This window comes from Prolixibacteraceae bacterium (assembly GCA_019856515.1).
GTDB lineage: Bacteria > Bacteroidota > Bacteroidia > Bacteroidales > Prolixibacteraceae > Halosquirtibacter > Halosquirtibacter xylanolyticus.
Genome location: CP082230.1, coordinates 1845487 through 1903157, shown reverse-complemented (window position 1 = coordinate 1903157; position 57671 = coordinate 1845487). Strand labels below are relative to the sequence as shown.

Annotated in this window: 40 protein-coding genes (2 of these 40 only partly in view); 24 read left to right on the top strand and 16 right to left on the bottom strand. The window is 36.9% G+C overall.

Annotation, left to right across the window (positions count from 1 at the left end; genetic code table 11):
• The 4 genes from K5X82_06605 to K5X82_06590 all read left to right on the top strand — a co-directional run.
• Positions 1–130, top strand: the 3' portion of a protein-coding gene (locus K5X82_06605; GenBank protein ID QZT38558.1) for a DNA-directed RNA polymerase subunit alpha. The gene continues 863 nt to the left of window position 1, outside the view; the window shows 130 of its 993 coding nt (coding positions 864–993); the start codon falls outside the window, past its left edge; the stop codon is at positions 128–130.
• 6 nt (positions 131–136) lie between these two features.
• Entirely contained in the window at positions 137–607 is a 471-nt protein-coding gene (gene rplQ, locus K5X82_06600) for a 50S ribosomal protein L17 (GenBank protein ID QZT38557.1), read from the top strand.
• Positions 608–707: 100 nt separating this feature from the next.
• Positions 708–2027, top strand: a complete 1320-nt coding sequence (locus K5X82_06595) for a citrate (Si)-synthase (protein ID QZT38556.1) — start codon at positions 708–710, stop codon at positions 2025–2027.
• A 116-nt stretch (positions 2028–2143) separates the two neighbouring features.
• Positions 2144–3298 (top strand): BamA/TamA family outer membrane protein, encoded by a 1155-nt coding sequence (locus K5X82_06590; GenBank protein QZT38555.1) that lies wholly within the window; start codon positions 2144–2146, stop codon positions 3296–3298.
• A gap of 52 nt (positions 3299–3350) precedes the next feature.
• On the opposite strand, the gene K5X82_06585 is transcribed toward K5X82_06590, so the two are convergent.
• The 5 genes from K5X82_06585 to K5X82_06565 all read right to left on the bottom strand — a co-directional run bounded on the left by K5X82_06585 (position 3351) and on the right by K5X82_06565 (position 12032).
• Positions 3351–4961, bottom strand: a complete 1611-nt coding sequence (locus K5X82_06585; protein QZT38554.1) for a RagB/SusD family nutrient uptake outer membrane protein — start codon at positions 4959–4961, stop codon at positions 3351–3353.
• Positions 4962–4989: 28 nt separating this feature from the next.
• Complete coding sequence (locus tag K5X82_06580; GenBank protein QZT38553.1) at positions 4990–8334, bottom strand: TonB-dependent receptor; 3345 nt, start codon at positions 8332–8334, stop codon at positions 4990–4992.
• 40 nt (positions 8335–8374) lie between these two features.
• A complete protein-coding gene (locus K5X82_06575) occupies positions 8375–9277 on the bottom strand; it encodes a FecR family protein (GenBank protein QZT38552.1) in 903 nt (300 codons plus the stop codon).
• Between the two features lie 361 nt (positions 9278–9638).
• Positions 9639–10190, bottom strand: a complete 552-nt coding sequence (locus K5X82_06570; protein QZT38551.1) for a sigma-70 family RNA polymerase sigma factor — start codon at positions 10188–10190, stop codon at positions 9639–9641.
• Positions 10191–10385: 195 nt separating this feature from the next.
• A complete protein-coding gene (locus tag K5X82_06565; protein ID QZT38550.1) occupies positions 10386–12032 on the bottom strand; it encodes a sodium:alanine symporter family protein in 1647 nt (548 codons plus the stop codon).
• A gap of 233 nt (positions 12033–12265) precedes the next feature.
• On the opposite strand from K5X82_06565, the gene K5X82_06560 reads away from it, so the two are divergent.
• A complete protein-coding gene (locus K5X82_06560) occupies positions 12266–12517 on the top strand; it encodes a hypothetical protein (protein ID QZT38549.1) in 252 nt (83 codons plus the stop codon).
• 289 nt (positions 12518–12806) lie between these two features.
• Here the strand turns inward: K5X82_06560 and K5X82_06555 are convergent, their stop codons facing one another.
• Positions 12807–14933, bottom strand: a complete 2127-nt coding sequence (locus K5X82_06555; GenBank protein QZT39098.1) for an RNA-binding transcriptional accessory protein — start codon at positions 14931–14933, stop codon at positions 12807–12809.
• A gap of 358 nt (positions 14934–15291) precedes the next feature.
• Positions 15292–17778, bottom strand: coding sequence for a TonB-dependent receptor (locus K5X82_06550; GenBank protein QZT38548.1), 2487 nt, complete (start codon positions 17776–17778; stop codon positions 15292–15294).
• Between the two features lie 150 nt (positions 17779–17928).
• Between K5X82_06550 and K5X82_06545 the strand changes: the two genes are divergently transcribed.
• The 7 genes from K5X82_06545 (at position 17929) to K5X82_06515 (ending at position 26030) form a co-directional block, all read left to right on the top strand.
• Positions 17929–18981: an agmatine deiminase family protein gene (locus K5X82_06545; GenBank protein QZT38547.1), complete on the top strand. Its 1053-nt coding sequence runs from the start codon at positions 17929–17931 to the stop codon at positions 18979–18981.
• Positions 18982–18990: 9 nt separating this feature from the next.
• Entirely contained in the window at positions 18991–19878 is an 888-nt protein-coding gene (locus tag K5X82_06540; GenBank protein ID QZT38546.1) for a carbon-nitrogen hydrolase, read from the top strand.
• 10 nt (positions 19879–19888) lie between these two features.
• Positions 19889–20368 (top strand): SEC-C domain-containing protein, encoded by a 480-nt coding sequence (locus K5X82_06535; GenBank protein QZT38545.1) that lies wholly within the window; start codon positions 19889–19891, stop codon positions 20366–20368.
• Positions 20369–21464: 1096 nt separating this feature from the next.
• Positions 21465–22571, top strand: a complete 1107-nt coding sequence (locus K5X82_06530) for a glycoside hydrolase (GenBank protein QZT38544.1) — start codon at positions 21465–21467, stop codon at positions 22569–22571.
• 1139 nt (positions 22572–23710) lie between these two features.
• Positions 23711–24469, top strand: a complete 759-nt coding sequence (locus K5X82_06525; GenBank protein ID QZT38543.1) for a hypothetical protein — start codon at positions 23711–23713, stop codon at positions 24467–24469.
• Positions 24470–24654: 185 nt separating this feature from the next.
• The gene (locus tag K5X82_06520; GenBank protein ID QZT38542.1) at positions 24655–25290 is read left to right on the top strand and encodes a hypothetical protein; all 636 of its coding nucleotides are present in this window, start codon (positions 24655–24657) and stop codon (positions 25288–25290) included.
• 20 nt (positions 25291–25310) lie between these two features.
• A complete protein-coding gene (locus tag K5X82_06515) occupies positions 25311–26030 on the top strand; it encodes a hypothetical protein (protein QZT38541.1) in 720 nt (239 codons plus the stop codon).
• Positions 26031–27265: 1235 nt separating this feature from the next.
• On the opposite strand, the gene K5X82_06510 is transcribed toward K5X82_06515, so the two are convergent.
• On the bottom strand, positions 27266–27649 hold the full coding sequence (locus K5X82_06510) for a hypothetical protein (protein ID QZT38540.1): 384 nt from the start codon (positions 27647–27649) through the stop codon (positions 27266–27268).
• Positions 27650–27791: 142 nt separating this feature from the next.
• Here K5X82_06510 and K5X82_06505 point away from each other — a divergent pair, with 142 nt between their 5' ends.
• The 7 genes from K5X82_06505 (at position 27792) to K5X82_06475 (ending at position 37872) form a co-directional block, all read left to right on the top strand.
• Entirely contained in the window at positions 27792–28424 is a 633-nt protein-coding gene (locus K5X82_06505; GenBank protein QZT38539.1) for an HAD-IA family hydrolase, read from the top strand.
• A gap of 80 nt (positions 28425–28504) precedes the next feature.
• Complete coding sequence (locus tag K5X82_06500) at positions 28505–29575, top strand: hypothetical protein (GenBank protein QZT38538.1); 1071 nt, start codon at positions 28505–28507, stop codon at positions 29573–29575.
• Complete coding sequence (uvrB, locus tag K5X82_06495) at positions 29575–31587, top strand: excinuclease ABC subunit UvrB (protein ID QZT39097.1); 2013 nt, start codon at positions 29575–29577, stop codon at positions 31585–31587. The genes K5X82_06500 and uvrB overlap by 1 nt, the downstream gene beginning before the upstream one ends.
• Positions 31588–31702: 115 nt before the next feature.
• On the top strand, positions 31703–33007 hold the full coding sequence (locus K5X82_06490) for an NYN domain-containing protein (GenBank protein QZT38537.1): 1305 nt from the start codon (positions 31703–31705) through the stop codon (positions 33005–33007).
• Between the two features lie 106 nt (positions 33008–33113).
• Entirely contained in the window at positions 33114–33827 is a 714-nt protein-coding gene (locus K5X82_06485) for a YebC/PmpR family DNA-binding transcriptional regulator (GenBank protein QZT38536.1), read from the top strand.
• A 173-nt stretch (positions 33828–34000) separates the two neighbouring features.
• Positions 34001–35227, top strand: a complete 1227-nt coding sequence (locus tag K5X82_06480) for a metallophosphoesterase (GenBank protein ID QZT38535.1) — start codon at positions 34001–34003, stop codon at positions 35225–35227.
• A gap of 143 nt (positions 35228–35370) precedes the next feature.
• Positions 35371–37872, top strand: a complete 2502-nt coding sequence (locus K5X82_06475) for a Smr/MutS family protein (GenBank protein QZT38534.1) — start codon at positions 35371–35373, stop codon at positions 37870–37872.
• Positions 37873–37959: 87 nt separating this feature from the next.
• Here the strand turns inward: K5X82_06475 and K5X82_06470 are convergent, their stop codons facing one another.
• The 8 genes from K5X82_06470 to folP form a co-directional block, all read right to left on the bottom strand.
• A complete protein-coding gene (locus tag K5X82_06470; protein ID QZT38533.1) occupies positions 37960–38505 on the bottom strand; it encodes a DUF4924 family protein in 546 nt (181 codons plus the stop codon).
• Positions 38506–38525: 20 nt separating this feature from the next.
• Positions 38526–38936 carry an RNA-binding S4 domain-containing protein gene (locus tag K5X82_06465; GenBank protein ID QZT38532.1) on the bottom strand — a complete coding sequence of 137 codons (411 nt, stop codon included), beginning with the start codon at positions 38934–38936 and terminating at the stop codon, positions 38526–38528.
• Between the two features lie 42 nt (positions 38937–38978).
• Entirely contained in the window at positions 38979–39542 is a 564-nt protein-coding gene (gene pth / locus K5X82_06460) for an aminoacyl-tRNA hydrolase (GenBank protein ID QZT38531.1), read from the bottom strand.
• Positions 39543–39639: 97 nt separating this feature from the next.
• Entirely contained in the window at positions 39640–40221 is a 582-nt protein-coding gene (locus tag K5X82_06455) for a 50S ribosomal protein L25/general stress protein Ctc (GenBank protein ID QZT38530.1), read from the bottom strand.
• Positions 40222–40358: 137 nt separating this feature from the next.
• On the bottom strand, positions 40359–41294 hold the full coding sequence (locus K5X82_06450) for a ribose-phosphate pyrophosphokinase (GenBank protein ID QZT38529.1): 936 nt from the start codon (positions 41292–41294) through the stop codon (positions 40359–40361).
• A gap of 113 nt (positions 41295–41407) precedes the next feature.
• On the bottom strand, positions 41408–42016 hold the full coding sequence (yihA, locus tag K5X82_06445; GenBank protein ID QZT38528.1) for a ribosome biogenesis GTP-binding protein YihA/YsxC: 609 nt from the start codon (positions 42014–42016) through the stop codon (positions 41408–41410).
• Between the two features lie 67 nt (positions 42017–42083).
• A complete protein-coding gene (gene cdaA, locus K5X82_06440; protein QZT38527.1) occupies positions 42084–42875 on the bottom strand; it encodes a diadenylate cyclase CdaA in 792 nt (263 codons plus the stop codon).
• Between the two features lie 32 nt (positions 42876–42907).
• Positions 42908–43699 (bottom strand): dihydropteroate synthase, encoded by a 792-nt coding sequence (folP, locus tag K5X82_06435; GenBank protein ID QZT39096.1) that lies wholly within the window; start codon positions 43697–43699, stop codon positions 42908–42910.
• A gap of 1337 nt (positions 43700–45036) precedes the next feature.
• On the opposite strand from folP, the gene K5X82_06430 reads away from it, so the two are divergent.
• The 5 genes from K5X82_06430 to K5X82_06410 all read left to right on the top strand — a co-directional run.
• Positions 45037–48657, top strand: a complete 3621-nt coding sequence (locus K5X82_06430; protein ID QZT38526.1) for a T9SS type A sorting domain-containing protein — start codon at positions 45037–45039, stop codon at positions 48655–48657.
• Between the two features lie 450 nt (positions 48658–49107).
• Complete coding sequence (locus K5X82_06425; GenBank protein ID QZT38525.1) at positions 49108–50667, top strand: alpha-L-fucosidase; 1560 nt, start codon at positions 49108–49110, stop codon at positions 50665–50667.
• Positions 50668–51904: 1237 nt separating this feature from the next.
• Positions 51905–55528 (top strand): T9SS type A sorting domain-containing protein, encoded by a 3624-nt coding sequence (locus tag K5X82_06420; GenBank protein QZT38524.1) that lies wholly within the window; start codon positions 51905–51907, stop codon positions 55526–55528.
• Positions 55529–55691: 163 nt separating this feature from the next.
• Positions 55692–56918 (top strand): S-adenosylmethionine:tRNA ribosyltransferase-isomerase, encoded by a 1227-nt coding sequence (locus K5X82_06415; protein QZT38523.1) that lies wholly within the window; start codon positions 55692–55694, stop codon positions 56916–56918.
• 150 nt (positions 56919–57068) lie between these two features.
• A protein-coding gene (locus K5X82_06410) for a sigma-70 family RNA polymerase sigma factor (protein QZT38522.1) crosses the window boundary here: on the top strand, positions 57069–57671 show its 5' portion. It continues 3 nt past the right edge of the window; 603 of the gene's 606 nt are visible here — the first part of the coding sequence; it begins with the start codon at positions 57069–57071; its stop codon lies beyond the right edge, outside the window.

The following is a 57671-nucleotide window of genomic DNA, read 5'->3' as shown; positions in this document are numbered from 1 at the left end:
CAATAGAAATGATCTGCTTAAGTTTCGTAACTTCGGTAAGAAGTCACTTACTGAGCTAGATGAACTATTGGATAGCATGAATCTCAATTTCGGGATGGATATAAGTAAGTATAAATTAGACAAGGAATAATAGAAAATGAGACATAATAAGAAGTTTAACCACTTGGGTAGAAAGAGTGCTCACAGAAAGGCAATGTTGGCAAACATGGCTTGCTCTCTTCTCCTACACAAGCGTATTACTACTACTGTAGCAAAAGCGAAAGCTTTGCGTATGTATGTCGAGCCATTGATTACAAAGTCAAAGGAAGACTCTACACACAATCGTCGTACTGTATTTAGCTACCTAAAAAGCAAAACTGCTGTTACAGAATTGTTCCGTGAGGTATCTGTAAAAGTAGCTGACCGTCCAGGTGGGTATACACGTATTTTGAAGACAGGTAACCGTCTTGGTGATAATGCTGAGATGTGTATTATCGAACTAGTTGATTACAATGAGGCTATGTTGGCAGCTAAAGATGCTAAGCCTGAAGCTAAATCTCGTAGACGTCGTAAGAAGTCTACTGACGCAGCAACAGAAGCACCAGCAGCTGATACGGCAGCAGAGTAATTTTTATGATACTCTAAGGAAAAAAAGGGAAACATTTGTTTCCCTTTTTTGTTGTTATATAGAACATATATTATCCAGAACTTATTAACCCTAAATATATATGGACTATATTAAACAACGACTATTTGAAAAGGGCTCTGAAGCTAGAGCTCAAGTGCAAGAACTTTTAAGTTCCTCCAAAGATCTCATTGTAGATGAGGTTACTATTGGACATGTTTTAGGAGGAATGAGAGGAGTTACTTCGCTACTGACTTTAACTTCTAAACTTGATCCCTATGAGGGGATTCGTTATAGAGGCTTTACCCTCCCAGAATTATATAAAGTATTACCCCGTAAAAACCCTGAAGGTGAACCTTTAGCTGAAGGTGTTTTTTTTCTTCTGCTAACAGGTGATGTTCCTACTATTGAAGAGGTCGAATTTATTCGTCAAGATTGGGTGCAACGATCGAATGTTCCAGATCATGTATTTCGAACTATTGATGCTTTGCCAAGTAGTTCCAAACCAATGACACGGTTCTCTACAGCAATTTTAGCTTCAGCGACGCAATCACAATTCCAAAAGAAACATCGTAATGGTTTACGAAAAGAGGATTATTGGGATTCAACGTATGAGGATGTAATGAATATGATCGCACAATTGCCTGTCATCGCTTCTTATATCTATAGAAAAGAATTTGAAGATGGGAAAGTTATTGCTTTAGATCCTGATTTAGATTGGTCTGCTAATTTTGCTCATATGATGGGCTTTGACTCAGAAGAGATCTATCGACTCTTTAGAATGTATATGTATATTCATGCTGACCATGAGGGTGGTAATGTCTCTGCTCACACTGCACACCTTGTTGCTTCTGCATTGAGTAATCCTTTCTATTCATATTCTGCGGGAATGATTGGATTAGCGGGGCCTTTACATGGATATGCTAACCAGGATGTTGTGCGTTGGATCTTTGATATGTATAAACATTTTGATCGTGATATTAAAGAGCAATTGACTGAGGATGAAATTACCTCTTTTGTAAATATAACTCTTGATAGCGGAAAAGTTGTTCCTGGATATGGACACGCTGTATTAAGAGCAACAGATCCTCGATTTACTACACAGATGGAATTTGCTGATAAGTATGTTTCCAGCGATTCTATTGTGGATACTGCGAAAGTCCTTTATAAGGTTGTTCCTCAGATACTATTAGATAGAGGTAAAGCAAAGAATCCATGGCCGAATGTTGATGCTTTCTCTGGTTCATTATTAATGCATTATGGAATCAAAGATTATATCTTCTATACTGTTATGTTTGGTGTAAGTCGTGCTTTAGGTGTTGGAGCACAGTTAATTTGGGATAGATTCCTTGGTTTACCAATTGAACGTCCAAATTCTCAAACATTAGATTGGTTAATAGATTTTTCTAAATCAGAAGATTGATGGCGATTTATAGACTTATGTTTATGAGCTAAGTTAAATAAAAACTGAGCCTATAGTAAATTTACTGATTCTTTTCATTTTCTATTTTTGATCAACTGTAATGATAAAAATAGATTATGAAAAGAATACTTCTTTTAGCTCTCTTTGCTATGTCCTTGATTACTGTCCTTGGTAAGGATAAAAAGCAGAAAGTTCCAATGTCTGAACGTAAAACTAGAGCATTTGATGAAAATCGGTTTTGGATATCTCCTTTGGTGGCTCCTGCATATACACCTGAATTAGGTGTCTCTTTCTCTGCAGGTGGACTCATGTCTTTTAAGACTGACCGACAAGACTCTTTGATTCAGCGATCTTCACTTCCTGTTTTTATTGGATATACAACTACAGGTGCATTTATCTTTAATGCTAGACTTACATCGTTTTGGAATGAGGATAAATTTAGAGTGAATGGTGATTTTTGGTTTAAATCGATGCCTGATAACTATTGGGGAAAAGGATATGATAACGGGAGCTATTTTAAAAAATCTTCTGACATAACAGGATATGATCGTACTTGGTATTGGATTAACCCAAGATTCATGTTTCGTATAAAGAAAGATTTATACTTAGGAGCCAATATTGACCTTAACTATACTAATGCTACCAATTATCATTCTATTTCAGATGCAGGTAATACTACTCCTTTTAATGATGGATATTTTAATAATGATCAAAGGCTAAACATTGGCTTAGGTGTTATATTAGAGTATGACACAAGGGACATTACTGTTAATGCATGGCAAGGTATTTACCTGAAAACTTCCGCTACTGCATATGGTAGCTATCTGGGTGGAAGTTCTAACTATCAGGTTTACGATTTTGATTATAGACAATACCAACAGATTAAAAGAAAAGGTTCTGTTCTGGCTTGGCAAGTACGGGGTCGATTTGCGTGTAATGATGTTCCATGGGCCGAATTATCTCAGTTAGGAACTCCATTTGATTTAAGAGGTTATACATGGGGCCAATATCGAGATAATGCGATGGTATATGGAATAACAGAGTATCGTTACACTTTTAAGAAAAGTGATGGGAGTCTGAGTAAAAGTGGAATGACTATATGGGCTGCTGCAGGTACTATGGGTGAGAGTATTGGGGATCTGCAGAATTGCCTCCCTAATCTTGGCTTTGGATATCGATTAGAATTGCAACCAAGAATGAATTTTAGAATTGACTTTGGTGTCGGAAAGGAAACTAAAGGATTATATTTTAATTTCAACGAAGCTTTTTAACTGATTTTAATTTAATAATAAGGCTGCCTTATAGGCAGCCTTAATTATTGAATTAGTAACCAGGGTTCTGTGTAAGATTTGAGTTTTTGTTTATTTCACTTTGTGGAATAGGGAATAGGTACTGTCTGTCATTAAATACCTGGGTTCCCCCCCTAGTTACTATAAAACTTGCATCATAAGTAAATGAACCATCATCATTTTTAGTGATCTGCATTCCGTGGAATTGCTTATCATTAAGTACTTCTTTGGCTTTACCCCAACGAATTAAATCCCAGTAACGATGATTTTCGAAAGCTAATTCGATTTTTCTTTCATGACGAATCACTTCACGCATAGCATCTTTGTCAAGTCCAGCTGTAATATCTGGCATACCTGCTCTATTGCGAATTTGGTTAATAGCGCTGTATACTGAGTTGTCTGGTCCAGCTGCCTCGTTTTGTGCTTCAGCATAATTTAATAGTACCTCTCCATAGCGTAGTTCTTTCCAGCTAACTGTACTTGTTCCTTTGGATGGAGCACCTTTAGACTCTTCAATAAATTTTCGGATATAATACCCAGTAACTGTACATAAGCCATTTTTAAGAAGCCCCTGTGCTCCTCCTGTGTACGTTTCTATTAATTTCCCTTTGAATGGTGCACCATTATAAAGAATAGTCGCATTGAATCTTGGATCACGGTCTTTATATGGATTTTGTGGATCATAACCTGATGTCGGATCGGTGATTGCCTTTCCATTCACCATCTCATAACTATCTACCATCTCCTGTACTGGATTCGTTTGACTACCAAAGTCTGGTGTAAATCCATAAGGGATATTATAGTAGTCCCAGCTGTGTGTTCTGTCTGGCTCAAGAAATAATTTGTCAAAAATAGATTCTTCAGTACGACCGTTTGTTTGAAATAGTGCGTTATAATCATCGTATAACTTAAACTGATCAGAGTCAATCACCTTTTTTGAGTAATTTGCTGCTTCAGACCATCTTTGTGCATACATTAAAACTCTACCATTTAAAGCGTCACATGCTTGTTTTGTTGCTCGACCCCATTCTTCATTTGCAACAGAATTTGGCAATAACTCTGCTGATTCTTTCAACTCTTTTGTAATAAAATCGATGCAATTCTCATATGTTTCTCTAGAAACTTTCAGTGCTTCAATGCCATCATTTAACTGCTGTGGTACTGTAATTAATGGAACACCACCATATCTTCGAGTTAAATCAAAGTAAAGCCAAGCCCTTACAAAACGAGCTTCTGCATTTAATCGATTTCTTAAATTTTCCTCTATAGGTGATGTTTTAAGTGATTCAACTGCGATATTACAGTCTCTAATACTTTCGTATCTCACTTTCCATACATCCATTGGGTTTCTAGTTGCTTCCATATTTCCGGGAACTATTACCTTGTTAGACCCAATCCACCCACTTTTGCTTCTTGACTCATCACTAACGTTGCAAGTAGAGAAGATGTAGCCCCCGTTATTTGTATCAAAAAAACCAGTTGATATTCTAGAATATATATTAAAGATTGCTGCCTCAGCAGTATTCTGCTCTTTCCAAACACTGTTTGCGTCAATTCTATCTAGTGGTCTCTTGTCAATAATAGATTCACATCCCAAAAGACATGATGTGATTATTACAACAGATAATATATGTCTAAGTTTCATAATCAATAAGATTTGTCTTGTTCGTAAATTATAGGCTAAAATCAAGTCCTAATGAATATACTTTCATCGGAGGATATGTTGCACCACGACCTTTGGGTGTCTCTGGATCAAAAATAGTTAGCTTATCCCACGTAAATAAGTTTGTTCCTGAGGCATAAACTCTGAAGCTTTTGAATAATTTTTTTTGTTTAAAATTGAAAGTATATCCAATATTTAAACTTTTTAATCTAAGGTATGATGCATCTTCAAGCCAATATGACGATTGTTGTGTGTTATTTGCATTTTGACCAATTAGGAGTCTTGGATATCTTGCGTCTCGATTTTCAGGACTCCAACTATCTGTTAAAGCCATTGGAGAGTTCCCTTCTAGCATAAATGAATATGCTGCTTGTTGCTCAAGGTAAGTAACAAAGTTTGATGCGCCTTGAAAGAAAACAGACATGTCAAAACCTTTATATGCAAGAGAAAGATTTACACCATAATTAATCTCTGGGAAGAAGCTTTTACCGATACAATGAATATCCTCTCCATTAATCTTACCATCATTATTGAAATCTTGATATTTAATATCACCAGGCTTTATTCCCTTGTTTTTATTACCATTTTGATCAGCCCAGTCTTGGATTTCCTCTTCCGTTTGGAATAACCCTAAAGCTTGTAGTCCATAAAATTGATTCATTGGTCTACCAGTTCTTTTTATTCGATCAGGGACATCACTAGGTTCTGCTTTCTCAATAACTTTATTTCTTGCAAAAGTAAAATTACCATTTATATTGTAGGTTAGATCACCAATTTTACCATTATGACCTAATACAAACTCATAACCCGAATTTTCAGTCTCACCTAGATTTTCAACAGGTAGTTTTCCTCCATAAGTTAATGGAACTTCAGCATCTCTTTTTACGAGTATATCTGTTGTGTTTTTGTAAAAATAGTTTGCTTCTAAAGTTAATTTACCCTGCCATAAAGATAGATCAATACCCACATCAAAATTTGTTGATGTTTCCCATGTAATAAATGGATTTGGTGTTAATGACTCTCTTAGTCCTTTATAGAATGTATCCCCGATAACCGAACCACTGTATACACTATATCCTCCGATAAAATTGTATTGAGGAATGTTGTCGTTACCAGATTTACCCATTGAAGATCTAAGCTTTAAATTGTCTATTCCACTGAAATTGTCTTTAATAAAACTTTCTTCAGATACTCTCCATCCTGCAGACACTGAAGGGAAGAATCCCCATTTATTTCCATTTGGGAAATTAAATGAACCATCATATCTAAAGTTCGTTTCAAATAAATACTTACTCTTGTAGTTATATGTTAATCGACCGACATATCCTAGTCGCCCTGCTTCTTTAGCACTACCACCATTATTCTTATTTAGGTCACCTCCTGCAAACATTTGGTCAAGTGTACTTGAAAGGAAACCATTCTCTCTATAGGCATTAAAATTATTTGAGTCAGATTGAAACGTCTCCCATAAAAGAAGTCCAGATAACTCATGTGATCCAAATGTTCTATTGTAGTTTAATGATAATTGAGTAGTCAATCTTTTATTTTGATTGAAGGTTTCTTTTAGTGTCGTTTTGTTCCCAACAGCTTTTTCATCAAACGTACCATCCGTGTTTTTGATATAGTAATTGTATGGTTGTACAAACTTCTTTTTAGGTGTTAACGTCGCATCATATGCAACCAAAGCTTTTGCATGCAAACCCTTAATTTTTGAAATATTGTAATCTAAAGACAATGAACTTTGGAATGTGTTTTTTGTTCTTTTATCATATCCAGTTTCTGTTGCATCATATACTGAATTCGTTGGTGTACCACTCCATGCTACTTTACCATCTGGATGAGTTGTTGGCATGGTTGGCCAAGCTCTTAATGCGCCATAGAAAATTGCATATGTCCCCGATCCTGAATTACTTGTCTCTTCAATTCTTCCTGCTAGATTTAAATTTAACTTTAGATCGTCACTAATTTTAGTCTCTAGATTAGATCTTAAATTATATCTTTTGAACCAACTCGTTTCATACATTCCTTTTTGATCTAACATTCCAAGGGATATATAATAGTTGCTTTTTTTACTACCTCCTGTAACAGATAAGTTATGCTGAGAAATAGGTGCAAGTTTATCAAAAGTTTCATCCCACCAATTGGTGCTTTGATATCCTGGTTCTGTCCCTTCTTTAAATTTCTGTAGATCTTCGTCAGTATACCTAGGTGCATCACCTTCATTAATAAATGCCTGATTTATGTTACTCGCATAAGTATAAGCATCCATCAATTCAGGAACTTTTGTTGGTGTCTGTACTCCGTATGAACCAGAATATGAAACAGAAGTTTTTCCTTCTTTACCTTTTTTAGTCGTAACAAGAATTACACCATTTGAGGCACGAACACCATAAACAGAAGTTGCAGCAGCATCTTTCAAGACAGTTACAGTTTCGATCATATTTGGATCGATTTGGTTGAAACCATCCCTAACTACCCCATCTACAACTACTAAAGCGCCATTGTTTCCTAGAGACGAATTACCACGGATTGATATTTGTGCTGCATCCTCTCCTGGTTGTCCACTTCGTTGTACTGATAGTAACCCAGGGACTTTACCTACCATGGAGTTGGTAATATTTGCTGTTTTTGTTTTTAGTATCTCTTCAGATTTAATTGAAGCAACTGACCCTGTCAGGTTCACCTTCTTCTGTACACCATAACCTATGGCTACCACCTCTTGAAGATTAACAGCATCACTCTCTAATTGAATCTTGAAATTTGTTTTATCTGCAATAACCTCTTTAGAACTCATCCCAACATAAGAAAAAACAATAGTCGCTCCTTTGGGAACATTCGTTAGGGAGAAATTACCATCAAAATCGGTAATTGTTCCTTGTGTCGTACCCTTTATTACAAGTGTTGCTCCAGGAAGCGGTGTTCCTTGATCATCCACGACGCTACCCTTTATTACTAGTTTATTTGATGCTTGTGTGGCTTGGGTATTAATCGAACTATTATTCTCAGAGATAATAATCTTATTATTTTCCAATGTATAAGTAAGATTATTTTGATCAAGCATTTCGTCCAAAACATCTTTCAGCTCTTCGCCTTTAACATCAAGAGAGATCTTTCTGTTTGAGTTTATAGTGCTGGTCTTATATACAAACACATATTCTGTTTGTTGTTCTATCGCCTGGAAAAATTCAATTAAAGGCTTATTCTTAAGATTAATATCCACATCTTCCTCTAACACAGCTGCTGATGTATTAAAAGATGATAGTACCATTGCCCCAACACAGATGGTACTTTTCAACATCGAAGAAGCATTTGTAAATCTTCGATGAAGAAAAGACTTAGGTCCTTCTTGCTTCATAGTTTAGTTCGTTTTATTTAGTTAACTTATTGGTGTTTGTTTACTTTGTTAGTTGATAGTGTCTGTTTTTAGTTTTGTGTGTTTTAATTTTCCCGATTTTAAGGAGGTCTTTAAATACTTCGTTTAATTCTTTATTTTGGTCTATAATAAGTGTGAAACATTCATCTTTGAGCTTAGAGGCAATATCTATGTTTACTCCATAGAATTGCTCGACTTCATAAATATAATCGCTTAGAGGGGTGTCTTTGTAGCGATATACTCCTTTTGCTTTAAGAAAGTCATCTTGAGTAAATTCTTGTTTGCTGTATTCATGGTTACTTTTATCAATCATCACCTTCTCTCCATGGTTTAGAATTAAAGTGTGATTGCTATTTTTGGCAATAGGAGCAACAGCTAGTTTACCCTCTATTAATGATGTTGTAGCCTCTTGCTTCGTTTTAAAATCCTCGACTAAGAAGGTTGTTCCTAATACATGTATATTGAAATTATTTGTTCTAACTCTAAGAAAATCTTCCTCGCGCTTAGTGATCTGAAATTTTGCAGCTCCACTAAGATATACTGAGTCTATGGTATTTGAGTTCGATGCGTAAATTGTCATTGATGAGTTAGGTAATAGAGAAATCTTACTCCCATCTTTTAGATTAAAACTGTTTTTTTCTCCAATCTTAGTCTCTATCTGTATTTCTGAAATTAAAGCTTGAGGTTCTACATCTGCATGGTTATATATGTTCCATACCCCTATCATTAGAATAACCACGGCCGCACTCCATCCAATATAATTCCAACGTTTTAGACGAATAACCCTTTGTTGTAGCAGTTTATTCTCAATTCTTTCCCATAAAGCCGATGAACTACCCTCTTTACCTATTGGTTTAAGAGAGTAGTATCCATTCAGCTTATGGATGATTTGATCTAAATCGTTTATATCTTTTTTACTATTCATTTATTGTCCTAATTGTTTCGTCTCGTTAAATTCTTCTCTTTATTTAGAAAGTATATCAGGATATCATAAATATGACGTCTTGTATGTTCTGTTCTGTGTAATGTACATATATAAATGTTCCTGATATCAAATATCTACTCCTTACTTTATGTGTTGTAGAACATTTTAATCTAAAAAACTCCTTTATCTCTAAGTGTTCTTTCTCAAGAAAATATACTCTCTTACTCTATGTGTTGTAGAGCATATTGCAAGAGTGAAGGGTCTTCTTATCTGTAGATGTCTTGAAGTATGAAATCTACTCTCCCATATGTTCTGTTATAAAACATCTTAGTTCTTCACACCATGATAATAATGTGAAGATCTAAGATTGTAATTTCCAGATGAATTGAAGTATCGTTTGTTTAGATAAATCATTTCGCAACAATACGTATGCTTTATGAAGAAGGTTACTAACAGATTGTGGTGCGATGCTCATAATGCTACCTATCTCATTGATAGACATATTTTGATAGTATTTTAGATATATTGCCTCCTTTTGACGTGTGGGTAGTTGTGTCAACTTTTTTTGAACGTTTTCCATAGACATATCTGCATCTATATCATCAAATTCAAGAAGAAAGATAGCATCGTCTTGATCGCTAAGTGACGAGAATCGTCTTGTCTTCTTTCTATGATTAAATAGTGAAAACCGAATAGCCGAAAATAAGTAGGCTTGGACATTTACCTCTTTCGGAAGCGACTTATTTCGATCATGCAAAGAGATAAAGAGGTCTTGAATTACGTCCTCCACTTCGCTTGGTGAGAAGTTAAGTCGAATACCGTAGGACAAGAGTGTATCGTATTGCTGATCGAATAGAGATTTAAGAGCTTCCTTATCATTTTGTCGAATTAAGTTCCATAATCTTTGTTCCATCTTAGGGTTTGAGTTGTTGGTTCTACCATGTAAATATGATAAAATTCTTCTTTAATACAACATTGTACTACTATTTAGCATGTCCCAAAATCTATCTCTTTACACCATATATTTACAAAGTATAATGGTTTGATTTAACGAAAAAGAGGTGGTCAATACACTTGACCACCTCTTTTGATGACTGATTGTCAACAACTATTTATCATCTTTTTCAAACTGCTTTAGCTCTTGCTTTATCTCCTTATGCATAAAGAGAATTCCTATTAAGTTTGGAATAGTCATCAAGGCGATCATAATTCCTGATATCGCCCAAATAAGTGTTGTGTCTGCAAATGCAGCGATAAAAAACCCTACAACATACACCACTAAGAACCAATTAACGTATTTTGTTCCTACTAGAAAAATAATTGCAGTGGATCCATAATATGCCCAAGCAATAGCTGTTGAAAAAGCAAATAATAACAGTCCAATACTTACGATATATTTCCCCCATTTACCGAAGTAACTTCTCGTGAATGCCTCTGTTGTTAAAGGGGCACTGTGAATTAATGAACGCCCATGTATCTGATATTTATTATCTAATTGAGGGATTCCATTTAGAACATTAATCATTCCACTATAAGGTTTATTGTCAAAAAGTATCTCTATGTCTTCAGCCATCGAGTGGGCATGAAGCACTGTTAATTCGTTCGATATCTTTCCGTCTACTATTTCCAATTCGCCACTGTATGTTGGTGCTTTCTCTTCCCCTACGATAAATGCTTTAAGCTTATTTACATCTGACGGATTTGACTCTTGGTACTTCTCGGAGAGGATAATGGTGTTTGTTCTTTCAAAAGGATTGTCTATTTTCTCTTTCCAAACGCCTGAACTCAGTAGTGTAATACCTGTAATAGAGCAGATAATAATTGTATCAATAAATGGTTCTAAAAGTGCAACAAAACCTTCATGAACTGGATTTGAACACCTTGCTGAGGCATGGGCAATAGGTGCCGAACCTTGACCTGCTTCATTCGAGAACAATCCACGGTTTACCCCTCTATTAAATGCAAATGCAAGGGATGCTCCAAGGAATCCTCCAGTTGCTGCACTCCCCGAGAAGATACCAGTAAAAATAGATGCAATAGAGGGAAGAATGTTTTCGTAGTTATATGCTAGCACTCCCATTGCCCCGATGATATAAAGAATTGCCATCAGGGGAATCAAAGTTTCTGTTACTTTTGCAATCCTCTTAATACCACCCAAAACGACCATAGCCAGCAAAAGTGCAAGCACGGCTCCTGAAAGCATCTTATCTATACCAAGGGTCGCATGCAATGAATTCGCGATACTATTTACTTGAGGTAGACAACCTGTTCCAAAACTAGATATGACAGTTGCGATCGCAAATATAATAGGCATCCATTTCCATTTTAACCCATTCTTCATATAGTACATAGGACCTCCTGAAACAGTCCCCTTGTCATTTATCTCACGATATTTATGCGACATTACTACCTCTACAAATTTTGTACACATACCCAAAAGTGCTGTTACTAACATCCAAAATAGTGCTGAAGGCCCACCTAAGTGTATTGCAAATGCAACCCCAGCAATATTTCCAGTACCCACCGTTCCTGATAGTGCCGTTGTTAATGCTTGGAAGTGTGATGTGTCCCCCTTATCATCTGGATTATCATACTTGCCTCGAAGAACTTTTATCGAAGTTCCAAAATGCCTTATTTGAGGAAATCCCAAATAGATAGTATAGAAAAGTCCCGTTCCGAGAAGCAGAAGAACAAACCACAGAGAACCACTAATATAGCTCTCAAGTATCTGAATGATGTGTAAGAAATAGTTCATATATGCTAACAATTATGATTAAAAACAGATGATATAGTAACGTTATGGGGGGAATTTGAGTCGATAAATATATATAATATAATTTCTTGATAAGATGAATCCCGTCATATTTGTTAAAAAGAACACGGAATTAAGATATAATTTAACAACAAAAGGATAACGACTCGAAATATTATTAACTTTGCTCTTGAAAAGAGTGAAAAGGTCCATTTCATAAACTAATGTAAAGCGTTATGTTACCAAAATTTTTAATTGCCGACAATGCTCAGGTTGATCCTGATAAAGTGTATGTATTGCATACAGAGAGTCCACGTTTCGTTGTTGAATCAGGCGATGATGGTATCCCATCTAATCCAACGATTCATTGGTTTGATGAGAAACCAGAAAGTGTTGAATTGATCGGAGACTTGGTAGCGCAAGCAGATGCTTTTCTTGAAGCGGAGTTGGATTATCAAGAAGAGCTTCTTGAAGACGAAGACGAATAATCGATAAATTAACATATCGGTGGTGTCTCTTATGGGTTTGTATGCCCATAAGTGAAACCCATATACAAAGAGAGGACCTAAACATTTTATGTTTTAGGTCCTCTCTTTGTATCGTACCAATCCGATTTTATAAAGATTATCAAGATGTCGTAGAAGACATCCTGATAATGCAAGTATAGTTCTCCTTTCGGTGATATTCTTTACCGAGGTACAATAATATAGAATGCAAATTATATCCCTCATGTAAACATGGAATTCCAGTTGAATTATGAAATGAGATATATCATGATCACACCTGCTTCAATGATAACTGTAATCGTTTACGTGGTATGTCAATATCAATAACCTTTACCTGAAGGTGTTGATGTAGTTTTACAATTTCGTTTGGATCTGAAATAAAACGATCAGCCATTTCGGAGATATGAATCAAACCTTGTTGTTTAATCCCGACATCTACAAACGCCCCAAAATTAGTGATATTAGTAACAATACCCGGAAGAACCATCCCAGTAGTAAGATCCTCCAGTTTGAAAATATTCTCAGCAAACTTAAAGGTCTCTATCTCTTCTCGTGGATCCACCCCTGGTTTTCTTAATTCATCTACAATATCTGACAGAGTAGGCGCCCCGAGCTTGTCGGTGGTATATTTATAGATGTCGATACGGTCACATAACATCTCATTACCGATAAGTTCAGATGGCTTTGTATTTAGATCTTTTGCCATTTTAGATACAATACCATAGGCTTCTGGATGCACCGCTGAATTATCAAGTGGATTTTTCGGTTCATCTATTCGTAAGAATCCAGCACACTGTTCAAAGGCTTTGTCTCCCATACGCTTCACCTTCTTTAGCTGTGCTCGAGACTCAAATGGCCCATTTTCATTGCGATACTCCATAATGTTTTTAGCCAATGTAGGTCCCAACCCTGACACATAATGTAATAGATGAGTCGATGCTGTATTTACATTCACTCCAACACTATTCACACAAGACGATACAACACGATCTAAACCCTCTTTAAGCTGTTTCTGATCCACATCATGTTGATATTGTCCCACACCTATACTTTGTGGATCGATCTTAACCAGTTCGGCTAGAGGGTCCATTAATCGTCTACCAATTGATATCGCACCTCTTACAGTAACATCATATTGTGGAAATTCATCTCTTGCTACTTTTGATGCAGAGTAGATGGATGCCCCATCTTCACTAACGATAAAAACCGACACATCACGATCAAAAGGAACTTTCTTAATGAATGATTCCGTCTCTCTACTAGCAGTCCCGTTACCAATAGCAATGGCCTCAATTTTATAAGCGTTGGTCAATTGAGCCACTTTCTTCATTGCCTTTTGATAATCACTTTTGGGTTTATGAGGAAAGATCGTTTCATTATGAAGCAACTGTCCCTGTTTATCCATACATACGATCTTACATCCTGTACGAAACCCAGGGTCAATAGCAAGAATACGCTTCTGTCCTAGAGGTGCCGATAGTAGTAGTTGCCTGAGGTTTTCTGCAAATACTCCAATAGCCTCTTTGTCTGCCTCCTCTTTACTTGATTTCAATATCTCTGTACAAATCGAAGGCAATAGAAGTCGCTTATAGCCGTCCGATATCGCCTCCTCTATATAGTTTGAGGTTGTTGATCCTGTTTTAATAAAGAGTCGGTTTAAACGAATCAATACACGCTCATTATCTGTCGTAATATAGATCTTTAATACCCCCTCTTTTTCCCCTCTTCTCATCGCCAACAATCGATGTGACGGACATTTATGTAGTGGCTCTCTCCATTCAAAGTAATTTGAAAATTTATCGCCCTCTTCCTCTTTTCCTTTTACGACTTTCGACTCAATAAAAGCATTACGTTGGAATCCATCACGAACAATCTCTCTTGCAATACTATTTTCGTTGACCCACTCTGCAATAATGTGTTGGGCACCTGTGATAGCATCAGTTATCTCTACGACCTCTTTCGAAAGAAATTTTGCAGCATTATTCTCTATTTGATCATGATTCTGTTTCATGATCATCTTAGCCAAAGGCTCTAGTCCATTCTCTTTCGCAATGGTTGCTTTAGTACGACGCTTTGGTTTGTATGGAAGATATATATCTTCTAATTGCTGAAGATCATAAGTCTGCTCAATCTGTTGCTTAAGTTCTCGTGTAAGTAAGTCCTGAGACTCTATCGTTTTTAGGATCGACTCTTTTCGCTTTGCAAGGGTATCGAATTTCTCCTTTTGCTGTTCAATATCGGCAATGGCCACCTCATCTAATGAATCCGTTCGCTCTTTTCTATAACGAGCAATGAAAGGTACTGTTGCACCCTCCTCTAAGAGTTGAATTGTATTTTCTACTTGATGGGAGCGAAGACCTAAGGTGTCGCTAATATGCTTTATCTCAATTGATGTCATCATGGCAATATCATTGATCTATTTCTTACTATCCTATAAAGGTTATTATACCAATTGAATTTTTAATTAAGCTATAATTACTACCGACAATATCGTAATATAGAACGAGATGGTATAGCTCATTTAAATATATAATTGGTGTGAATTATACCAATACTACTATAACGGAGCACTGGTATATATAACAAATATATGGATTCTTATGATCTTTTCATTCGTGAAATAGAAACAAAAAAAACAATCACAAGCTTTTTTAGATTAAAATAAAATCATTGCAGCGAGACAAAATAAATGGCTATCCAGAAAGGATAGCCATTTAGACTTGGGGGGATCAATCGATGATAGACAAATAATATGTTTAAAACCCTTCCATATCCATATCGCTACTACCTTCACCTCTCTTCTTCATGCTACGCTTGAAGTTGTTGAATGTATAGCTCAACGTTAGATTAACCATAGGCCAACCATAAGTGGTCGAGTTATATGTTGTAAGACCTGGTGCTTCAGAATATGATTCATAGTTAATCGTATTCAGCGCATTTCTCATCTGTATGGTTGCATTCAATTTACGATCAAAGAATGACTTCCTTGCAGCGATATTCATACTATAATAACCCTCTTTGCTACCTTGTGCCGTAACCGAACCACTCTGATATGTGTTATTGATTTGGAAAGATGTCGTTTTGTTGATAATAAAGGTATTATTGAATCGTCCTGTCCAGTTAAAACTCGATCTTGAGAAGTCCTGATCATTCAGCTGTCCTTCTACCCGATAATCATATAGATTACCCATCAAGTTTATTTTCCACCACTTGAATGGTGACACTCCTAATGTTATTTCAGTACCAAAAGAGTAGTCTTGTCCAATATTCTCAGGAGTACGCATAATGATATTTTCATCATAAACACTCTCTATCTGCTCCACTTTATTGTGTGTCACACGATAATATAGATCCACAGATAAGAAATTACGCCCAAAATCTTTTAGATACGTGACTTCATATGAATCAATTAATTCTGGAATAAGGTTAGGATTACCTTGACGCACATTAAAGTTGTCCACCCATGTAATAAATGGTTCTAGATAATATCCTCTCGTTCGCTTAATTCTCTTCGTATACGAAGTCATTAATTGATCATTATCTGTAATATTATAGGAGAGGTGTAGGGTTGGAAACCAATCCCATCTTCTTACTGTAGCAGTGCTATTATCAGTATCGGAGCTGATGACACGATCAGTATACTCCTCTCTAAAGCCTGCTTGAACTCCAAATTTATCTATCTGCGTATTATATTGAGCATACATAGAGTAGATATCTCTTTGATAGTCTGTAACTCTAGAGAATTTATTGTCGATAACATAATCTCCACTGGCTACATCATAATTATAAAGTTTCGTGTCGTCCGTGCTGTTTTGAACACGACTCTGAAAACCTGCCTCAAATTTACTATCATTAGCTAAAGGAAGAGTATAGTCAATCTTTGTTACATATCTTTTGCTTGGACCATCTTCACTATTATTCTTTCCATCAGTGATCTTCCCATCCATATCTGTCAATATACTCCCTGAGTCATCCATCGCATCTCTCTGCATTGCATTGAATTGAGCTTCAATTTGATGACCTTTCTTCGCAAAATCATGAGTATATGTTGTATTCACCGAATAAAACTTACGTTGTCTATCAGCATTTTCACTACTTAAATACTGTTTCTCAGAGATCGTCTCTTTGGATGTTTTCACCAATTCAGTATAAGTAAGATCTGATCCCATATTCATATTGAATTGTCCGAAACGACCTGATACCGATAGCATATCTTTATCTGAAAAATTCCACTCTACACCTGCGTTGAATGATTGCATACTATAGTTTCGTTTCCCTTCTCCATATGAAGAGGTTACCCATGTCGTATCGTTGGAGAACGTTTCTCTTCTATTTTCAGTGTCATAAGGGAAATTTCCATTTCTGAAGTTGCCGCCAAGAGTGAAATTAAAATCGTTCTTTCTCCAGTTCAATAATAAGTTCCCATTATAGTTATCAAAAGTTCCTCCACTAAGACTTGCCATCCCACTTATTCCAGTCAGCTTATTCTTCTTGGTGATGATATTAATAATTCCCGATGTGCCATCTGGATCATATTTCACAGAAGGATTAGTGATCAACTCAATATTTTGGATTGATGCCGAAGGAATCTGCTTCAATGCATCATTCGCATCAAGAACCGTAGGCTTTCCGTCAATAAGGACAGTAAAGCTCGTACTTCCTCGTAACGATACATCCCCATTAACATCTACCGTTACCGACGGCACATTCTCCAATACATCTACTGCTGTTCCTGCTGTGGCTGTTAGCTGTTTCGACACATTGACGACTTTCTTGTCAATCTTATACTCAATATTTCGATTATTACCCACAACCTCTACTTCATTAAGTAACTTGGCATTAGGAGCAAGAATAACTTGACCTATACGGATGAAATTATTCTGATCAGTAACATGAAACTGTTTTGAAAGATGTTTGTCATACCCAATATATTTGATCTCTAATTGATACGATCCATTTTTTACCCCTTTAAGCATAAATACCCCTTTTTGATTGGTTACGACTCCTGTAACCAACTTCTTGCCTGGCATTTGGTATAGTGCTACGGTAGCATATTCGACAGGGCTCTCTGTCTTTTTATCAATCACTCTTCCTACAACTGCTCTATTGGGTCTTGGTTGAGGTGTGTTATCTGTGGCCCAAATCTTTGATGTAAAGACAAAGAGTAGGGTGAATAGTAATATGACGTTTCTCACTTGATTGGTAATTAAATTCAATTTAAAAAAATGATCTCTTTTACTCATGTTTTTTAGACAACATTTGGATTAAAAGGTTTAATGTAAAAGAGGTAAAAAAAAGAAAAATAAGTTTAGCACATAGTTCATCTATTGATGCAATTGGTATTATCGATAGCGTGATATTTTCATGTCCATAATTATTTGTTTCTTTGTGTCATGAAGAAGAGTGGTTCTAAAACATCAATTATATGGCCTGCGGAATGGCATCGGCAGTCAGCCATACAACTGACGTGGCCTCATATAGACTCCGACTGGAGAGAAGTCTATGAGGAGGTCTTATCGTGTTACCTGGAGCTAAGCAAAGCGATTACTCGTTATCAACCTTTAGTGATTGTTGCACAAGAAAAAGAGAGTGTAGTATCGCTATTAGAGGGGAATACCGGTCCTTATCCGTTTAAGGTTGTACTGTGTAAAACCAATGACACATGGGCTCGTGATCATGGTGGTATCTCTGTGTTTAATGGGGGTGTGCCGCAACTGTATGACTATAGGTTTAATGGGTGGGGGCTTAAATTTCCATCCGACTTAGACAATCAAATAACTTCTCATCTGTTTCAGTCAAACACCTTTTCATCTGAAGTGCAATATCGTAATGCATTAGATTTCGTTTTAGAAGGGGGAGGGATTGAGACCGATGGAAAAGGCTCTTGCATGGTTACAGAGGCCTGTTTGCTATCAAAAAATAGAAATGAGCATCTAGATAAACAACAGATAGAGCATCGTCTACGTCAAGATTTAGGTGTGGATCATATCTTGTGGTTAACAGCTGGAGAGATAGACGGAGACGATACGGATAGTCATATAGATACTTTGGCTCGTTTTGTTGCTGAAGATACTATCGTATATCAAGGGTGTGATGATCCAAATGATGATCATTACGAAATATTAAATGAGATGGCTAACATCCTTGGGTCTTTTCGACAACCTAATGGGGAACCCTATCGATTGGTTTGTTTGCCATGGCCTAGTGCAAAGTATGACGATCAAAATGAGCGTCTTCCTGCCACCTATGCCAACTTCCTAATCATCAATGGAGCTGTTTTGGTCCCAACTTATTATGACCAAAGCGATGAGGAGGTACTAAGAATATTTTCCCAACTTTTCCCCAAAAGAGATGTTATAGGGGTGGATTGTAGCGTATTAATCAAACAGCATGGCTCACTACACTGCGTTACGATGCAATACCCTGAGGGTTTTATTGAGATATAATACAATAGGATGAATAGAACGGTACAAGTTGGAATTATACAACAACAAAATGTGGCGGATGTACATAGCAACAGAGCGACCATTGCCACGAAAGTTAAATCGTTAGCCGAAGAGGGTGCAAAACTCGTTGTTTTACAAGAGTTACACGATACCCCATACTTTTGTCAAACAGAAGATACAGACCTATTTGACTTAGCTGAACCTATCCCTGGTGCGGCAACGGAGTTTTATAGTCATCTGGCAAAAGAGCATAGAGTCGTATTGATAACTTCACTATTTGAGAGACGGAGTGCTGGGTTATACCATAACACAGCGGTAGTATTCGAAAAGAATGGCACAATGTTAGGCAAGTATCGTAAGATGCATATTCCTGATGACCCTGGTTTCTATGAGAAATTCTATTTTACACCAGGAGATATCGGTTTTGAACCTATTGATACCTCCATTGGTCGAATCGGAGTATTGGTGTGTTGGGATCAATGGTTTCCTGAGGCAGCTCGATTGATGACACTAGCTGGTGCAGAGATATTGATTTATCCAACTGCTATCGGTTGGTCTGATATGGATGATCACGCTGAACAGATACGCCAAAAAGATGCATGGATAATATCACAAAGAGCTCATGCTGTTGCCAATGGTATCCCCGTAGTATCTGTAAATCGTGTAGGGCGTGAATTAGACCCCTCTAACTCTACGTCAGGCATCCAGTTCTGGGGAAATAGCTTTGTAGCAGGACCACAAGGTGAGATGCTTTACGAGGCCCCTTCCGATCAAGAGGCCATAAGAGTGATTGAATTGGATATGACGCGAAGCGAACAAGTACGTCGTTGGTGGCCATTCTTGAGGGATAGACGTATTGAGTCGTATGATGGATTATTAAAGAGATTTTTAAAATAGAGATATATTTATGTGTGTTTGTGGAAAAGTAGAGGATTATAACAGCTGTTGTGGACGTTTTATTTCACGTAAAGAGAAAGCAAATAGCCCCGAAGCATTGATGAGATCAAGATATACCGCTTTCTCATTAGGCGAAGTGGAATATATATTAGATACCGAAAGATTGGCCAAGCCCAATACATTAGCTGGTCTAAAACAGTGGTGTGAAAATATAACCTACACCAAATTAGAAGTTATCTCTTCCAAAGAAGAGGGGGAGAAAGGAGAGGTGCGATTTAAAGCATACTACAAAGAAGGATTCGAACAGACCATCCTCGAAGAACGTTCTCAATTTATCAAAGAAGCAGACCAATGGCTCTATGTCTCTGGGGATGCCAAAACTGAAATGGTGGATGTCATGACAGGGATAAGTTCTTCTCGTAAAATGGGGCGTAATGAACCTTGCTGGTGTGGTAGTGGCAAGAAATTTAAAAAGTGCTGTGGTAAGTAACAATTCCATCTAAAACAAAATACCATTACTTCAAAATAGGCCTAGATAGGCTATTTCTACTCTGTCGACACGGTTTGTAAAGAATATAACACCTTGACATCATCATAGGCTGTATATCGAAACGAACCTCTCGGTAACGTATAAATAGGCTGTTTAGGCTCTTTACTTATACTCTCAGCGTACTCCTATCACTGACTATTTTAATCTCCTTCAGACCAATTTTGATAGTAAAAAATGTTTTGCGCCTATTGTCTCTATAGATAAGCCATATCCTTGCACTCTTGGTTGTTTACCTTCCATTAAATGATATCCTCGTAAGAAAAGACCATGCTTCTATTTTTCAACCTTGTTTAACCAAAATAGATTCACAACGCTTTTAGTTTTCAACCTTGTCTAAACAAAATTGATTCACAACACTTCATCGCTCTATTATGAATCCAATAGATGTTACTCTACCTTTTATACCACTCTCCTTCGCCCTTCCTTCGTACCACCTTTACCCTTCCTTCGACTATCGTTTACACATTTATCACATATTGACCACATATCCCATACCCATTCTTCACACTTTATATCACTGAGATGTGACTAATATGTGACCAATATGTGACTAATAGTCGTATGAGAGTCGAACCAGAGTCGAAGGAGAGTCGAAGGAGAGTCGGGCTATCCACTAAGAAAAGCTATACTTTCCCCTGAGATGGCTCGAAGTACATTCAAAGTTCATTCGAAGTACATTCATCGATTTTGCATTTTGGGTGAGGGAACTTCAAATGTACTTTGAATAATATTCAAATGATAGCAGTAGATCGTAGTGTGTTAGTCAGGGGAAGGTGGCTTTAAAGAGTTCTTATCTTTGGTGTTTGATATGTAAGCGTTCGGTTATGCCCATCTTGTAACGGTAGTGTAAATTAAACTCTGTCTGGGGTATTTTTCGTAGTGATTTTAAATATACTGTTTTGAAATTGGTGTAGGTGACTGTTCTGTGATTTGTAGATATTTACAAATATTATATCGATCTTGAAAAAGAATATGTTTGGCCTCATTAAATGTTGAGGTAGAAACCGATTCATTAAACCAATAAAAATATATGATTATGAGGAGAAGTGTATTTATGATACTTGTTGTATCTATGATATGTGGTATTATCCTAGACGTTGTCGCACAAAATAATAAGGAGCTTTCCTTTACGAACCTATTTGATGCTTCTAATGATGCTGGAGTCTCTTGTTACCGCATCCCTTCCTTGGTAACTGCTCCGAATGGAGATTTGTTGGCAGCTATAGACCAACGCGTTCCTTCATGCGGGGACTTAAAGTGGAGTCGAGATATTAATATTGTATTGCGCCGAAGTAAAGATAATGGAAAGACATGGTGTAATATGGAGATGGTCATCGATCATCCATTTGGCCAATCTGCTTCTGATCCTTCAATGATTGTTGACCGAGAACGTGGAGTGGTGTTTCTATTCTATAACTATATGGATTTGGACAAAGAGAAGGATATCTACTATTTGCATGTGATGAAGAGTGTTGATAATGGAAAGACTTGGAGTAGTCCGATGGATATCACAGACCAAATAACGAAACCAGAATGGAAAACTGATTTTAAGTTTATTACCTCTGGTCGAGGTGCACAAACTCACAAGGGTTGGTTGATACACACTATCGTTAACTTGAGAAATGGCCTGCATGTCTTTGGAAGTAAAGACCATGGTGATAGTTGGTTTTTAATAGATGAACCAATTATACCGGGAGATGAATCAAAAATTATTGAACTCCCAAATCGTCAATGGATGATAAATAGTCGGGTAAACAACCCTCGTGGGAAAAGATTCTCACATACATCCAAGAGTAATGGTAAAACTTGGAGTACTAAGGTTGAGATGAGCCTGAATGATCCAGGTTGTAATGGGACGATACTTACCTATAGTTCTAAAAAGAGTGGTGATGATAAGAATCGATTGATTTTTGTTAATGCCAATAGTAGTAAGAAACGAGAGAATCTTTGTGCTCGTATTAGCTATGATAATGGAAAAACATGGTCTTCTTCAAAAGTAATTTATGCTGGAGCATCGGCCTACTCTTCTATAACTAAGATGAATAATGGTTCTGTTGGTGTCTTTTTTGAGAAAGATGGATATAAGAAAAATAGTTTTACTTCATTTACTATTGGCTGGCTAACAGATGGGGGTGATCATTGATATATATACTTAAGTCCAAAGGTTACTACAACTTTTGCATGGTTGTAATTTGATGAATTGTGTCAACTTTTTCGAAATGGTGGTTTTTGTCATCTATTTTCCCATTGTGTTAATGTAACTTTAAGTGTGTTTTTAGATTCAATGATTTGGATTAGTTAGTTTTATAGGTTTGATTTTCAGAGAATGCAGCATATTGCTGCATTCTCATTTTGGAAAAAGTTAAAATACATTTTAAGATTATTTTAAAATTTAGTTCATAAAACAATAACATCATATAGTTGTTTAAGTAGTAACACATCTTTAAATTTGTAGTGTGTTTAAATTCATAAGTTTGGATTTAGTTAGTTTTATTGGTTTAGTTAGTTAGGTTTGAAAGGATAGAAGGGTATTTCTATCCTTTTTTTGTGTTTTCAAAAAAAAATAGGGTGTTTTGAAACATTTATTGAAAAATAGTTGTGTGGTATGTTCTAAAACACTATATTTGCATTGTGTTTTAAATTCATAAGTTTGGATTTAGTTAGTTTTATTGGTTTAGTTAGTTAGGTTTGAAAGGATAGAGGATTCTCTATCCTTTTTTTGTGTCTATATGGTAAATAATAGGATTGTTCTTATTATGATTAAGATATTTCGATCTCTTGGTTTAAACTGCAAATTTATTTATCTGTTTTGAAACATTTTTTTCTTGAAAGTTTGTGAGATGTGTTTTAAAACATTATATTTGCATAGTGTTTAAATTCATAGGTTTGGATTTAGTTAGTTTTATTGGTTTAGTTAGTTAGGTTTGAAAGGATAGAGTGGGGACTCTGTCCTTTTTTTTTGCTCTAAACTTTAGGTGAAATGACTATTCTGGCTTTAAAACTTATTGATAGCAATTACGATACCCAAAGACTGTCCTACTACATACTACAGGTGTGATTGTTATTATTTCCATAGATATTAATAGGTCTCCGCCAACCGCTGGAAACACTTAGCTTCAACTCGGCATCTTTCTATCAACCAAATGACGTTAGGTATAGATGTCCCTCACGTGCCAATGAGTTTGCATACTGTTGTGGGTGTAATCGGTATCATTTGATTGTTGGGCATATGATGTTAAATTATGTTTGTTTTCATTTGTTAAATTAATGCGTTTAACATATATGAGAGCCCCCCTATTGATTGCTTTATCTATTACTCAATGTATCTCTATAAAAACGGTGCAAGATAATGAGAGTCAAGGTGAATCAGAGATGATTATTAAAGACTCTCTTGATGAACCGATGATGATATTAGATTTATTTCCAGATTTTGAGGAATCCAGAGTTAATCCCTCTTTGTATTTAGATGATTATTCTATGATTTCATTTGAAGATAGCATTAAGGTTTCTTTTAATGAATGTGGTCAGATGATAGATTCAGAAACAGAGGTACCATTAAATCGCTATTTAATGATAACTCTTCATGATGATGACGATACATCCGTGGTTGAGAAAGTATATTCAATGATTGGGGAGTTAGAAGGCAATATTATTGATGGACGAAGAGAGGGCGTTTGGACAAAAACGGTGTATTTTAACATTCATAGCTATGTTGTAAAAAGAATGAGTTATAAAAATGGATTGTTAGATGGAGATTATATCGTCTATAATTTAAGAGCAGATATCTTGAATTGGTCATATGAAACAGTATTAGATGAGAGTAATCTTCCTGTCTCAAAGAAAGTAGTAAGCCGTTTTCATAAAGGAACAGGGCCTTATAAGGATTACTATTATGATACAGGAAGGCTTAAAATATCAGGGAGTCTCTTTCGGGGTAAAAGAGATGGAATTTGGTCTTATTATGCAAAAGATGGTGAATTGCTGTTTAGAGAAAGATATTCCAATGGGATTCTAATTACAAATTTAGATCCCTTTGATTAGCGCAACGGTATCATTTCGGTAATTACAACCTAGCAAACATCATATATTCAGTGGAGGAGTTTAATATTTGTATCCAAGTTCGTTGTGTCAATCAGTAGGCACATATTGCAAATGGATTTGTTCTTTGTAAAGAGAGGATGTTTGTGTCTAAAGTAGATGTAATATTTAATTAAATCAGAATAACTATGAAGTATTTAGTTTTGACATTCATGTTAATTCATATTGTATTTGTTTGTTTTCCTCAAAGTAAATATTCAATAAATAGTGGATATTATTACTATAATGTGAATGATTATGATTTTCGAGCAACATTTGGTTGTAAAGAGACACTTCTAGCATTAGAAGGTTCAACCTTTATCGATGTTTGGAAAGATTCAACTTTAGCGAATGGAGATATAATTATTGATGTTAAACAGAATGTTTTACCAAGATCCGTTATCCCCGATGGAAACAGTGTGATAGGTGATAGTAGGCGTGGTTGTGTTTGTGGAGAGCTTTATCATGGAATGAGAAATGGACTTTGGCAGATCTATCATTTTATCAATGGTGATCTGATTGTTGTTAAGAAAATGAATTATTTCTTTAACATGTTGGATGGAGCAAGCTATTTGTATAATTCAAAGGGCGAAATAATTGATACTTTAACTTTTAATCGTGGTACGGGTTTGTATCTTGATTATTATCCCGAAAGTGGAGTTGTGAAGGTGAAAGGGCGTTTACATAAAGGGAAACGAGATGGTCGTTGGTCTTATTACAGTGAAAAAGGAGAACTACTTAAAGAGGATGTTTATAGAGATGGCTTATCTCTTACAGGAGTTTAATAAAGTGTAATAATCGCATTATGAAGCATATATTCGCCGTAATCATATTAAGTCTTCTAACATTCTCGTTATCGGCACGAGATCATAGGGTAAAGAAGCAGAGAAATAAGGCTGTAGAGAAGGAAAATAGGTCTTTGCCACGCCTTCATGTATTGGATTATAATTTAAATGAAATAAACAGAGATGCTCCTCTATTTCTAATTCATCAAGGTTTGTACCTTAATCTGGATTCGACGAAGTTGAATGCCGTAGTGTATATATATTTAACCAAGTTGGAAGAGAAGAATCGAGTTTATGGATGGATTAGCGGAAAGATAAAAGATGGGAAGCGAGATGGTGCATGGACAAAAGAAGTATATACTATCAAACGCAAACATGTCGTTGTGCAGAAGTTAAACTATCGTAATGGACTATTGGATGGAGACTATTTTGTATATAATCTACAAGGAGAAATTCTAAGAGCAAGCTATGGAGGTGATTTGCCTTCATCAATACGTTTTATCCAAAAAGGTCAATTGATTTCTGAGAATAAATACTATGATCGCAAATTAGGACAGAAAACAGGAGCATTTGTTCAAGGAACAGGTTTTTATTTAGATTACTATTATGATACAGGAAAGCTTAAAGAACGAGGGGCATTTAAGGATGGTAGTAAAACTGGACAATGGTATGTTTTCGATCCAACAGGCAAGGTTTTAAGAATTGATACCTATCATAATGGCTTTCGTTTGTTGAATTAGCTAGGAGCTTCAGATATCTGTATTTTGTGCCAATTCATTGGCACGAGCATCGCGCTTGTAAGAAACATGATGCCGAGCGGAGCACTGCGTTCCCTGGAGTTGAGGAGCTCTCTTTTGCCAATGAATTGGCACAAACTTGGTCGTACTGGATGGGTGTGATTATGATGGGCCAGGCCTTCAGCCTTTGGTAATTAGTGGTATGTTGTACCCAAGGCTCATGCTTATGTAGCGCTATGGCGCAACATATTCATTTCACCGTTGGGCTAGGTTCGTTCACCCCGTTTGGGGCTTGGTTGAAATTATTAGATGTGCGAGAGGGTAATTTAGCCACGGATTGGACGGGTTTTTTATATTGCAACAATGCCCTGAAAGTGTTACAGTTAATAGCCTAGTGCGAAGTGCTGGGTAAGGACATTATATATAAACAGGAGGGCAGAAAGTCCGTTCTATCTTTACTGATCAATGTTTTGTTCTGAATGTCTTAGGCTGTAATCTTCTCTGGAAGGGTAAATAGAACATTTTCCAACATAGGCTGTGTTAAAGGCATAACTCCTGCCAATAAAGATCGAGACGATAGTTTTAATACAACGTTAGATGCAGCAGTAGAAATTGTTGCTTTTGGTGAGGGGGAATGAAGTATTAACAGAATTAGTAACCGAGATAAATGGATAAAAAGAGATACAATTTTATTGTTATTATTTAGTTTAAATGTATTCTCACAAGACCTTAAACCAGTTAAATTTCATAAATGTCTTGAGAGTTATGATATCGCATTAAATGATTTTTATAAAGACTTAATCATGGGCATTTGTGAGATAAAAGATCTGTGTTTATCAGTTTGATCTGTTTCATCAGTGTGCCATTCCTTGCGTATCAACTCTTCGTGTCATATTTTATCGGTTAGGCCTTCAGCTTTTTATGTTTGGGGTGGTGTTTACACCGTTGGGCTATGTTCGATTTCCCTTTCAGTGAATATGGTAGTAATATTCGTATGGTATTCTATTTGCGTTTAGGGTGTTGGGGCAGGTTGTCCGTGTTTGTTTTTGAAGTTGCTGGAGGGGATGAAGTATAGGGCGGAGAAAAAAAATAAAAAAAAGCACCTTTTGTATGAACTTATTTTACCAACAGTTGTTTTCCTTATAAAGTGAGACTAAATGAGTGTAGTTTAGGATTCATTATTTGAATTTGTTGGTTTTATTGTTCAGTAAAAAGGACAGGTGGTGCTGTCCTTTTTTTTATTTCTCAAAAGCTCCCTGAAGAACATTGTAGTACATCATAAAGATGGAGATCGCAACGATAAATGTTGCAAAAGAGAGCCACTTATTATTTTTGTTCTTTTTCATCTGAACCCAAAGGTTTGATGAAGCAAACACCCCAAGAAGAATATTACCCAAGCAGAGTAATTTCATAATAGCTCCTGTATCTGTCGGAGTCTTTATCTCCCCAAAATTCCCAAATAGAAGAGATGCTACTGCAATGATGGTTGTCGCAATAAATAAGTAATTTCCGATCTTTGCATATTTGATCTTTTTCTCTATCACTCCCCAAAAGAAACTAATGATTCCAAGAAAAATAGTCCATTGTGGGATGGTGGCCATGAGATAAATGTCGTTCTTCATTTTATAGTATTTATTCAGACAATGTAATGTTTAATAGTGTACTAATGTAGTGTAAAAATGTGTATTAACTAAATTTTGAGAATGGATCTAAGTCATCACACACTCTTTTTTTGTATTTTTGTTATTCTAAACGATATTTTTTATGGAGAAGGAGATTGTAGTTTCGAAGAATATAAAAGGATTGATATTCGACATTGATGGTACTATTGCAGATTCAATGCCTGTACATTTTTTGGTATTCCAAAAAGTAGCTAAGAAGTATGGGGTGGATTATACGAAAGAGCTTTTCTTAGAACTGGCAGGAATACCCGCTTTGGAAACTTGTGAGATCGTTCGTAAGAGATATGGAAAGCAATGGAGTGCTGCAGAATTTGCAAAGGAGAAAGAAGAGACATACTTAAATCATATGCATCAAGTGAGAGCTGTTGGTCCCGTGATGCAAATTATTGAAAAATATAAAGGAAAATTACCGATGGCCTGTGGAACTGGTGGAGATCGATATTCTGCGAGTAAGGTGTTAGATATATTGGGGTTAGATTTTTTGAAAGATAAAATGGTTTGTGCTGAGGATGTAACGCACCACAAACCTCACCCTGAGACCTTCTTGAAGGCTGCTGAACTTATTGATGTAGCTCCAGAGAATTGTCTTGTCTTTGAGGACGGTGCCTTGGGTATCCAAGCCGCTGTAGATGGAGGAATGCAGGTGGTGGACGTGACTAAATATTATCAAACTACTATTGGTGAAGATGAAGGTTGGACACTGTCAGGTGAGTAATATCATCTTTTTATCTCAATGGCTTTTGTACTATCGTGACGATAAATTAACAAAGACAAATAAATTAAATCTATGAACCTATGAATAAGACGACACAAAACACCCTATTGGTACTGCTATTAACTGTTTTTCTTGTAGGGTGCCAAATGGGATCGGGAAAAAAGAAGGTGACCGTTGTAAGTTACAATGTAGAAAATCTCTTTGACACAAGTAATGACCCGAATACAAAAGATGATGACTTTACTCCCGATGGTTATAAGAAGTGGACAGAGGATCGTTATCAGAAGAAAATCAAGGATCTTGCCAAAGTGTTGGCTGCAAGTGCGGATGGCACTTTACCTACAGTGATTGGCTTGTGTGAGATAGAAAATAGAAAGGTTTTAGAAGATTTGGCTAATAGTGCCGCTTTAAAGGATGCTAACTATGCAATATCTCATTTTGAGAGCCCATATTATCGTGGAATGGATGTGGGATTATTGTACAATCCCAAACTGTTTAAGGTGAAGTCTGAAAAAGTCCTTCCTGTTACGTTATTGAGTGACCCTAAGTTCACTACAAGAGATATCTTGTGTGTGACTGGAAAACTAGCTGGAGAGACATTTACTTTTTATGTGAATCACTGGTCGTCTCGTAGGGGTGGATCAGAGAAGTCTGAGCCCAAGAGAATGATTGCAGCTTCCATCTTAAGAAGAGATGTGGATCGAGTTATAGCTGATAATCCCAAAGCGAATATTGTGATCATGGGAGATATGAATGAGGATCCTAATGAGTATGCTTTGAATGATGTTCTTCGTGCAGGGGATTTGCCAAGTGACATATCAACGATTCAGAATGATGGCACACTATATAATCTAATGTATTTTTACGATAAACAAGGAAAGGGAACTTATAACTACCATGGTATGTGGAATATGTTAGACAATATGATTGTTTCGTCTAATGTGATCAAGAAGAGTAAAGGTCTAGGGGTGGAGATTGCATCTATGGAGAAGAGAGCAGATTCATTTCCTACAAAGATATTTATTGAAGATTGGTTTACCTTTGAGTCGGATTTGGGAAAGACTTCTCCTTCAAAGACCTATGGTGGACCTAACTACTATGGTGGATATAGTGACCACTATCCAGTTGTATTGAAATTGACAAGGAAATAATTGATATGAAATTTAATATAGTATCTGATTATGCTCCTATGGGAGACCAGCCTGCTGCAATAGAATCATTGTCAGCAGGGGTTGAAGATGGAGTGAGGCACCAAACGTTGCTTGGTGTTACTGGGTCTGGAAAGACTTTTACCATGGCCAATGTGATCGAAACGACACAAAGACCTACGCTTATATTGAGTCATAACAAGACCTTAGCGGCACAGTTATATGCGGAGATGAAACAGTTCTTTCCAAATAATGCTGTGGAATATTTTGTGTCGTATTACGACTATTATCAGCCTGAAGCCTACCTTCCTACTACAGATACCTATATTGAGAAAGATTTATCGATTAATCAAGAGATAGAGAAGTTGCGTTTGAGCGCAACTTCTGCATTACTTTCTGGAAGAAGTGATGTGATTGTTGTCTCCTCGGTATCGTGCCTTTATGGTATTGGTAACCCCGAAGATTTTCACTCTAATGTAACAGAGGTAAAAGTCGGAGATGTAATTAGTCGAAATGCGCTTTTGAGAGGATTGGTGGATGCTATGTACTCTCGTACGGAGATTGATTTTGATAGAGGAAAGTTTAGAGTAAAAGGGGATACAATTGATATATATCCAGCATATGCTGATTATGCTTATCGTATCTGCATGTGGGGGGATGAGATTGATGAACTCTTTACCATAGATCCATTGACTGCGAAAGTGATTGAGGCTGTTGATGAGTTGGTAATATTTCCTGCAACTATTTTTGTTACAACTCAGGAACGAACGCAAAGAGCTATTCGTGAAATTCAAGATGATTTGGTGAAACAAATTGGTTATTTCGAGAGAGAAGGAAAGCCAGTGGAAGCCAAACGAATTAAGGATCGTACAGAGTATGATCTGGAGATGATGAAAGAGTTGGGTTACTGTCCTGGGGTAGAGAATTACTCTCGTTATTTTGATGGACGAGAAGTGAATTCAAGGCCTTTCTGTCTTTTAGATTATTTTCCAAAGGACTACTTGATGATTGTAGATGAGAGCCATGTGACAATACCACAAATACGTGCCATGTATGGAGGAGACCGTTCTCGAAAGAGTAGTTTGGTAGAGTATGGTTTCCGTTTGCCTGCAGCTATGGATAATAGACCATTGAAATTTGAGGAGTTTGAACAGATTATCCATCAAATATTATATGTTAGTGCTACACCTGCCGATTATGAATTAGAGATGTCCGAAGGTGTAATTGTTGAACAGGTCATTAGGCCAACAGGTCTTTTAGATCCTGTTATTGAGGTGCGTCCAGTATCAAATCAAGTGGATGATCTTATTGAAGAGATTCATAAGACCAAAGACAAAGGGGAGAGAATCTTGGTAACTACCTTGACCAAAAGAATGGCAGAAGAGTTGACCAAGTATCTGAAAGATCTAGGTATCTCTACAGCATATATACACTCCGATGTGGATACTTTAGATCGTATTGAGATTATGGAAGCCCTTCGTGCAGGTCAATATGATGTGTTGGTTGGGATTAACTTGTTGAGGGAGGGATTAGACCTTCCTGAAGTCTCATTGGTTGCAATACTTGATGCTGATAAGGAGGGATTCTTAAGGTCAGAGCGTTCGTTAACACAGACTGCTGGACGTGCAGCGAGAAATGTGAATGGTCGAGTAATTATGTATGCAGATAAGGTCACACGTTCTATGCAAAAGACTATTGATTCTACCGAAGATAGACGGGAGAAACAGCAACGTTTTAATGAGGAAAATGGATTAGAGCCTAAACCTATTATAAAAGCGAGTAGGGCTATTGTAGGTCAATCACAAAAAATTGATCAAAGCAAGATTTACGATCCGAATAATATAGGCCATGGTTTAGTTGCAGAACAAGCTGCTGGTTACAGTGTAAAAGGAGATTTGGAGACAGAGATTGTGAAAGTGGAGTATAAGATGAAAGAAGCTGCTAAAAATCTTGATTTTCTTGAGGCAGCCCATTTAAGAGATCTGTTGATAGAGTTGAAAAAACAAAAAAAATAGCATTAAGTAATTTATCTGTTGTGATATTTTTATTTTCTGTTTATAAGTGTTAAATTAGTGTATATGAGCAATGAATGTAGAATGACCAATTGCCTATCACTTAATTTAGAAGTCCATGAAATTTAATACAGCTATCTTATACGATATAGAGAACCTTATCGGTGGTTATGGAAAAACAGAGTTTATCCAAACCCTCTCTCTTAAAGAGATCTTTCGAAATATTCAAGAGTTAAATAATGGACTTCCGTGTATTCAGCGAGCATATGCCAATTGGAGCGATCCTAGGCTGAAGCATTTACGTGATGATATCAATGAATTAGGAATTGAACCGATTCAGATGTTTGGTTTTGGAAAAGGGACGCAAAAGAATGCTTCCGATATCCAACTAGCAATTGATGCTGTTGAGATGGCTTTAACTCGTGAGCATATCGATACTTTTGTTATTGTGAGTGGCGATGGTGGATTCTCGTCTTTAGCGAAAAAGTTGCATGAATATGGCAAGAAGGTAATTGGTTGTGCTTATCAACGTGCTACGAATAAAATATTCGAGGCTGTCAGTGACCAGTTCTTGTGGTTGAATGAACCTTACGTGAAGCCCGAAATACATGTTGAGGGGGTAAATACAAATGATCCTATTGTAATGGCTTTTATTCGACAGTTTGATCCTTTACGACTGCAGCAAAAGGATCAAGTGGTTGGTATTGCCAAAGAGTGTTTGGTATTTCTTTCTCAAAATCCTGATGCCGAAGTGCTGCTTCATGGTTCTGGACTTAATATTTCGATATTTAGTCAAATTATGGAGTATCGACTAGGAACGTTTAATTACTTCAATTTGGGTTTTGTTCGTTTAATCGATTTTCTACGTTTTATCACTTATGAGAGTAGCTGTAAGGTGGTGTTTAAAGCGCCTAGTGAATATCGTGTAGTGTTTAAAAAGCATACTATCCCTGGTTATATAGATGAACCACATATCACATCATTATCACCTGTTCATACGATACCATTTTATAAGAAAATGTTGTCAAAAGGAACACCAATGTTCAAAGCTTTTGATGGTAGAGTATTTGATGATATCGTGGCGCAAATTGATCACTATCGACTAGCATATGAGGGACATCTTCTATGTGAGTTAATAGAGAAACTAGGTTCTCTGCTACCATATGAAGAGAAGGAGATCAAAAACTGTTTGTTGTCCTTAGTTGCAGCAGGTTGTTTTGACAGATATCCTGATGATAAGCGCATTTCAGAACAACATTTGACTTTCTCTCCCGAAGGAGTAGAAGAGGCTAGGGAAAAGTTACAAGAGGGTATGAGGAGTAAATTAGAAGAGCTGATTGGTGATGTGGATGAAGAGATATTTATGGATGTTTTAGTTCCTGAAGAAAGTATGGAACATTCATCAGTAGATGTTGTGGAGTGATTTTTGCCTTTAAAGACATATTTTTTTTATAAAAAGCTATGTTTGAAATGGAAACCTTGTAAATTTGTGGTTCGAACATAGAATTAATAAAAAAAAAGATAAAACAATGGGAAGAGCATTCGAATATCGAAAAGCACGAAAGCTTAAACGTTGGGGAACCATGGCAAAAACCTTTACTAAAATTGGTAAAGAGATTGCTATTGCAGTTAAGGCAGCAGGGCCTAATCCTGAATCAAATGCACGTTTAAGGGTATTAATTCAAAATGCGAGAGCTGCGAATATGCCTAAAGATAATGTTGAACGTGCGATCAAGAAAGCTTCTTCGAAAGATCAGAAAGATTATAAGGAGATTACGTATGAGGGGTATGCACCTCATGGTATCGCTATTATGGTGGAATCTGCAACAGATAACAATACACGTACAGTAGCTAATGTTCGTAGTTATTTCAACAAATGTAACGGAGCTCTTGGAACAACAAGTTCTGTAGAGTTTATGTTCGAGCATAAGTGCCACTTTAAAGTAGTGATGAAAGATGGCTTAGATCTAGAAGAGCTAGAGCTTGAAATGATTGACTATGGTGTTGAGGAAATTTTTGAAGAGGACGAACTATTGGTGATTTATGCCCCTTTTGAGTCTTATGGTAATATTCAGAAATTTCTCGAAGAGAATGGCTTTGAGATCAAAGGAGCAGAATTCGAGAGAATCCCAACAGATATTAAGGAACTTACAGAGGATCAGAAAGCAGATGTGGATAAGTTACTAGAGAAGTTGGAAGAGGATGAAGATGTAACCAACGTTTTTCATAATATGAAAGAGTAGGCATCTTAATTATACTCATAAAAAGGGCGGAAATCTTAAAAATAATAAGGTTTCCGCCTTTTTTGTATATGCTATCGGAATCAGTAGAACATAGATTCACTATTTTTGTTGTTATATCGAATCAAAATAGTGAATTGATAGATTTTATGTTCTTTCTGTAAATTAAAAAGTGTATGCGTTTTATATATTTTTACTTCATATTCGCTCTGTTCTTTCTGAGTGATGTTTATACGTATCGTTGGTTCTTAAATACGATTGCAAATCATAGTACCATTTATCGTTGGGCTTATTGGTTTGTCTCTATATTGGTCTATATGACGCTTTTTTATGTCATCTATCTAAATAGTCACGAAGCCATTGTTAATGCTACTTTGGGATATAACTTGATGGTGGGAATTGTTTTTGCCTTCCTTATCGCAAAAGTGATTATGGGAGCAATTTTCTTCGTTGGTGATATAGGAAGAATATTTGCATATATTTTTGAAAAGGTATTATCGGTTGAAATGGAGACCAAAGGATGGCGACAAGTGGTAAGCTATATCTCTTTATCTGTGGGAATAACCCTTATTACATCATTAGTTTATGGGGTAGTTTGGGGAAAATATAATTTTAAGTTCCATGAACAAACGATCGCATCTAGTAAAATACCAGAGAATTTTGATGGCTATCGTATTGTGCAACTATCAGATGCACACCTCGGTACTTTTGATCGAATGAAACCCGTGGAGAAAGTGGTCCAAAGAATCAATGATCTAAACCCTGATTTGATTGTTTTTACTGGTGACCTTGTGAATTTTAGGGCAAGTGAAGCGAAGAAGTTTATTCGGATCTTTTCACAGTTAGATGCCAAAGATGGTAAGTATACCATTATGGGGAATCATGACTATGAGATGGCAAGACATCGACAGTCTGCATTTTATGAAGAGGATAAGGAAGCGCTTCTTGAGGTGTTGGAAAAGAAGATGGGATTTCGTTGGTTAAAGAATGAGTCTATCTTACTAAAGAAGAGAGAGCAGACAATTGGATTAGGTGGTGTGGAGAATTGGGGTAGACCTCCATTTCCTCAATTGGGTGATGTGGATAAAGCATTTGAACATATGGATCAAAGTACTTTTAAAATATTATTATCTCATGATCCCTCTTATTGGGAAGAGGTTGTGGCTAATAACGTTCCTAAAGTAGATCTTACGCTAAGTGGGCACACGCATGGGATGCAGTTTGGAATTGAAATAGGATCTTTTAAGTGGAGTCCAGTGAAATATATATATCCCAAATGGGCTGGTATGTATGAGAAAAATGGCGTGCAACTTTATGTGAACCGAGGTTTTGGATCTATTGGTTATCCTGGAAGGTTGGGAATTTGGCCAGAAGTGACGGTGTTTACATTAAAGCATAAATAGAACGAAAGGATATAGCTTATTTATTGATGTAATTGGTATAATATCCATCCTGTTTTTATTTCATGCGTGATCTCTGTTTCGTATCTTTGCGCCTCAATAACAGTTAGGGGGTATCCCTCTATATAGAACAAATATATTAAAGAATGTACAATATTTATCCTTCTAATTTCGAGCAGAAGATCGGTTTCGATCAAATACGATTCATGTTAGAGAAAAGATGCTTGAGTCATCTTGGACGTGAAATTTGTGGCTCTTTTCAGTTTATGAAAGAGTACAAAGTGATTCAAACTGCCATGTTAGAGACACAAGAGTTCCTTTCGATATTACTTGGTGATCGAGAGTTTCCCACCATAAGTTTTGGTGATATTCGACCGGCACTGCACAAAGCGAAAATAGAAGGTACATTCATTGATGAGAAAGAGCTATTTGAGTTAAAGAAATCATTGGAGTCGATCCGTGGTGTCGTGAACTTCTTTAAAAATAGCGAGTCTGATCAATTTCCTGCACTTAAAAAAGTGATTAAGGAGATCGAAATATTCCCTTTTATCTATCAGCGTATTGATGATATCTTGACCAAGCATGGAAAGATTAAAGATCATGCTTCGGCCGATTTGTCTCGTATACGTCGTGAGATATTAGATCGTCAGTCATCTGTGTCTAAAACGATGCATTCGATCTTAAGACGAATGCAAAAGGAGGGATATGTTGATTCTGATGTGGCGGTGAGTATGCGTGATGGTAGAGCTGTAATCCCTGTCCCATCCTCTTTTAAACGAAAAATGAAGGGGATAGTTCACGATGAATCTGCAACTGGAAAGACAGCCTATATTGAGCCTACAGAGATTGTGGAGACCAATAATGCGATTAGAGAGTTAGAGTATGCTGAACGTCGCGAGGTGATTAGAATATTGACTGACTTTACTGATTCGATTCGTCCTTATATTGAGGCTCTTCTTTATGCACATGAAATATTAGGAACGATAGATTTTATTCGAGCGAAAGCTGTTTTTGCTAAAGATACCTCCTGTGTGATGCCGACACTACATAAGTATCCTACTATGAAGTGGCACAAGGCTCGTCATCTTGTGTTAGAAGCGAACCTGAGGAAAGAGGGGCGTAAAATCGTACCTTTAGATATTGACCTGAATCATAAAGGACGTATTCTTCTTATTTCAGGACCCAATGCCGGAGGTAAGTCTGTCTGCTTGAAGAGTGCTGGTTTAATACAGTATATGATTCAAACAGGAATGTTGGCTCCGATGGAAGTGGATAGCCATATTGGAGTGTTTGATGGTATTTTTGTGGATATAGGGGATGAACAATCTATTGATAACGATTTGAGTACTTATAGTTCTCATTTGACCAATATGAAATATTTCCTTAAGAATACAACCAATAAAAGTTTGATTCTTATTGATGAGTTTGGTTCTGGTACTGAGCCTATGCTTGGAGGAGCTATTGCTGAATCTGTTTTAAATACGTTGAATAAACAAGAGGTATATGGTGTCATAACAACGCACTATACTAACCTTAAACACTTCGCGTCTTCTTGTCAAGGAATTGAGAATGGAGCAATGCTATATGATGCGCATAAAATGGAACCCTTATTCCAACTAGCTATTGGTAGACCTGGTAGTTCTTTTGCTTTTGAAATTGCTAGAAAGATTGGGCTCTCTGAAACCATTCTACAGGAAGCAACGGATAAATTAGGAAAGGATCATATCGATTTTGATAAACACCTAAGAGAGGTACTAAGAGATAAACGTTACTGGGAAAATAAACGTTCCGATATTCGTAAACTTGAGAAGCAGCTAGAAGAGATGTCTTCAAAGTATCAGCTCGATATTAAAGAGGCAAATAAACAAAGGAAAGAGATTATTGATCGTGCAAAACAAGAGGCTGATATCCTACTGAAGAACTCGAATAAGATTATCGAGAAGACAGTAAGAGAGATTCGTGAGAGTCAAGCTGATAAGGAACTTACACGATCATTGCGTCAGAGTTTGAATGAGTTTAAGGATGAGGTGGCTGCCAATACATCCGTTCAAGATGAGAAGATTCAGCGTAAAATGAAGAAGCTTCAAGAGAAAGAGGAGCATATTAAAAAGAAGGTTTCTCAGCAAGGAGGTAAAACGGCTAAATCTAAAGGTGATGACACCCCTATTGCAAAGATTAAAACCTTACCTCTAGAAGTTGGATGCAGTATTCGTATTAAAGGGCAGTCAAATGTTGGGGAAGTGATTGAGATGGACGGTAACAATGTTATCGTAGCTTTTGGTATGCTTCGTTCTACCTTGAAGAGAGATAAGTTAGAAGTCGTTTCGACGAGTTCTGCGAAGAAGATCCAAAAGAATAAAACATTAGGATTAATTAATGAAAAGATTTCAGAAGAGAAACTAACATTTAAATCTGAGATTGATGTGAGGGGAGAAAGAGCTGAGGATGCTTTGCGAAAAGTACAGCAATTCGTAGATCAGGCTATTACGTTGGGTGAAGGTGAATTGCGTATACTCCATGGAAAAGGGAGTGGTATCTTGAGAGATTTAATCCGCAAGCAGTTAAATGTTGAGCCGATGGTGAGAAGTGTTAAAGATGCTCCAGTGCAATATGGTGGATCTGGAATTTCTATTGTTTCCTTAAAGTAATCTGGTTGATAATATATAAATTCAGATATGAAAAAGAGGGTATTCATACCATATGAATACCCTCTTTTATATCAACACGAAGAGTGATTAATATATATCTAACTCCTCTTCTTGATTCTTTTTGTATAGAGAGGCTAGCATGCCCAACATCGTAGAGATCTCTTTAGATACCTTTAATGTCCCTTCACTCACCTCTTTCTGTTGCATACGAAGTAGTACTACTCCATATAGAAAAGAGAAAGATACTTGGATCTCATTCTCTGCCTGATCTCCCATTTTAGTAGCAAGCTCCACAAGACTCGGTTGAACTGTCAGATATGCTTCATTGTATTGAGGATATTTATTACTCTTTACAACCAATGAGTGAAATTCGAATAGATCATTCATCTGATTATTGATGAACTGCATATGCCCTTTGTCTTCACGATGCTCGCGCTTCATCATCTCAGCAAAATTCATATACCAATGAATGATTTTCTCTTTCTCAAGATCCTCTACTGGATATTTATCCACAATATTATGACGGATCTTATCCTCAGCAAAGGATTGTGAGCGAATAAGGTCCTCAATTTGGAATAAATAGAGAATATATTCTGCAATATTCTCTCTCTTCTTTTTCTCCGCTATATACATTAGACGAGTCGTTTAATTCATTAATCCTCTTCTTCGTCGAAGAGATCATCGTAGTCTTGAAAGCTATCTATATCTCTTCTTTCCTTTTTCGTAGGGCGTCCAGTCCCTCTGTCTCGAATACCATTCATCACATATCTCTGTGTCTTTAGAATAGCGAGTTCTGATTCTGGAGTAATGTCTTTCATGTAGTCTGGCACTAGTTTTGCTCCTACACGTTTGCCAATAATTCCAACGACTTTGAAGCTGTATGTGATTGGTTGTTTTTTGACTTCGACCTTATCCCCGACTTTAACTGTACGAGAGCTTTTTACTGGGAAACCATTAACCGTAACCCTACCTTTTTTGATTGCTTCGGCAGCAATGCTCCGGGTCTTGAATATTCGAACTGCCCAAAGCCATTTGTCTACCCTTATTTGTTCTTCCATAACCAATATTTGTTTGCCAAATAATGAATAATTATATGAAGATAGCGATTATTTCGTATTATGAAAATTCATTGTTCTTTCGATGCCTATAGATGCAAATGATTCAATCGCTTTTATAGCTGCATCCATATGTGCGGGAAGATCTAAGTTCTCTTCTTTGCTCCACTCTCCCAAAACATAGTCTACTTGTCTTCCCTTAGAGAAATCATCTCCAATACCGAAACGTAACCTTGGATAGTCTGCTCGACCAAGAGTTTTTGTAATATCCTTGATCCCATTATGACCTGCATCACTCCCTTTGGCACGTATACGTAGCTTTCCAAATGGTAATGCTAAGTCATCGACTACAACCATAACATTCTCGATAGAGATCTTCTCTTGTTGCATCCAATAATTAACGGCTTTTCCACTAAGGTTAACGTAGGTAGATGGTTTTAATAGAACTAAGGTTCGTCCTTTATGCTTTACTTCGGCGATGGCACCATGTCTACCAGCTTTGAATTCGGCCCCTTTCTCTTTAGCCAATTGATCCAAAACTTTAAAACCGATATTGTGTCGTGTCTCTTCGTATTCGGCACCGATATTCCCAATGCCAACAATTAGATATTTCATGGTATTATTATATATTAAAAAAAGTTTGTAAGGAGTAGTAAACTACCCTCACAAACTTTTATATCATAGAATGTTTGCCAAGAAGGCAAGACAATCATTAGTTGCCTGATTTTGCAGCATTCATTGCAGCACGAGCAGCACGTGTAATCATTACTGTCGCAACTGGAGTAGATTTTGAGTTAAGAAGCTCAAGACCTGAAGCATCTACTTCACCAACACGGAAACTCTGTCCAAGACCTAGTTCTGTTACGTCGATAGAAATTGTATCAGGAAGGTCTTTTGCAAGTGCTTTAACACGTAAAGTACGTAGGTTAAGCTTCAACTTACCACCTTGTTGGATACCCTTAGCGAATCCTTCTAGTTTAACAGGAACGTCAATCTTCACTGCTTTGTCATCAGAAATCTCAAGGAAATCTACGTGAAGAATCTCGTCTGAAACTGGGTGGAATTGAATGTCTTGCATGATTGCTTTACAATCTTTTCCATTGATAGTTAAGTCGATAAGGAATACACTTGGAGTGTAAACAATCTTACGGAACTCGTTAATTTCAGCTGAAAAGTGAACTGGTGCTTCTCCACCGTAAAGTACACATGGTACTTGTCCTGCATTACGCAACGCTTTTGTTGCTTTCTTGTTAATCTCAGCTCTTACTGATCCGTTAATTGAAACTGACTTCATCTTTGTTTATTTAATTTGTTACAGATGCTTACTCAGTATTTCTCCCTTAGTTATAAATAATAAGAAGAGAAAATGTCTACTGCATCACACCCTTTAATATATTGATATTAAAAAAATCGTTGCAAATATAGCAAAAATTAAATGAATGACTTGCTAATCGATTGATTATCGTGAACATTACGTATAACGTCAGCGAACATCTCTGCACAAGAAAGTACTTTAATCTTTGGTGATTCTTTACTTAGAGGGATAGTGTCTGTAAAGTAAACCTCGTCAAGACCAGAAGCTTCGATACGATCATAAGCAGGCCCAGAAAGTACGGCGTGTGTAGCGAATGCACGTACACTTGTTGCACCCATCTCTTTCATTAAGTCCGCAGCTTTAGTGATTGTTCCAGCAGTATCAATCATATCATCAACAATGATTACATCTTTACCTTTTACATCACCAATCAATGTCATGTTTCCAATAACATTTGCTTTGGCACGTGTTTTATGACAAAGAACTAGGTCTGTACCTAGGTGTTTTGCATAAACATTTGCTCTTTTCGAACCTCCAACATCAGGTGAAGCAACAACTAAGTTCTCTAGATTCATCTTCTCGATATGAGGAATAAAGATAGTTGTTGAACTCAAGTGGTCAACTGGTACATTAAAGAAACCTTGGATTTGATCCGCATGAAGGTCCATCGTGATTAAACGATCAATACCTGCAGTAGAAAGCATATCAGCAATCAATTTCGCTCCAATAGAAACTCGTGGCTTATCTTTACGATCTTGACGTGCAAAACCAAAGTAAGGCATTACAGCAATTGTTTGTTTTGCAGAAGCACGCTTTGCAGCATCCACCATCAAAAGAAGTTCCATCAAATTATCTGACGGAGGAAAAGTGGACTGAACGATGAAAGTCTCTGCGCCACGAATTGTCTCTTCGTAACAAGGCTCAAATTCACCGTCAGCGAAACGAGGGCAAGCAGATTTACCAACTTCTACACCTAAAGCAGATGCAATTTTCTCTGTCAAATATTGGGTTTCAGTACCCGAAAAGATTTTTAATTTTTTGTCTACAGACATCTCTCAGATTTATAATCAAATTAGTGATTGTATTCTTGGGGCAAAACTAATAAATTGACCAAAGAATAACCAACGAAACCACTATTAAAATTTTGTAATATAATAAAAGCGAACTAATTTCTCTTTTTAAGACTTTCATTGATCTGGTCAATATAGCCCAATAAACCTTCTGCACCATCGCCGGATTCAGCTGAAGTGATGAAGTGAGGAGGTAGCTCTTCCCATGTTTTTAACAGTTCACTCTTGTAGTGTGCAATACTCTTTGCCAACTGATTTTTTGAAAGTTTGTCTGCCTTGGTAAAGATGATGGCAAAAGGAACTCCATTAATTCCTAACCATTCGATAAATTCAAGATCAGGTTGTTGTGGCTCGTGACGTGAATCGACCAAAACCATCACACATGTAAGGTTATCACGATGTTGAATGTAATTTCTTACAAAGTCTTGCCATTTACGACGCTGTGTTCTTGATACCTGAGCATAACCATATCCTGGAAGATCGACAAGATACCAGTAGTCATTGATAATAAAATGGTTAATCAGCTGTGTCTTACCAGGTCTTCCTGAGGTCTTGGCTAGTTTTTTCTGATTGGTAAGCATATTAATAAGCGACGACTTACCCACATTAGAACGTCCAACAAATGCATATTCGGGTTTACTACTTTTTGGACATTTTAGTGGATCCGTGTTGCTGATGACAAACTTTGCCGTTTTAATTTGCATGACGATATGATATAAAATAAATAATTCCCTAATTTTTCCTTCTCTATTGATACTCCTGTATGTAGAGCTATTCTGCTTGAAACTGTTTGTGTAGTTGCTTATTTAGTTCTTCTGCATTAAGTCTTCGATAGATATTTCCACTTCTAACAATACTGATGGTTCCATTTTCTTCTGATACGACAATGATGATTGCATCAGTCATCTCTGACATCCCAATAGCAGCCCTGTGTCTTAACCCAAGGTCTGGAGATAGTGTCCTTTGATCTGTGACAGGTAATATACATCTGGCCGAAACGATAGTGTTCTTATATAAAATCACGGCACCATCATGTAGTGGTGAATTCTTGAAGAAGATTGTTTTTAATAGCTCTTTTGATAATTTTGCCTGTATGGCTTCCCCTGTTGCAGCATATTCACTAAGATCCGCTTTCCTTTGGATCGCAATAAGTGCTCCAGTTCGCGTTGCCCCCATCTCTTTGCATGCTGCACATATAATATCAATGACCGGATTGTTGCTATTGTCCGTGCCATGAGAGTCGTAATTAAATATCTTCTCGAAGTTGATCCATCGATGAAGCTTATATTGTGACCCAAGCATAATCAGAAAACGACGTATCTCCTGTTGAAATACGATGATAAGCGCAATAACCCCTACGCCAAAAAGTTGCCCCAATATGGTACTAATAAGTTCCATCTTAAGAGCTTTAACCAATAGCCAAACCAAATAAACCGTGAAGATTCCCATTGATATATTAAATGCAATAGTACCCCTTATTAACTTATAAAGTTTATACAGTAGTATCGACACCAAAAGAATATCGATAAAATCTAATAGCCGTATGGTAATAAATAAACTCAAATGAAAAATATTTTAGTTTGTAAAAACAAATATTACGATTTCTTACTCGTTGATTTGGTGATCTCAACCAATTTCACAGCCTCTACTGCTTCTTTAACATCGTGAACCCTTAGTATGTTCGCCCCTTGAAGCAATGAAAGCGTATTTAGAACTGTTGTTCCATTTAATGCCTCTTGTGGACATGTATTCAATGGTTTATATACCATCGATTTTCGTGAGAAACCAACCAAGATAGGAGCTTCTAAGATTTTGAAACCATCCAATCGATTAAGTAACTCATAGTTATGCTCCATACTCTTTCCGAAACCAAAGCCTGGATCAAGGATAATATCAGCCACTCCTAATGTTCGAAGTTGTGCTACTCGCTCCGAGAGAAAATGCAAAGTCTCTTTAAAGACATCTTTATAGTTTGGATTCTCTTGCATATTCTCTGGGGTACCTTGAATATGCATTAATATATATGGTACTTTGAGTTGTGCAACAGTGCGAAACATTTCGGGATCAAGAGTGCCTCCAGATATATCGTTAATAATGCATGGCCCATACTTCTCAATAATCTTTCGTGCTACTCCACTTCTGAAGGTGTCAATAGATATTGGAAAGTTAGGGAATGCCCCTCGAATAGTAGACATCGCTTCATCTAATCGATCAAACTCCTCTTGACTGCTAACATCTGCAGCTCCAGGCCTAGTGGAGTAGGCTCCTAGATCTAAGATCGATGCTCCATCAGCAATCATTCTTTTTGCAGATTCTAAAATCTCTTTCTTCGTATTATATCGACTCTCTTCAAAAAAGGAGTCCGGCGTTACATTTAAAATTCCCATAACCACTGGATGATCCAATGAAATCAATGCTCCGTTAAGGTTAATGGACTGCCTCTTTTTAAAGAAATATTTCTCTGGTTGATTAAATAACATCGTTACTAGTTGCTACACAAATTTGTATCTGCAAAAGAGTACTTCTCTTTTGTTAAATCGTTTTATAGCACAAAAATAGCAAAATAAATGTTTCCATATTCAAACAGGACCTGTTCATTAAAACAGAAACTATTCTTTTGTTGAAACAATACACCGAACGTCCCACATTAAATAGCCACGGATCATTGTTTTACTTGATCTTGCACTGAAAGTCCGTCCCCTCCACCTACAATTCATATTGGGCTATCCCTCTCGTGCGAATGCCTTGGCACCAGAGGGATAGCCCAACCGCATGGAACGTAGCGCTCCGCTCGGCATCATGGAGCATATTCAAGCGCAATAGGAAAATTCACCACGAGGAGTTTTGGAGCAAGGGATAGGCCGCGGATTTAACGGATTGGACGGATCAACACGGATTTGATGAGGCGAAAAATGGATAAGGGAACCACGAAGACACAAAGGGTTGAAGCTCAGATAACCTTATGATGTTGCCAACCTTCCCTTTCAGGGAATGTTGGAGTATAAAAATTCACTTCGTGTATGTAGTAAATCAATGGTGATCCATTTTTCGTAAAAGGACATCACCATTATTTCAATCCAGCCCCGAATGGGGTGACCGAACCTAGCCCAACGGTGAAATGAATATGTAGCGCGGAAGCGCTGCATAAGCATGAGCCTTGGGTACAGCATTCCACCAATTACCAAGGGCTGAAGGCCTGTCCGATCTTAACCATTCCTTTCAGGGAATATTGGAGCATAAAAAAAACACTTCGTGTATGTAGTAAATCAATGGTGATCCATTTTTCGTAAAAGGACATCACTATTATTTCAACCCAGCCCCGAATGGGGTGACCGAACCTAGCCCAATGGTGAAATGAATATGTAGCGCGGAAGTGCTGCATAAGCATGAGCCTTGGGTACAATATCTCACCAATTACCAAGGACTGAAGGCCTGGCCGATATTAACCATTCCTTTCAGGGAATGATGGAGTATAAAAAAGTTGTGTTGAGATAGGGGGGAAGTGTTGTTTTTTAGGTCTATAGTATAAAGAACTAGAAGTCGAATAGTACTTCTCGATTATTCTTAGACTAACTAGACCGTATCAACAACTATTGATTCGGATGATTTGAGGGCGAAGGAAAAGGGTAACATGAATACGTTTATGTTTTAAAACTTTAGGTGGTGGTGTCCATGGTTTTTTCTATTCTGAGAAGCGTGATTGTTAACCTTAATTTTCATACGTATGAAAAATATCTACCTTTTCATGGCATCCTTAATGATGCTGTGTCCCTTGTTCTGTAACCGCATTGTGGCACAGGAACACAACCACGAAACGTGTAAGTTTCATGAAGCACAATCTTCTTTTTGGGAAGCACATCCCGATGCTTACAAAGCCTATTTAGAACAACAAAAACATCAGGATCGATTAATTCGATCGATGAAGCGATCTAAAAAAAAGTATGATGCCCAAGAGCGTTATATCATTCCTGTTGTATTTCATGTCTTTGGTAAAGAACAGGCAGGAAAGAGTGTGACTACAGCACTTATTCAAGAAGCCATCACTAAGTTGAATAGTGATTATGCACAAAGGTCTGTTGGTCAAGATCAGATTCATCCAACCTTTAAAAGCCTACTGGGAGTGATGCCTGTCGAATTCCGTTTGGCAAAAAAAGACCCAAATGGTTATATGACTTCAGGGGTAACGTTCCATGGCGTAGCATCCGGTTTTGGACACAGTAATGGATATGATGAGCAGATTCAGAAATATGCATGGGATAACACCAAGTATATGAATGTTTACATCATGAATGATCTATATAACGATGGCGATACATATAACTCAGGAGTGGCATGGTATCCCAATGAGTATATGACACAAAACAACTTGGCAAGGGTGGTATATAACGGCGCATTTCTATCATCGAATACAAGTGAAAATTTTAGACGTGTTTTAACCCACGAATTTGGACACTTTCTAAATCTTGCCCATACGTTCCAAGGAGGGTGTCCTGAAGCTGATGGAGGTGATCATTGTGATGATACGCCCGCAGCAGATGCATCTCATATGGGAATAGATCAACAAAATTGTCATGGTGTAATTACCAATACACAGAATTTTATGAATTACACCGATGACTATGAGATGTTCACCAAAGATCAGGTCCTTCGTATGAGAGCAGCAATGCAACATCCTGCGCGTGTAATACTTTGGCAACCTGAAAACTTAGAGGCGACAGGTGTCGCAGACACTTATGTGCCGACTTTTGGTATTGGTTATGGTAGTGACACTTTCGAAGAGGCTTTCTTAAACAACGGAACCATAGCGAATAGTCTTGAAATTAACCTTCTTAATGGACTCCACTTTAAGGATGTAGATCTTGTAGCCAACCAAAACTATTTTGTGTCTAATGTGCCAGAAGGAGTGTCCCTAAAAGTAGTGAAACAAGATAATCAGACCGCACGCTTATCTTTAGAAGGAACGGCCTTAGCCCATGATAAAGACAATAGTATGGCGAATCTAACCCTTCGTTTCTCGGAAGATCTTTTCGTAGAGCAAGGGCAGACCATCTCTTTATTAGAGAACAGTCATATCAAGATCTCTTTCAAAGATCCTTACACAGCTTATCACTATCCATCATCATCATACCGTGCATATTCAGGTATTACAAAAGTGAAATTTGCGACCATTGATAATACGAGTGAAGTGACCAACGCAACAAACTATTTTGATAATCACATGGCAGTCGTTGCTGTAGGTCAAGATTATGATTTAGAAATTACAATGAATCAATTTGAAACGGGAGCAACGGATTCATATATTATTCATGCTTGGTTAGATAAGAATGGAGATTTTGTTTTTACCGAGGATGAGGCCATTGTGGATCACACGATGAACTTTAAGGATGCCGACGAGCAAGGAAACTATCTGTACAAACAAACCATCACAATACCTGAAGATTTTATTACAGGCAAAAAAGTTGGACTACGTATCCTGACAGCATACAATACGGGAGATAAAAATAGTAGTGGTTATGATCCCCAAGGAGCATATGAAAGTGGTGAGTTTGAGGATTACAGTGTGAAGGCTTTAGAAACGGTTACAGAATTAACTCCTGACTTTAGCTTATCTTCTGATAAAATCTTATTGAGACACCATCTAAAGGTATTGGATCTAAGCAATAGCCCATCTAACGATCCTATTACGCAGTGGCATTGGACTTTTGAAGGAGGAAAACCTAAAACTTTTGACGGAAAAATGCCTCCCGAAATATATTACGAAAAAGAAGGAGCATACGATATCCAATTAGAAGTCACTACTGCATCTGGGGTGAAGAAAGTTCTGAATAAAGACAATGCCATCACTGTCGAAGAAAACTACTGTGAACCAAACACACAATATGCAACGTATAGTGGAATCACAAGAGTGAAGATAGGCACTATGGTCCATCAAACAGAAAATATGGCGCGCTATATGGATTACCATAGTCAAAAAGAGATTGCCATTCAAGCAGGAACAGAGGTGCCATATGAGATCGATCTAGATCAAGGACTTTCGGGAGCCAATGATTTAATCGGAGTTCATATATGGTGTGATTGGAATCACAATAGTGAATTTGATGCCGATGAATTAGCTGTATTCCATGATGTAGAAATAGCTTCCTTCCAAAACAATAGTACTTCGTTAAGCGGAACCATAATGGTCCCTATTGATGCTTCGGGAGAAAGATCGAGAGTCCGAATCATGGTATACTATAGGGGAGATAAGCGAGATTATATTGCTTCTCCTTGTGATGCTATTGAGAGTGGCGAAATAGAAGATTATAGTTTGATGGTTTCTCCTTCGGATAAAAAAGTATCTATAGACTTTTCCGCCGACAAGAAACAAGTGGTGGTAGGAAACACAGTTCAATTCTCCGATTTAACACGAGTTGTTCAAGGACATCATATTACATCACGAGTGTGGACATTGGTAGGGGCGACCCCATCTACTTCTACTGAGAAAGATCCTCAAGTGGTCTATAACAAAGAAGGAGTATACCCAGTAAAACTAAAAGTCACTTTAGATAACGGTGAATCGTTTATTTTGGAAAGAGACAATTATGTAGAGGCGGTATACAAAGTTTGTGAGGTAACCCAAGAGTGGGGAACCAAGTTTGGTCACATCCAAAGTATAGAAGTTGGGAAAGTAAATCATGTATTACCTGATGTAGATATTCCTGTCTATACAAACCTGTATAAATCTCACGTGGTAGAAGCACAAACAGGACAACAGATTTCATGGCGTGTGGTGTGTCATAAAGGAGAAAGTGGAGATAGAGATGCTATCGGGTTTAAGATATTCTTTGATGCGGACAGAAATGGTTTGACTGTTGCCGACCAGATCTTCTATGACCACTTTAATGCCAAAGATGTAGATGGCGAAAAAGTGTTTGAAGGAACCTTTACTGTCCCCGATACTTTCGATGAAACAGAAACTGCAGTGTTGCGTTTTGTGGCATACTATGAAGGAACCTACTGGGCTAAAAAGTTTGATGTCAATCCTTGTGATAAACTAGATTCTGGTAATGGAGTAGATTTTGGTATTGGAAAAACTGACAAGTCAACAGGTGTAAATAAATTATCACAACAAAATAGTAATATTCTTATTTATCCTAACCCTGTTAGTGGCTTATTGAGTATTTTATCGAATGACCATGCCATTAAAAATGTGAAAGTATATGATATAAATGGCATCGTTTACTATGATGGAAAATATAATACCAAAGAAATAAGATTATCCTTCGATCAAGTTTCTCCGGGAACATATTTTGTCCTAATTGAGACTGTAAATGGAAAAGAGGTGAGAAAAGTGATAAAAAAATAGGTGTATATTTCATTCTCATTGACTAGGGCCATCTTCGGATGGCTCTATTTTTTTTAGCGAGTTGGTAAGGATAGTCCCATTTTATGTTTTTTACTACAAAAATATAGTAGAATAACACGCTTGTTGTCATCCTACAACATATTTTTCATGGTGAATCATACGTGTTAATAATTGATCTAAACGTGATCTCAAGAGCTCTTTCTTGCAAGTACATTTGTAATCGATCAGTGATTTAGTAAAGTGTAGTAGTTTATGGGTTACATTTAGTAGACAAAGTACAGCCAAGAACAAAAATACACTCTGTTTACTACCAAAATATTTCAAGTCAGTAATACATTGGTATGTGGCTCATAAACATACTCCTTTTTACTTTTATTTCATTATTGTCAGTCGTTAAATGTGCAAAGAAATGACATTATATAAATTGTAACTAAGAAAAAACCAATTAGGATGAGTTCAATGAAAACAATCGTGACTTCTCTAATGCTCGCTTCAGCTACTATGTTTTCTTGTGCGTCAAAGAAGGCGTCTGAGACGAGTAAAAAGCAAGAAAAAGAAGCGGCTTATGAGGCAACCTGGGAATCTTTAGCTAAAGCCCAACCTGCGACATGGTGGGAAGATGGAAAATTTGGAATCTTTATTCACTGGGGACCTTATAGTGTTGCTGGATATAAGGATAGAAATAAAGGATATGCGGAAGCAATTACTAATGATATGTATAAGCGTCCGGAGCGTTATGAGGCTTTCTTTCAAAAGAAGTTTGGTGCAGCACCTCCAGAGTTTGGTTATAAAGATTGGGTAGATCTATATCGTGCTGAGAATTGGGATCCTCAGCAGTGGGCTGAACTCTTTAAAGCTGCTGGAGCTAGATATGTTATTCCAACAGGAGAACATCATGATGGTTTTGTAAATTGGGATTCTGATTTAACAGAGTGGTGTGCTACTAAAAAGGGACCTAAAAGAGATCTTATTGGAGATCTAGCGAAAGCCGTTAGAGCAGAGGGTTTAAAGTATGGAATTTCTTATCATAGAGAGCGTCATCCAAGTCGTTTTACTGCTTCCTTTAAAATTCACGATGAACCATTTTCTCAGGTTGCTGAAGAGATAAAAAACGATCCTAAGGCAGCGTCTTTATATGGTCCTTTTGACTATAGTGATGAATTTATTGCGGATTATGTGGCACGCTGGCAAGAAGCGGAAGAAAAATATCAGCCGGATTTTATGTGGATTGATGATGTGCCAATTTTATACGCTGCAAAAGGTGATCCTCAGGTAACTAAATTTGAGAATGCTTATAAGAAAATGATCGCTGACTATTTGAACCATGCTAAAAAATGGGGGAAAGAAGTCTATTTCAACAACAAAGGTAAACATCCAAACTTCCCTGCTGGAGTAGGTTGCTTCGAAAAGGATAATATGACAGTTGAAACCATCGGTGATCATTGGCAAAATCCTGCTACACTTGGTGTTTCTTATGCTTATATGCAAAATGAAGAGGTAAATGACCTGTATAAAACGCCTGCTGAATTAATTCGTTTATTGGTAGATGTGGTTAGTAAGAACGGTAACTTGCTATTGAATATTGGACCACGCGCAGATGGTACAATTCCTGAAGGAATGCAAAGAAGATTATTGGCAATGGGGCAGTGGTTGAAAACTAATGGCGATGCTATTTATGGTACTACGCCATGGTCGAGTTATGGAGAATATTTTGGTGATATTATTGATGAAAAAGATGTTCACTACAATAATCATAGTATGAGAATTCACCAAAAAGAGTATCGTTATACTGCCAAAGATCATAAGATTTTTGTTACATCATTCCAAAATGATAAAGATGATCTACATCTAACAAAGTTTAAAGATTTTGACACTTCGACTATTAAGTCAATCCAAACGATGGATGGTGAGAATTTGAAGTGGTCTAAAGATAGTGATGGGTTAATCATCACCCCAAAAGCAGATTCTGATTTCTACTTAGCTTCTGTATATAAGATTACGTTAAAATAGAGGTTTCTTTTGATTCTATTGTATGCATTGTCTTTGATAGGTTTTGGGACTATCATATGACAGTGCATACGTTTTTATACATAATTGCAAGATTGTTCTGATACCAATATCACATTTTGTTATCGTATTCAAATGTTATGCGAATGACTGTACAACATCCATGCCTCATGTTAATCTATGGTCAAAGGTCCAAGGAAATAAGAAAGAACGAAATTCTGCAACTAATCCTTCTTCTGTGTAAAAAAGAGGCTCTTTCCGGACGGTGTAAAATTAACTCTGTCTAAATTTTCTTAAACAATCTACTGCCTCATTGATAATCTTCCGTTGCCCCTGCCTTCCAACACACATAGATAACAAGGTTCATAATTTATCATCATATCATACCATACCAGTAAGTTTTGCAACCATATGTATTGGCATATTACTCAATAATGGAAACTCACCTTACTATGACCAACAAGCTACTTGCTCCTGCTTTGCCCCTGAGATGGCTCGAAGTTCATTCCAAGTTCACTCGAAGTTCATTCATCGATTTCCCATTTTGGGTGAGGGGATTTCGAGTGTGCTTGGAATGATACCCAAAAAAAAGCAGGTGATAGTAGTATGTTAGTCAGGTGAGTCTGGCTTTGAGAATACAGGAATGTTGAAAATGCAGGAGTGTGATTGCAATAGATTCTGTTCCCAAGCTGGAGCTGCGTGTTCTTAAAGGGTGCATAAAGAACATGAATTACCCCAATAAGATAGTTTATGGTTCTTATGATAACTTGGATCGGAAAAGTGCTTCTACTTTAGGAAATAACCGACATTTTAGATAGGGTTTCCTTCGTAGTTTGTTGATACTTCAAGGATACTTCATTGATAGTTGCTTCATCAAAAATGTTTAATAGATGAATAATCTATTGTCATGCTATAGGTTTGGAGATGCAAAAGAGTTATGAAACCATAACGATATGTGGTCATGATGTTTTTGATGAAAATATTATAGCTACGGGTTCAAAAACTTAAACCTACAATAAATGATGGTCTGTTTCTCGTAATTTGATTGGATAATATAGCGTTGTATATATGTATTTGTTGTCTGTGGCAGCATTTGAATGGTTTATAAGTATTAGGTCATCCCGGTTATATAGGGCTAATTAAAATATCGAATGTTAAAAAATGTGCCTGGGTAAAGTATTATGTTTACTTTTGTGAAAGGAAGTATTTTATCAAGATAGAAAATATACATTGTTATTTTATGATTTTAAACAGAATTTTGGGGTGGCGTATTGGATTGCTATTGTTATGCATCTTTATACAACCAGACGCCATTGGACAAGAGCATTCACACGAAACCTGTCACTTCACAACACAGCAGGACGCCTATTGGAAGGCACATCCAGAAGCATATAAAGCACATTTGAAGTCCGAAAAGGAAATGCAGGAATGGATCGAGAAGTATAAGTCGAAAGATGCTGTCGATGCTGGAAAAAAATATATTATCCCTGTGGTTTTTCATGTGTTTGGAAAAAACCAAGGCGGTAAAATGGTTACGACAGAATTGATCCAAGAAGCGATAAGAAAGTTAAACAGTGATTTCACCCAACGATCTATAGGTCAAGATCAAATTCATCCTCAATTTAAGCCTGTTCTAGGTGTATTACCCATTGAGTTTAGGCTTGCACAAGTAGATCCAGATGGGGGTGTTTGTACTGGGGTCACGTTTCATAAAGTGATGTCAGGCTTCGGTCATGCATCAGGATATGATCAGCAGATAAAGAAGTATGCGTGGGATAACAAGAAATATATGAATGTTTACATCATGCATGACCTATATAATGATGGAGACACAAACAATTCAGGAGTAGCATGGTATCCTAGCTCTTTGATGACCAACGATAATCTTGCTCGTGTAGTTTATAATGGGGCCTATTTAGCTTCGAATACAAGTGAAAATTTCAGGCGAGTGTTGACCCATGAGTTTGGGCATTTCATGAACCTAGCACATACATTTCAGGGAGGTTGTCCAGAAACGAATGGTGGAGACCATTGTAATGATACTCCGGTGGTAGATAGAACCCACATGAAGGTCGATCAATTGAATTGCTTAGGGCAGTTGACCAACACTCAGAATTTCATGAACTATACCAACGATTATGAGATGTTTACCAAAGATCAGGTGATGCGAATGAAAGCAGCATTGCAACATCCTGCAAGAAGACCTTTGTGGCAAGAGACCAATCTGATGGCAACGGGAGTACACGACCTTTTTGTTCCAAGTATGGGGGTGAGTTATAGTACGAATAGTTTTGAAGAGGACTTTCTAAACAATGGTGCTGTTTCAACAACTATTGATATAACCCTATTAAATGGGCTACACTTTATTGACGCGAGTCTTATCGCGGCTACGCATTATACGATCAGTGGGATTCCTGCAGGATTAACTCCTGTATTGAATAAAGTGTCTAATACCAAAGCGGTTCTATCTCTGAAAGGTAAAGCATTGACCCATGATAAAAAAAGTAGTGTTTCCAATATATCTTTACGTTTCGAGAAGAATGCCTTTAAGGAAAAGGGACAGGAAATATCTTCGATTGAAAATAATCACCTTTCATTGGTTTTTCAAGATCCATACACCCAATATCATTATCCTTCTTCTAGTTTTAGATCTTATGCAGGGATTACACAAGTGAAATTTGCGAGTATCGATAATAGTTCAAAAGTGACCAATGGTACAAGTTATTTCGATAGTCATGTGGCTGTCGTGAACCAAAGCACATCCTATGAGCTAATGGTCAAAATGAATAAGCATGATACTGCAGCTTCAGATTCTTATATTATTCACGCATGGATCGATACAAACGGCGATTTCATATTCGATGCGAGTGAAGAAGTCGTAGAACATGTCATGACTTTTACGAGTGCAGATAAGAATGGCGATTATGTGTTTAAGCAAAATATAACCATTCCGAGTGATATCGTAAAAGGGAAGAAGGTTGGGTTAAGAGTGTTTGCTGCATTTAAGACCCGTGATAGAGCCACAAGTGGTTACGATCCTCAGGGGAATTATGAGAGTGGTGAGTACGAAGATTATGCATTAACTGTATTGCCCGAAGTGGCAACTGTTGTTCCAGAGTTTAGTATACCAAACCCAACGATTCTACTTAGACATAATCCTACTATTTTAAACCTAAGTAATAGCCCTAGCTCAGATCCTATTATTTCATGGTATTGGGAATTGGAAGGTGCAACTCCATCTGTCTTTGAAGGGAAAAAGCCCAAAGGTATTATCTATGATAAAGTTGGTCGTTATAATGTGTCTCTAGAGGTAACTACTCAGTCTGGAATTAAGAAACGTATTACTAAGAAAAATGCCATACAGGTAGAGGTAAATTATTGTACCCCTTCAACACAATATGCGACGTATTGCGGAATAACAAAAGTACAAATAGGTAATATGACCCACTATAGTCGTAATTGGGCACGCTATACGGATTACCATGAGGAGAAAGAGGTTACAGTGAAGGCAGGCTCAGAAGTTCCTTTTGAAATTATGTTGGATAAGGGGAAAGCTGGAAAAGCAGATATTAATGGAGTTCATATTTGGGCTGATTGGGATCATAATAGTTCATTTGATGCTAATGAATTGATATATCAAAAGGATGTATCTGTAAAGAACTTTAAGAAAAATGAGTATACGGTTAGTGGAACTATAATGGTACCTGTTGATGCTGTGATCGAAACATCTAGGATTAGAGTAATGGTTTACTATCGAGGAGAATCTGCAAATGTAATTGCATCTCCGTGTGATGTGATTGAAAGTGGTGAAATCGAAGATTATGGATTGATTACAGTTCCATCTGAACAAAGAGCTTCTGTTGATTTTTCAGCCAGTAGCACCTCTCTAGTTCTTGGCGATAAGGTTCAGTTTACAGATCTTTCGAGAGTCGTTAATGGAGCAAAAGTAGTCTCAAGAAAATGGACATTTGATGGGGGAACCCCTTATCAGTCTGAGGAGCAAAATCCTTTGGTAATCTATAAAAATGAAGGATTGTATGATGTAACACTTGATGTGGTGCTTGGAAATGGTAAATCATTACAACTTAAGAGAGATAACTATATTGAATCTTCTTATCGAGTTTGTGAAGTGAAAGAGCAGTGGGGAACAAAGTATGGTCATATAGAAACAGTGAATGTAAATGAGATTCAACATATTGTTCCACAAGATCAAATACCTGCATATAGTGATCTGATTATAAGTAAGGTTGTTCGGGTTCGACCTGATGGACTTATTAAATGGAGTTGCTTGTGTTCTAAGGGAGAGAGTAGTGATAATGATGCGATAGGGTTTAAACTCTTTTTAGATGCAAATCGTAATGGTTTTGATCCAGATGATCAGATCTTTTATGATCATTTCCAAGTTAAGGATGTCGCGGAAGGACAGATTTTTAATGGCGAATATATGATACCTGCAGATATGCCTAATGGTCAAATTGTGGCATTACGGTTTTTGGCATATCATGAAGGTAGTTATGGTTATAAGAAATTTGATGTGAGACCTTGTGATAGGTTAGATTCAGGAAATGGTGTTGATATTGGTGTGATCAAAACGGATAAAGGTTCAACAGCATCTGTCGATATTTCATTCGAAAGAGACTTGAGTGTCTATCCTAATCCCGTGAAGAATATATTAAATATTTTATCTCGAATGTCCAATCTGGAGAAGATTCAGGTTTTCAATATGGAAGGAGTTATGGTATTTAGTAAATTGTGTCATCATAAACATTTAAAAGTATCAATGAGTAGTTTGCCTTCAGGGGTATATATGTTAAAAGTTTCTACAAGCTCAGGTGAATATCATCAAAAGTTTATTAAAGAGTAACTAAAATACAGATAAAGAGTGCCTTTAGAAGTTAAAAGGCACTCTTTAAATAATATGGGATTTTGATTTCTATAATAATATGAATTTATTCGTATAATATGGTTTTACATCTTTCTTTCTTACTTTTGTGACCGATGAAAATTATAATGAGATAGAATTAGGAATGACAAAAAATTTAGGTGTTCAAGAGATCTCAATGGATCAATACAATTACCCTCTGCCAGATGAGCGTATTGCGAAGTATCCATTGTCTAATAGAAGTGATTCGATGTTGATGTTCTTTCAGGATGGTAAGATGGAAGATCGTATGTTTAAAGACGTCGCAGACCTTGTTCCTCGTGGTAGTTTGCTGGTGTTTAATAATACTAGAGTCATTCGTGCAAGACTATATTTTCATAAGTCAACAGGTGCGAAGATTGAAATTTTTTGTTTGGAACCATTAAAACCTATTGATTATCTGCAATCTTTTGGCGAGACGGAACATTGTACTTGGAAATGTATTGTTGGTAATGCCAAGAAGTGGAAAGATGGGGTTTTAACTCTTCCAGTGATCATGGCAGATGGTAAAGAAGTCTCATTGCAAGCGGAGAAAGGGGAGATGGTAGGCAATGCTAGAGAGATTGTTTTTTCTTGGAACCATGGTTATACCTTTTCGGAAGTTTTAGAGGCATCTGGTAATATTCCGATTCCACCATATTTACATCGTGATACGGAAGATAGTGACCTACAGACATATCAGACTGTCTATTCAAAGATAAAAGGCTCTGTGGCTGCACCTACTGCAGGATTGCACTTTACGGAAAAGATAATTGATCGTTTACATCATGCTGGTGTAGATACAGATGAGGTCACATTACATGTAGGAGCTGGTACATTTCAGCCAGTAAAGAGTGAAACCATTGGCGGTCATGAAATGCACACTGAAAAGATTGAAGTGAGTAAGATATTTTTGAAAAATCTACTTGCACATATCAAATCTGTGATTGCTGTTGGTACTACCTCAATTCGAACCTTAGAATCATTGTATTGGATGGGAGTAAAAGTTCAACAAAATATAACATTACCTCTTGAAGATCTTCATGTACAGCAGTGGGAACCTTATCAGGAACTAGAGTATGTTTCAACCGAGGATGCCATATCCTCATTGATTCTCTGGATGGAACGAAATAGATTAGATGAAATTAGAACTAGTACACAAATAATCATTGCTCCTGGTTATAAATATAGGGTCATTCGTGGAATGTTTACAAATTTTCATCAACCGCAAAGTACTCTATTGTTATTAATTTCAGCATTTTTAGGTGAGAAATGGAGAGAGATTTATCAGCATGCCTTAGATAATAATTATCGTTTTTTGAGTTATGGAGACAGTAATTTATATCTTAAATAAAAAATAAATATTTAAAATAACCCTTGTTGAATGGGCGCTAAATGTGTTTTATGTATTCCTTGTGTTACATAAAACACATTTTTTTTTGTTTCGATCGTTAAAATATTGCTAGTTTTAACTTTTCTTTACTTATGAAGCAGCCTTTGTGATATGATAGATGAGAGAGATGCTTGGGAGAAACTTTGTAAAGGTTCCTCGCAAGGGTTAGAGACGCTATTTAAAAGCTATTATGATGAGCTGGCAAATTATGGACACAAAATATCGTCCGATGCCACTTTAGTTGATGATGTAATACAAGACCTTTTTATTTATTTGTGGGATAAACACGCTTCTTTATCTAAAGTGGAGAAGGTGAAAAGTTATCTGTTTATTGCATTTAAACGACGTTTAATCAAAGCTTTACAAAAACAGAATAAGAACTTGGATGGTGAATTACAAGAATATCATGGATTCGAACTCTCCATGGAAGATATGTTGATGGATTCTGAATTGGACCAAATAAAGTCACAAGAAGTGCGAAAGGCACTGATGACTTTAGGAGGCAAACCCAAAGAAGCTATTTATCTCAAGTTTCATATAGGTTTATCGATTGCAGAGATGGCTGATCAACTTGAAATGAATCCACAGAGTGTGAAAAATTTACTTCATCGAACTTATAAGAAACTACGAGAGACTATTTCAAAAGATCTTATTATGCTGTTTGTCAGTAGAATGATTTCAAAAAATAAAGCCCCTAATGCATCTACTGAAGAG

Bases quoted from the DNA above. Each gene is read 5' to 3' on its own strand.
- rplQ (QZT38557.1), top strand. From the start codon at position 137: ATGAGACATAATAAGAAGTTTAACCACTTGGGTAGAAAGAGTGCTCAC.
- K5X82_06595 (QZT38556.1), top strand. From the start codon at position 708: ATGGACTATATTAAACAACGACTATTTGAAAAGGGCTCTGAAGCTAGA.
- K5X82_06590 (QZT38555.1), top strand. From the start codon at position 2,144: ATGAAAAGAATACTTCTTTTAGCTCTCTTTGCTATGTCCTTGATTACT.
- K5X82_06585 (QZT38554.1), bottom strand. From the start codon at position 4,961: ATGAAACTTAGACATATATTATCTGTTGTAATAATCACATCATGTCTT.
- K5X82_06580 (QZT38553.1), bottom strand. From the start codon at position 8,334: ATGAAGCAAGAAGGACCTAAGTCTTTTCTTCATCGAAGATTTACAAAT.
- K5X82_06575 (QZT38552.1), bottom strand. From the start codon at position 9,277: ATGAATAGTAAAAAAGATATAAACGATTTAGATCAAATCATCCATAAG.
- K5X82_06570 (QZT38551.1), bottom strand. From the start codon at position 10,190: ATGGAACAAAGATTATGGAACTTAATTCGACAAAATGATAAGGAAGCT.
- K5X82_06565 (QZT38550.1), bottom strand. From the start codon at position 12,032: ATGAACTATTTCTTACACATCATTCAGATACTTGAGAGCTATATTAGT.
- K5X82_06560 (QZT38549.1), top strand. From the start codon at position 12,266: ATGTTACCAAAATTTTTAATTGCCGACAATGCTCAGGTTGATCCTGAT.
- K5X82_06555 (QZT39098.1), bottom strand. From the start codon at position 14,933: ATGACATCAATTGAGATAAAGCATATTAGCGACACCTTAGGTCTTCGC.
- K5X82_06550 (QZT38548.1), bottom strand. From the start codon at position 17,778: ATGAGTAAAAGAGATCATTTTTTTAAATTGAATTTAATTACCAATCAA.
- K5X82_06545 (QZT38547.1), top strand. From the start codon at position 17,929: ATGAAGAAGAGTGGTTCTAAAACATCAATTATATGGCCTGCGGAATGG.
- K5X82_06540 (QZT38546.1), top strand. From the start codon at position 18,991: ATGAATAGAACGGTACAAGTTGGAATTATACAACAACAAAATGTGGCG.
- K5X82_06535 (QZT38545.1), top strand. From the start codon at position 19,889: ATGTGTGTTTGTGGAAAAGTAGAGGATTATAACAGCTGTTGTGGACGT.
- K5X82_06530 (QZT38544.1), top strand. From the start codon at position 21,465: ATGAGGAGAAGTGTATTTATGATACTTGTTGTATCTATGATATGTGGT.
- K5X82_06525 (QZT38543.1), top strand. From the start codon at position 23,711: ATGAGAGCCCCCCTATTGATTGCTTTATCTATTACTCAATGTATCTCT.
- K5X82_06520 (QZT38542.1), top strand. From the start codon at position 24,655: ATGAAGTATTTAGTTTTGACATTCATGTTAATTCATATTGTATTTGTT.
- K5X82_06515 (QZT38541.1), top strand. From the start codon at position 25,311: ATGAAGCATATATTCGCCGTAATCATATTAAGTCTTCTAACATTCTCG.
- K5X82_06510 (QZT38540.1), bottom strand. From the start codon at position 27,649: ATGAAGAACGACATTTATCTCATGGCCACCATCCCACAATGGACTATT.
- K5X82_06505 (QZT38539.1), top strand. From the start codon at position 27,792: ATGGAGAAGGAGATTGTAGTTTCGAAGAATATAAAAGGATTGATATTC.
- K5X82_06500 (QZT38538.1), top strand. From the start codon at position 28,505: ATGAATAAGACGACACAAAACACCCTATTGGTACTGCTATTAACTGTT.
- K5X82_06490 (QZT38537.1), top strand. From the start codon at position 31,703: ATGAAATTTAATACAGCTATCTTATACGATATAGAGAACCTTATCGGT.
- K5X82_06485 (QZT38536.1), top strand. From the start codon at position 33,114: ATGGGAAGAGCATTCGAATATCGAAAAGCACGAAAGCTTAAACGTTGG.
- K5X82_06480 (QZT38535.1), top strand. From the start codon at position 34,001: ATGCGTTTTATATATTTTTACTTCATATTCGCTCTGTTCTTTCTGAGT.
- K5X82_06475 (QZT38534.1), top strand. From the start codon at position 35,371: ATGTACAATATTTATCCTTCTAATTTCGAGCAGAAGATCGGTTTCGAT.
- K5X82_06470 (QZT38533.1), bottom strand. From the start codon at position 38,505: ATGTATATAGCGGAGAAAAAGAAGAGAGAGAATATTGCAGAATATATT.
- pth (QZT38531.1), bottom strand. From the start codon at position 39,542: ATGAAATATCTAATTGTTGGCATTGGGAATATCGGTGCCGAATACGAA.
- K5X82_06455 (QZT38530.1), bottom strand. From the start codon at position 40,221: ATGAAGTCAGTTTCAATTAACGGATCAGTAAGAGCTGAGATTAACAAG.
- K5X82_06450 (QZT38529.1), bottom strand. From the start codon at position 41,294: ATGTCTGTAGACAAAAAATTAAAAATCTTTTCGGGTACTGAAACCCAA.
- yihA (QZT38528.1), bottom strand. From the start codon at position 42,016: ATGCAAATTAAAACGGCAAAGTTTGTCATCAGCAACACGGATCCACTA.
- folP (QZT39096.1), bottom strand. From the start codon at position 43,699: ATGGGAATTTTAAATGTAACGCCGGACTCCTTTTTTGAAGAGAGTCGA.
- K5X82_06430 (QZT38526.1), top strand. From the start codon at position 45,037: ATGAAAAATATCTACCTTTTCATGGCATCCTTAATGATGCTGTGTCCC.
- K5X82_06425 (QZT38525.1), top strand. From the start codon at position 49,108: ATGAGTTCAATGAAAACAATCGTGACTTCTCTAATGCTCGCTTCAGCT.
- K5X82_06420 (QZT38524.1), top strand. From the start codon at position 51,905: ATGATTTTAAACAGAATTTTGGGGTGGCGTATTGGATTGCTATTGTTA.
- K5X82_06415 (QZT38523.1), top strand. From the start codon at position 55,692: ATGACAAAAAATTTAGGTGTTCAAGAGATCTCAATGGATCAATACAAT.